General features: G+C 45.3%; 42 protein-coding genes (1 of these 42 running past the window's edge). 19 read left to right on the top strand and 23 right to left on the bottom strand.

Annotation, left to right across the window (positions count from 1 at the left end):
* The 3 genes from BCT11_RS19115 to BCT11_RS19105 all read right to left on the bottom strand — a co-directional run.
* On the bottom strand, nt 1–932 hold the 5' portion of the coding sequence (locus BCT11_RS19115; protein ID WP_102388996.1) for a polysaccharide lyase 6 family protein. It extends 685 nt beyond the left edge of the window; only the first 932 of its 1,617 coding nucleotides appear in the window; the start codon lies at nt 930–932; its stop codon lies off the left edge, out of view.
* Nucleotides 933–990: 58 nt separating this feature from the next.
* Complete coding sequence (locus BCT11_RS19110; RefSeq protein WP_102388995.1) at nt 991–2,778, bottom strand: transporter; 1,788 nt, start codon at nt 2,776–2,778, stop codon at nt 991–993.
* A 414-nt stretch (nt 2,779–3,192) separates the two neighbouring features.
* Complete coding sequence (locus tag BCT11_RS19105) at nt 3,193–4,974, bottom strand: transporter (protein ID WP_038866972.1); 1,782 nt, start codon at nt 4,972–4,974, stop codon at nt 3,193–3,195.
* A gap of 1,409 nt (nt 4,975–6,383) precedes the next feature.
* Here BCT11_RS19105 and BCT11_RS19100 point away from each other — a divergent pair.
* The 3 genes from BCT11_RS19100 (at nt 6,384) to BCT11_RS19090 (ending at nt 10,034) form a co-directional block, all read left to right on the top strand.
* Nucleotides 6,384–7,643, top strand: a complete 1,260-nt coding sequence (locus BCT11_RS19100) for an alginate lyase family protein (protein WP_038866974.1) — start codon at nt 6,384–6,386, stop codon at nt 7,641–7,643.
* Between the two features lie 71 nt (nt 7,644–7,714).
* Nucleotides 7,715–8,431 carry an oligogalacturonate-specific porin KdgM family protein gene (locus tag BCT11_RS19095; protein ID WP_005437091.1) on the top strand — a complete coding sequence of 239 codons (717 nt, stop codon included), beginning with the start codon at nt 7,715–7,717 and terminating at the stop codon, nt 8,429–8,431.
* 154 nt (nt 8,432–8,585) lie between these two features.
* A complete protein-coding gene (locus BCT11_RS19090) occupies nt 8,586–10,034 on the top strand; it encodes a lytic transglycosylase F (RefSeq protein ID WP_102388994.1) in 1,449 nt (482 codons plus the stop codon).
* Between the two features lie 104 nt (nt 10,035–10,138).
* Here the strand turns inward: BCT11_RS19090 and BCT11_RS19085 are convergent, their stop codons facing one another.
* From BCT11_RS19085 to BCT11_RS19070, 4 genes are all read right to left on the bottom strand, one after another.
* Nucleotides 10,139–11,023 carry a DMT family transporter gene (locus BCT11_RS19085; RefSeq protein ID WP_102388993.1) on the bottom strand — a complete coding sequence of 295 codons (885 nt, stop codon included), beginning with the start codon at nt 11,021–11,023 and terminating at the stop codon, nt 10,139–10,141.
* A gap of 18 nt (nt 11,024–11,041) precedes the next feature.
* Entirely contained in the window at nt 11,042–11,758 is a 717-nt protein-coding gene (locus tag BCT11_RS19080; RefSeq protein ID WP_102388992.1) for a 3'-5' exonuclease, read from the bottom strand.
* Nucleotides 11,758–13,620 (bottom strand): putative nucleotidyltransferase substrate binding domain-containing protein, encoded by a 1,863-nt coding sequence (locus BCT11_RS19075; RefSeq protein ID WP_102388991.1) that lies wholly within the window; start codon nt 13,618–13,620, stop codon nt 11,758–11,760. The genes BCT11_RS19080 and BCT11_RS19075 overlap by 1 nt, the downstream gene beginning before the upstream one ends.
* 173 nt (nt 13,621–13,793) lie before the next feature.
* The gene (locus BCT11_RS19070) at nt 13,794–14,513 is read right to left on the bottom strand and encodes a FadR/GntR family transcriptional regulator (RefSeq protein WP_102388990.1); all 720 of its coding nucleotides are present in this window, start codon (nt 14,511–14,513) and stop codon (nt 13,794–13,796) included.
* A gap of 368 nt (nt 14,514–14,881) precedes the next feature.
* On the opposite strand from BCT11_RS19070, the gene BCT11_RS19065 reads away from it, so the two are divergent.
* From BCT11_RS19065 to BCT11_RS19050, 4 genes are all read left to right on the top strand, one after another.
* A complete protein-coding gene (locus BCT11_RS19065) occupies nt 14,882–15,658 on the top strand; it encodes an SDR family NAD(P)-dependent oxidoreductase (RefSeq protein WP_005437107.1) in 777 nt (258 codons plus the stop codon).
* 119 nt (nt 15,659–15,777) lie between these two features.
* The gene (locus BCT11_RS19060; protein ID WP_042605034.1) at nt 15,778–16,494 is read left to right on the top strand and encodes a FadR/GntR family transcriptional regulator; all 717 of its coding nucleotides are present in this window, start codon (nt 15,778–15,780) and stop codon (nt 16,492–16,494) included.
* Nucleotides 16,495–16,608: 114 nt separating this feature from the next.
* Complete coding sequence (locus BCT11_RS19055; RefSeq protein ID WP_080869643.1) at nt 16,609–17,967, top strand: MATE family efflux transporter; 1,359 nt, start codon at nt 16,609–16,611, stop codon at nt 17,965–17,967.
* A gap of 260 nt (nt 17,968–18,227) precedes the next feature.
* A complete protein-coding gene (locus BCT11_RS19050; protein WP_102388989.1) occupies nt 18,228–19,298 on the top strand; it encodes a polysaccharide lyase family 7 protein in 1,071 nt (356 codons plus the stop codon).
* A 472-nt stretch (nt 19,299–19,770) separates the two neighbouring features.
* Here the strand turns inward: BCT11_RS19050 and BCT11_RS19040 are convergent, their stop codons facing one another.
* Nucleotides 19,771–21,936 (bottom strand): heparinase II/III family protein, encoded by a 2,166-nt coding sequence (locus tag BCT11_RS19040; protein WP_102388988.1) that lies wholly within the window; start codon nt 21,934–21,936, stop codon nt 19,771–19,773.
* A gap of 2 nt (nt 21,937–21,938) precedes the next feature.
* A complete protein-coding gene (locus BCT11_RS19035) occupies nt 21,939–24,119 on the bottom strand; it encodes a heparinase II/III family protein (protein WP_102388987.1) in 2,181 nt (726 codons plus the stop codon).
* 419 nt (nt 24,120–24,538) lie between these two features.
* Here BCT11_RS19035 and BCT11_RS19030 point away from each other — a divergent pair, with 419 nt between their 5' ends.
* The 4 genes from BCT11_RS19030 (at nt 24,539) to BCT11_RS19015 (ending at nt 28,973) form a co-directional block, all read left to right on the top strand.
* Nucleotides 24,539–24,874: a cupin domain-containing protein gene (locus BCT11_RS19030; protein ID WP_005450851.1), complete on the top strand. Its 336-nt coding sequence runs from the start codon at nt 24,539–24,541 to the stop codon at nt 24,872–24,874.
* 34 nt (nt 24,875–24,908) lie between these two features.
* Nucleotides 24,909–25,841 (top strand): sugar kinase, encoded by a 933-nt coding sequence (locus BCT11_RS19025; RefSeq protein WP_102388986.1) that lies wholly within the window; start codon nt 24,909–24,911, stop codon nt 25,839–25,841.
* A 78-nt stretch (nt 25,842–25,919) separates the two neighbouring features.
* Nucleotides 25,920–26,543 (top strand): bifunctional 4-hydroxy-2-oxoglutarate aldolase/2-dehydro-3-deoxy-phosphogluconate aldolase, encoded by a 624-nt coding sequence (locus BCT11_RS19020; protein WP_102388985.1) that lies wholly within the window; start codon nt 25,920–25,922, stop codon nt 26,541–26,543.
* 672 nt (nt 26,544–27,215) lie between these two features.
* On the top strand, nt 27,216–28,973 hold the full coding sequence (locus tag BCT11_RS19015; protein WP_038866999.1) for a sodium:solute symporter family protein: 1,758 nt from the start codon (nt 27,216–27,218) through the stop codon (nt 28,971–28,973).
* 105 nt (nt 28,974–29,078) lie between these two features.
* Here BCT11_RS19015 and BCT11_RS19010 read toward each other — a convergent pair whose 3' ends face one another.
* From BCT11_RS19010 to kduD, 9 genes are all read right to left on the bottom strand, one after another.
* The gene (locus BCT11_RS19010) at nt 29,079–30,008 is read right to left on the bottom strand and encodes an alpha/beta hydrolase (RefSeq protein WP_102388984.1); all 930 of its coding nucleotides are present in this window, start codon (nt 30,006–30,008) and stop codon (nt 29,079–29,081) included.
* Nucleotides 30,009–30,201: 193 nt separating this feature from the next.
* Nucleotides 30,202–31,092, bottom strand: a complete 891-nt coding sequence (locus BCT11_RS19005; RefSeq protein WP_258071394.1) for an NAD(P)-dependent oxidoreductase — start codon at nt 31,090–31,092, stop codon at nt 30,202–30,204.
* 355 nt (nt 31,093–31,447) lie between these two features.
* Complete coding sequence (gene katG, locus BCT11_RS19000) at nt 31,448–33,628, bottom strand: catalase/peroxidase HPI (protein WP_102388983.1); 2,181 nt, start codon at nt 33,626–33,628, stop codon at nt 31,448–31,450.
* 231 nt (nt 33,629–33,859) lie between these two features.
* Nucleotides 33,860–35,896: a heparinase II/III family protein gene (locus tag BCT11_RS18995; protein ID WP_102388982.1), complete on the bottom strand. Its 2,037-nt coding sequence runs from the start codon at nt 35,894–35,896 to the stop codon at nt 33,860–33,862.
* Nucleotides 35,897–35,901: 5 nt separating this feature from the next.
* Nucleotides 35,902–37,332 (bottom strand): glucuronate isomerase, encoded by a 1,431-nt coding sequence (uxaC, locus tag BCT11_RS18990; protein WP_102388981.1) that lies wholly within the window; start codon nt 37,330–37,332, stop codon nt 35,902–35,904.
* A gap of 130 nt (nt 37,333–37,462) precedes the next feature.
* On the bottom strand, nt 37,463–39,229 hold the full coding sequence (locus tag BCT11_RS18985; RefSeq protein WP_095759884.1) for a sodium:solute symporter family protein: 1,767 nt from the start codon (nt 39,227–39,229) through the stop codon (nt 37,463–37,465).
* Between the two features lie 376 nt (nt 39,230–39,605).
* On the bottom strand, nt 39,606–40,247 hold the full coding sequence (locus BCT11_RS18975; RefSeq protein ID WP_042605024.1) for an RpiB/LacA/LacB family sugar-phosphate isomerase: 642 nt from the start codon (nt 40,245–40,247) through the stop codon (nt 39,606–39,608).
* Between the two features lie 28 nt (nt 40,248–40,275).
* Nucleotides 40,276–40,596, bottom strand: coding sequence for a cupin domain-containing protein (locus BCT11_RS18970; RefSeq protein WP_009705706.1), 321 nt, complete (start codon nt 40,594–40,596; stop codon nt 40,276–40,278).
* A gap of 10 nt (nt 40,597–40,606) precedes the next feature.
* The gene (gene kduD, locus BCT11_RS18965; protein ID WP_009705707.1) at nt 40,607–41,368 is read right to left on the bottom strand and encodes a 2-dehydro-3-deoxy-D-gluconate 5-dehydrogenase KduD; all 762 of its coding nucleotides are present in this window, start codon (nt 41,366–41,368) and stop codon (nt 40,607–40,609) included.
* Between the two features lie 245 nt (nt 41,369–41,613).
* Between kduD and kdgR the strand changes: the two genes are divergently transcribed.
* The 3 genes from kdgR to trpS all read left to right on the top strand — a co-directional run bounded on the left by kdgR (nt 41,614) and on the right by trpS (nt 44,802).
* The gene (kdgR, locus tag BCT11_RS18960; protein WP_102388998.1) at nt 41,614–42,399 is read left to right on the top strand and encodes a DNA-binding transcriptional regulator KdgR; all 786 of its coding nucleotides are present in this window, start codon (nt 41,614–41,616) and stop codon (nt 42,397–42,399) included.
* Nucleotides 42,400–42,656: 257 nt separating this feature from the next.
* Nucleotides 42,657–43,154 (top strand): type II secretion system protein, encoded by a 498-nt coding sequence (locus tag BCT11_RS18955; RefSeq protein ID WP_033005476.1) that lies wholly within the window; start codon nt 42,657–42,659, stop codon nt 43,152–43,154.
* Between the two features lie 625 nt (nt 43,155–43,779).
* Nucleotides 43,780–44,802: a tryptophan--tRNA ligase gene (trpS, locus tag BCT11_RS18950; RefSeq protein WP_102388979.1), complete on the top strand. Its 1,023-nt coding sequence runs from the start codon at nt 43,780–43,782 to the stop codon at nt 44,800–44,802.
* A gap of 80 nt (nt 44,803–44,882) precedes the next feature.
* Here the strand turns inward: trpS and BCT11_RS18945 are convergent, their stop codons facing one another.
* From BCT11_RS18945 to BCT11_RS18925, 5 genes are all read right to left on the bottom strand, one after another.
* Nucleotides 44,883–45,341, bottom strand: a complete 459-nt coding sequence (locus BCT11_RS18945; protein ID WP_102388978.1) for a hypothetical protein — start codon at nt 45,339–45,341, stop codon at nt 44,883–44,885.
* Nucleotides 45,325–45,669, bottom strand: coding sequence for a hypothetical protein (locus BCT11_RS18940; protein ID WP_102388977.1), 345 nt, complete (start codon nt 45,667–45,669; stop codon nt 45,325–45,327). Before BCT11_RS18940 ends, BCT11_RS18945 begins: the two co-directional genes overlap by 17 nt.
* 1,113 nt (nt 45,670–46,782) lie before the next feature.
* Entirely contained in the window at nt 46,783–47,742 is a 960-nt protein-coding gene (locus BCT11_RS18935) for a chromosome partitioning protein ParA (protein ID WP_102388976.1), read from the bottom strand.
* On the bottom strand, nt 47,739–49,067 hold the full coding sequence (locus tag BCT11_RS18930) for a sphingomyelin phosphodiesterase (protein ID WP_102388975.1): 1,329 nt from the start codon (nt 49,065–49,067) through the stop codon (nt 47,739–47,741). The genes BCT11_RS18935 and BCT11_RS18930 overlap by 4 nt, the downstream gene beginning before the upstream one ends.
* A 169-nt stretch (nt 49,068–49,236) precedes the next feature.
* Entirely contained in the window at nt 49,237–50,748 is a 1,512-nt protein-coding gene (locus tag BCT11_RS18925; RefSeq protein ID WP_241909037.1) for an MvaI/BcnI family restriction endonuclease, read from the bottom strand.
* A gap of 314 nt (nt 50,749–51,062) precedes the next feature.
* Between BCT11_RS18925 and BCT11_RS18920 the strand changes: the two genes are divergently transcribed.
* The 5 genes from BCT11_RS18920 to BCT11_RS18900 all read left to right on the top strand — a co-directional run bounded on the left by BCT11_RS18920 (nt 51,063) and on the right by BCT11_RS18900 (nt 57,559).
* Nucleotides 51,063–52,649 carry a DNA cytosine methyltransferase gene (locus BCT11_RS18920; protein ID WP_039975167.1) on the top strand — a complete coding sequence of 529 codons (1,587 nt, stop codon included), beginning with the start codon at nt 51,063–51,065 and terminating at the stop codon, nt 52,647–52,649.
* A gap of 250 nt (nt 52,650–52,899) precedes the next feature.
* The gene (locus BCT11_RS18915) at nt 52,900–53,238 is read left to right on the top strand and encodes an aldehyde-activating protein (protein ID WP_038867025.1); all 339 of its coding nucleotides are present in this window, start codon (nt 52,900–52,902) and stop codon (nt 53,236–53,238) included.
* Between the two features lie 247 nt (nt 53,239–53,485).
* Nucleotides 53,486–55,924, top strand: coding sequence for a M9 family metallopeptidase (locus BCT11_RS18910; RefSeq protein WP_102388973.1), 2,439 nt, complete (start codon nt 53,486–53,488; stop codon nt 55,922–55,924).
* 190 nt (nt 55,925–56,114) lie between these two features.
* Entirely contained in the window at nt 56,115–56,372 is a 258-nt protein-coding gene (locus tag BCT11_RS18905) for a hypothetical protein (RefSeq protein ID WP_038867037.1), read from the top strand.
* Between the two features lie 158 nt (nt 56,373–56,530).
* On the top strand, nt 56,531–57,559 hold the full coding sequence (locus tag BCT11_RS18900; protein ID WP_061034918.1) for a metal-dependent hydrolase: 1,029 nt from the start codon (nt 56,531–56,533) through the stop codon (nt 57,557–57,559).
* The last annotated feature ends 112 nt before the right edge of the window (nt 57,560–57,671 follow it).

The raw sequence follows: 57,671 nt of genomic DNA, 5'->3' as shown, positions 1-57,671 counted from the left end.
ATCAGAGAGGCACTTTCAAAGATGGTGTTGCCAGAGATTTCATTGCCGCCTGACTTAATCGAAATCAGCTCACGCTCACCATCCATATCAATCATCAGGTTGTTGGTGAACTTAGAGTTTGATGCCCATTGAGAAGATTTAGAGTCACCAATTCGAATCGCTTCCCAGCTGTTGCCGTTGTAGCGAATCGCTTCTTTGATGTCGAATTCATTGAACTGGTTTGGTTTTTGGTCCAAGAAAATGTTGTTAGCAATAAGGTGGTTATCTGGTGTGTCGTCTTTTTGTACGCCAATTAAGGTGCCGCGCTTTTGCTTACCTTCAAAACGGTTATTGATCACCTTGCCATCTTTACCCCAAAGTGAAACCCACAAGTATTTCGGGTATTCAGAGCGACGTTCGTCTGGTTGGTATTCGTAAGCGTGGTTGAAGTAGTAGAACGTAGAGTTTTGCAAAGTGTTGTTGTTACCCATCATACGCACGCCGCCGAAACGTTCAGCTGGGCCGCCTTCGGTAAACACCAAACCGTCGACAGTGATGTTGTTACCTTCAAGGCGAAGCTGAGCCAAACCCGTTAGCCAAACGCTGCCAGGTTGCTCCGCCTTGATGGTAATGTCGTTGGCTTTCACCGTGACGATATCAAGATCCGCGTATTTACCCGCAGGAATCGTAATTGTTGTACCGTCTTCGGCATTCTCCATCTGTTGTTTCAATGCTTGCACAGCGTCTGCTGGTTGCGCTTCAAGTGCGCTGCCATCCACTGTGTTTAAGCGATCCGTAGCAAGCAAGTAATCGCGAGTGATGTCATTCACTGCGGTTTCAACAACAGCGGGAGCCGCAGCTTCTGTCGTTTGAGAAGGTGAAGTGTTACAACCTACTAGGGTCAGGGCAGAAATGGACGCGGCAACCACGCCAGCAAGCATTGTTTTTTTCATAATGTATCTCTTTGTAGAAGCACAAAAAGCGGTTGAATACTCAACCGCTTGTTTCTCGTTATGAGTTCTCCGTTATCGGAGCCCCCTCAGAAGCGCGCTCTGCGTTGCCATCGACTGCTCTCATCAGCGCCACGCCGACGCCAAGAACAATCACACCACAGAACACGAAAATCATGCGTCCCCAGAATGGGTTAGGCAGTAAGAACATCGCCATCACACCCACACCAGACACAGCAATCAACGAACCCAACATTTGGCGTTGTTTGTTATCCAGTTTTTTCTGTTCCGTTGAGTCAGAAACCAACGGTGTTGCTAAGTTATTGAAGAAGCGGTCAACGTCTTGTTGGCGTTTCTCTTCAAGCGGTTTGTAGAACAGTGTCGACAGAGCAAAGAAGCCTGCGGTAAACACCAAGTGACCAATCAAACCAACCGCAACTTTTAGATCTGACCATTCACGACCTGTTAGAGGCTGAAGATCAAACCAGTTTTGAATCATTTCCGGTGTGATGACAAAACCAACCGTGTAAGACACGATGCCACCTACCACCAATGTGCCCCAGCCAGCCCAGTCCGGTGTTCTCTTGATGAAGAAGCCACAGAACGCGGGAATCGTCATTGGGAAACCAATCAACGCGCCAACGTACATCATGGTGTCGAACAGGCTCAGACCTTTTAGCGAGTTGATGAACAGAGCAATCAAGATGATCGCGATGCCGAAGAAGGTAGAGGTGATTTTCGATACGATCATCAGCTCTTTTTCTGTCGCGTTCGGGCGCAGAATCGGCAAGTAGAAGTTCATCACGAAGATGCCTGAGTTACGGTTCAAACCTGAGTCCATTGACGACATCGTCGCTGCAAACATCGCAGAAATCAGCAGACCAACCATGCCCGCTGGCATGTATTGCTCAACAAAGTACAAGTAAGCAAAATCACCTGCTTTTGAACCTGCATCTGGGTAGTGCGCCGATAGGTCAACACCTTGGCTTGCAATGAACCAAGAAGGGGTAAACCAAATAAATACGCCCACTGTCATTAGTACACACGCAAGCAATGCCGCTTTCTTCGCGTTCTTAGAGTCTTTTGCAGCTAGGTAACGGTGACAGTTCAACATGTTGTTGTTTATAGAGAACTGTTTTAAGAAAATGAACACTGCCCAGATACCAAAAATACTGAGGTAGTTCAGGTTGTTACCCGTTACGAAAGAGCCGTTTTCTTGAACAGGGAAGTTCGCAATGATTTCCGTAATCCCGCCCCCTTTTACTACTGCTACCACAGCACACGTAACCGTAACTGCCATGATGATGACCATTTGCATAAAATCAGATGCGATAACCGCCCAAGAGCCGCCCGTTACGGACATCATCAGCACCACTAAACCCGTGATCCAAATGGTGGTTGTCATATCGAAGCCGAAAATGCCCGATGCGATGATCGCCAAACCATTCAACCAGATACCCGCAGAAATCACGCTGCTTGGCATGCCAGACCAAGTGAATACTTGCTCGTTAAAGCGACCAAAGCGCATGCGAATCGCATCAATCGGCGTGATAACGCGCAGCTGGCGGAATTTCGGTGCGAAGTACAGGTAGTTCATCAAGTAACCGAACGCATTCGCTAAGAAGATAGTCGCTACAGCGAAGCCATCGGTGTACGCTTTACCGGCCGCACCAGTAAATGTCCAAGCACTGAACTGGGTCATAAACGCCGTTGCGCCTACCATCCACCACAGCATGTTGCCGCCCCCGCGGAAGTAGTCACTGGTGGTGCTTGTAAATGTTCTAAACATCCAGCCTATCGCAATGAGGAATAGGAAATAGATGCCAACAATCAGGGTATTGAGTTCCATTTTTCGACCTTCTCATAGTCATTGATTTCTGCCAGATATATTATCCGTTCGATTATTTATTTGTACTACAATAATTCAATTGTGTGATGAAGTGATTAATACTGGAAATCGGATTGACCCAGTACATTCTTCTGATTCTATCTGCAAGAACTGATTGTTGTGAACTTAAAATCGATTATTCAATAACTTATGATGAGCTTTGTCAGTATGGAACCCCGTTAATTACATTCGCTTATCGTTTCAACAAGAAACTTTGGTTATACATTTTGCTTATTTTGTATGATTATTTCTTTGTTAAATTCGCTGGTTATTTAATGTCTCAACCGCAACGGACTTAACAAAAAAGTAAACAAATAGACCTGAGTGATAAGGGAAGAATGAAGCGGCTGAGTACAACCGCTTCATAAGGCAGATTTAGCTTTCGGTTACCGCTTGTTGGGTTTGAGTACCGTTGTCGTCGACTGCTTTAACAAGTAGCAGACCAACGCCACCAACAATGGCACCACACAAGATGAAGACTAAGCGTCCCCACATTGGGTTTGGCAGTAGCGCCATCAGCATTACGCCTACACCAGCGACTGCGATGAGTTTGCCAAGCATTTGACGTTGCTTGTTATCAAGAACTTTCTGTTCTGCAGATTCAGCAACAAGTGGTGTTGATAGGTTGTCGAAGAACTTATCTACGTCTGCCTGACGTTTCTCACTTAGAGGCTTGTAGAACAGCGTTGATAGAACAAAGAAGCCACCCGTTAGCGTAATGTGGCCAACTAGACCAATCGCGACTTTAACGTCTGACCATTCACGACCAGTAAGCTGCTCAAGACCGAATGCTGAAGAAACCATGTCAGCAGTGATAACGAAACCAACAACGTAAGAGACAAGACCACCGACAATTAGCGTGCCCCAACCAGCCCAGTCAGGTGTCTTCTTAATAAAGAAGCCAAGGAATGCAGGGATTGTCATTGGGAAGCCGATCAAGGCACCTACGTACATCATGGTGTCGAACAGGCTCAGACCTTTTAGTGAGTTGATGAACTGCGCAACCAGGATGATGGCAATACCAAATACCGTTGACGTAATTTTCGATACCGTTACTAGCTCTTTCTCTGATGCTTGGCCACGGCGAACTACTGGTTCGTAGAAGTTCTTAACGAAGATACCAGAGTTGCGGTTTAGACCTGAGTCCATTGAAGACATGGTCGCGGCAAACATTGCTGCTACGAGAAGGCCAACCATACCTGCTGGCATGTATTCTTGTACGAAGTAAAGGTAAGCGAAGTCGCCTGCTTTGCTACCTGCATCTGGGTAAGCGGCTGATAGGTCTACGCCTTGACCCGCAATGTACCAAGAAGGCATGAACCAAATGAATACACCGCCTAGCATTAGAACACACGCTAGCAATGCTGCTTTCTTCGCGTTTTTCGAGTCTTTTGCTGCAAGGTAGCGGTAAGAGTTCAACATGTTGTTAGTAATAGAGAACTGCTTAACAAAGATGAAGAACGCCCAAATGCTAAAGATGCTTAGGTAGTTCAGGTTGTTACCAGAGACGAAAGAACCGCCTTCTGCGACAGGGAAGTTATTGATGACTTCAGTAATGCCGCCGCCTTGAACGATCGCAACAACTGCACAAGTTACCGTTACCGCCATGATAATGACCATCTGCATGAAGTCAGACGCGATAACCGCCCAAGAGCCACCCGTCACTGACATCATCAGTACCACCAAACCGGTAATCCAGATGGTTGCTGTCATATCAAAGCCGAAAATACCAGAAGCGATGATCGCCAGTGCATTCAACCAAACACCAGCAGATACCACACTGTTTGGCATTGAAGACCAAGTAAAGACTTGTTCGTTCGTGGTGCCGAAACGCATACGAATCGCTTCAATTACCGTCACTACGCGTAGCTGGCGGAACTTTGGTGCGAAATAAGCAAAGTTCATGAAGTAACCGAATGCGTTTGCTAGGAAGATAACCGCAACCGCGAAACCATCGTTATAAGCTTTACCAGCAGCACCAGTAAACGTCCATGCAGAGAACTGCGTCATGAAGGCCGTTGCACCAACCATCCACCAAAGCATGTTGCCGCCGCCTCGGAAATAGTCACTAGTCGTATTGGTAAACGTTCTGAACATCCAACCTATTGCAATTAAGAATAGAAAGTAGATGCCTACAATAAGGGTATTGAGTTCCATCTTTAGACCTTTTGATCGTTATTTAATGTCTTGAGGCAATACTAACTATCAGTTTGCTTATTTGTAGTACAATAACTCAAAAGCGTGACGAATGATCCGGAATGGGTCATTTCAATAATCATACAAGTGATCGTGATCGGATATTGACATTGCACTCAAAAAGGGAAGGGTGCACCAAGTCAATATCACGACAAGTTATCAATGGCTTTGGCATGCACTCGATTGGTTCAATAGCGTTTATAGCCTTAGATAATAAGGGCTATAACGGAGTAAGAAGGTGTGAACTATTGTCAGATTTGTATGACTATTGCAGATAAAAAAACGCCCACGACATGCCTGTAATGCGTGGGCGAAAAACGGTATTGATACCGTCTGAGCCAAGGGCTCTGTTGGATTGCAATAGAACAGTGAAACGAGGTTCTGGATGTAGCTGAAAGATACTCGAGGGGTATATCTCTCATCGCTGCTAAGCACGTTACGCTGTAAGATCTTCGACAATCATTGCAAAGTTCAACAAAGCTAGGCTCTGTAAAGTGTTGTTATGATATGGGAGCAACTATACCAATCGACACAAAACATCCTCGTCTGATCGATCTCGGCGCTTTACTTATGCCGATTGGTATTAAACATTTCCCACTTAAGTAACTACTCCTAAAAACTCAATTAGTCACAACCAGTTAAGCGTTTTCCTTGGCTTGCTACCTATTGATAGCGAAACCAGCTTGTTGATTTGTCTCTATAAGTGTCTGTTACAAAAGACAAACCGCTACAGCCATTTAAGTCCAATGAGAACTACAACTGTTGGAAGCAACAACAAGCTGCTTAGAACCATCAAGACTTGAGCAACAGCGAGTAGGGATGACAAAACAGTATTCTTCAATGTCGAAAGTTTCACTGGTCGCATCCATCTTGTTCGCTGTACTTTGCTTCTATTGCTATTTCTTGTACTTACTTAATTCTTCTATCCACTTATGTTTCAGCCTGACATAAGTGACCTCTGCTTATATAGCCTCGGCCTTCCTCATTTCATCTCTATAACCAAGCGATGCTTAACCTGTTATTGGACTCTATATAGAAAAGGACAGAGCGAAAAAGTGCGCGTCAATAGCAATTTGATGTTCTGTGTCTCAAAAACTTGAAATGATTATATTGTATTACAAATAAAAATGAACTCATTTGGTGCAAAAATATGCGGTAGAGCACATTTTTAGCCTAAATATTAAGACAATTAATAAGCAAGAAAGAGAGGTAATATATTTAATATCAATAAGTTAATGTGAACTTTAGTGGTTTTAATAAAGTTTGATAATGCGGATAAATCATACAATTAGATCTAATTCACAGAACGCTCAACATCGGATAGGTACTATATTTGTAGTATTTTAACTCAAGATATAAGGCCGATAATAATGAAACCCCTACGACCTCTACATCTAGCAACCTGCCTCAGCGCCATTCTTTTCAGTGCTAACACTCTTGCTGCAGACTTTGTGTTCCTTGATGAAGCAACGCTTGAACAAAACCGCGCTGTTTTACAGTCAGATAAAGCGAGCGATTCAATGAAAGACGCGTACGACCGTCTGATTGAGGAAGCAGAACTGGCGATGAAAGATGGCCCGTTCACGGTAACGGCGAAAGGCATGACGCCACCAAGCGGTAGCAAAAACGATTACATGAGCATCAGCCCGTACTGGTGGCCAGATGAATCGAAAGAAGATGGCCTTCCTTGGGTTCGTCACGATGGCAAAACCAACCCTGCATCGAAAACAGCTGAAACAGATTCTAAACGTATTGGTCACTTCACTCGTTCTGTTCGCGCATTGGCATTGGCTTATTACTTCAGCCAAGACGAGAAATACGCAAAACAAGGTATCGAATACGTTCGTACTTGGTTCATGAATGATGAAACTAAGATGAACCCGAATGTGAATTACGGTCAGGGTGTTCCTGGTCGTGCAGAAGGTCGTCGTGGCGGCATTATTGATACGCGTACTCTGGCCGATCGCATGCTGGACTCAATCGCCATCCTTTCGCTTTCTCCTGCTTGGACGGAAAAAGACGAACAGCAAATTACACAATGGTACGGCGAATACCTAGATTGGTTGATCATTGATGACCTATCAGGTGGTCCGAAAGGCGAAGCTGCTGCGGCAAACAACCATGGCACTTGGTATGACTTCCAAGTCGCGAGTATTGCTTACTTCTTAGGTAATGAACCTTTAGCAAAACAGATGGTTCAAAAAGGCAAGATGCGCGTAGACACTCAGTTCGAAAAAGATGGCTCTCAGCCTCATGAAATCGAACGTACTCGCGCTTACCACTACCACTACTTCAGTTTAGATCCATTGGTCGGCATCGCTCAAATCGGTGACAAAGTGGGCATCGACCTATGGCACTACCAAAACAAGAAAGGTGGCTCATTAGCGCAAGGTATTCAGCTAATGGCGACTTATCAAGATCCTGCGTCTGACTGGCCATACACCGCGAAAGACAATCCACGCCGCGTAGAGCGCATGACACCGATCTATCTAAAAGCAGGTGTGGCGATGGAGAAACCTGAGTGGGTGAAACTGGCAAGCGAAACTGACTTTAGCCGCTTCACAGTGAAGAAGAACTTGGCAGAAGTTTGGGCTCAGCGCGATATCGAATTGCTTTACCCAAAACAATAAAACCCTAAAAAGGGCGGCGTGTATGCGCGTCGCCACTTTGAAATACAATTTATTTACAGTGGAACATTACTATGACATCTAAAAAACAAATTGCTTTAGCGATCGCGACAACCCTTTTTGCAGGTAGCATTTCAGCCGCGTCACTAGACTTCCGTGAAGAATACAAACACGATTCAGAGCAGTGGGCAGGCCGTATCAAAATTGGTGGCAGCACAGGTAACCATTACTACGGCGTTGAAATGAAGCACACTGGTAACTTAAGCGAGCTTCAACGTGGTGATAGCGAATTCGAATACGGCTACCACTTCAAATTTGATAACAACTGGCGTGTAACCACATCGATGCCAATTACCTTTGGTGACGAAGCCGTAACGTACAAACCACAAGTTCGTGTTCAATACAAATTCGATTCTGGTATCACAACCAAGCTTCGCTACCGTCACGAGTTCCGCAACTACGCATCTGGTAAAACATCAACAGGTCTAGACGGCAAACAACACGACTCACTAAACGCGAGTAAAATCACAGGTAACATCGATTACAACTGGAACGCTTGGCAATTTGGTTTTGAAGCAAACTACAAAGAAGATTTCTTCAGCGATGAGTGGAAGCTAGGTAACCGCGACGGTAAGTACGAATGGGACTACAACTTTAAACTAGGCTACAAAGAGAAAGGTTGGGATTGGCGTCCATACGTAGAATTCGGTAACGTTCAATGTAACAGCTCTTGTGATGATAAAACATCACGCCAGCTACGTAGCCGTGTTGGTGTAACGTACAGCTTCTAATCTAAGCCAAAAATAAATTAAGATTCTTACCAATAGCCCGCCCCCGAAGCGGGCTATTTTTATTTCTCGAACAAGGTCAGACTCAGACCTAAGACATACCCTTGAGCTTTTATTGCTAAAATTATCATTAATGATTTAGCGAACGGATAAGCTCATGGTGGGTAAAATACTTTGCATCGTCTTGTTTCTCTGGTCTTTCTCTCATACCAGTGCCGCATTGGAACTGTCTCCTTTAAAGTCTGATCCCTACGTGGGGGACTTAGAGACGCTAAAGGAAAAGAAAGCCGTTCGTATTTTGGTGTCTGCTGATCTGGGTTTTTACTACATCCAAAATGGTAAGCCAAAAGGCATTATCTCTGAGCTTATTTATGAGTTTGAACGCTATTTAAGGAAGAACAAAAAGGCGATCAACATTCAGGTTATTCCGGTCGCAAGAAACGAACTCATCCCCAAATTGATTGCTGGTTATGGTGACGTCATAGTTGCGAATCTAACCATTACCAATGAGCGCAAAGAGCAGATTGCGTTTAGCGATCCGGTGAGAGAAAACGTCTCAGAAATCATTGTTACCAACAGCAGATACTCGGACATTAAAACCGTGGATGATTTGAGTGGGCTGGATGTTTGGGTGAGAGAAAGCTCGAGTTACCATAAGAGCTTAACCAAGGTAAACAACTACTTCACGATACAAGACAAACCGCTGATTAATATCTTATTTCTTGATGAGATCATGCAAGATTATGAGGTCTTAGAAATGGTCAGTGCGGGCATTATCGATATCACCGTGCTCGACCGGCATAAGACGGGGATGTGGGGGAATATCTTTCCCGGCGTGGCGTTCCACAATCAAATCACCATCAGAGAAAATGCACAGATTGGCTGGGGAATACGACAAGATTCGCCTCAGCTAGAAGAGGCGGTGAACAAGTTCATCAAGGAAGTTCGGATAGGAACTTTGTTCGGCAATGTGGTCAATGAAAGGTATCTAGAAAACGACAAATGGTTGAGAAAGTTCCTTAACCGAGACAATGCAGTTCGTTCTAGAGAGTTGTTGGATATCTTCTATCTCTATTCACAAGAGTATCAGTTTAACCATCTGTTGATGTTGGCCCAAGGCTTTCAAGAGTCCGGTTTGAACCAGAATGTGATCTCTCATATGGGGGCGGTCGGGATTATGCAAATCTTGCCCACAACCGCAAGGGATAGAGCGGTAAATATCTCGAACATTTATGAAGAAGAGCCAAACATTCATGCTGGCGTGAAATACATGAACTACCTAAGGAAATACTTCTTTAACGATGACAGCATCAGCGAAAACGACATCATTTACTTCTGTCTTGCAGCCTACAATGCAGGGCCGGGTAACATGAGGAAGATGAGAAGAATCGCCAAAGAAAAAGGGTATGATCCCAATGTTTGGTTCGGCAATGTGGAAGTAGTGACGCGGCAATACATCGGACTTGAGCCGATACGCTATGTCAGCAACATTAACCATTACTTTATTGCCTACAAGCTGCTAGAACGACTCAACAATCGTCGTAGTGAACTTGAACATTACCTTCATCCACCATACAAACTCGAGACCATTAAGCTCTATTACTAACGAGAAAAGTGTTAGTGGTACAGGTATTCGCAAGATAGCTTAAGCACAATAAAAAAGAGGAGCGCTGTGCTCCTCTTGAGTATTCATCGTATTGCTTGAGGCGGTTAAGACACTTCTTGCGCAGTTGGCGCTCGGCGCTTGTTCCCCAATAAACGCTGCCAATTGAGCGGCATCATCGGCAATACAATCAGGATGATACCGAGCGCGGTAAATAGGTCGGGTATTTCATCAAACCACATCACGCCAAACAAGGTCACAAACGCCAGTCCGGAATACTCAGCCAATGCAATCTGGCTCGCAGGAGCACGCTTAAACGCTTTGACCACCAAGGCATGGTAAGCAAGCACAAACAAGTTAATCGCTACAATCCACATCAGGTGTTGCCAGGTAATGGCTTGCCATTGAGGGTAGGCGAGCAATAAAGCGACCGGTAATGTCATTAACGTTGTCCAAAACAAGGTGCACACCAAAGGCTGTTCTTGTGGCATACGGCGAATAAGGATGTTGCCCACACCGATGGCAAGCGCGCTGCCTAGAGCAATGATCGCCGCCCAATGGAAATGTTCGGGACGAAGCACAATTAAGACGCCACCAAAGCCAATCAAGGTGCCGAAAATCTTACCCTTAGAAGGCTTTTCTTTAAGGAAGATAACCGAGAGCGGCAGTACCAATAATGGACCGACATAGAAAATCGCATTCGCTGTCGCCAATGGCAGATGCGTGATTGCTACCATAGCGCTGGCACTGCCTATCAGAATCAATTGCGCACGCCAGAAGGTGATCCAATCGCATCCCATCTGACGTTCCCGTTTATCCAAACGAAGCCAAAGGGGTAAGAGCAACAGCAGACTGATTAATTGGCGAATAAAGACGTATTGAAAAGTGGGCACTTCGCCATTGAGCATTTTGAGGGAAACGTCAGAAAGAGACGCAACCAAGTTCGCCGCCACCAAAAGGAAGATGGCGCTAGAGACATCAGATTTTTTCATATTGGAATGTATAGAGAGTTAGAGACTCAATCGATAAAGGGTACCGATGGTGGTTTTTCCTTGAGGAGTAATGCGAGTTTTTTGTGCCAATAACAGCTCTGCAGTCGCAACCGCATCCGCTAACGCATTGTGTCCGTTGTACTCAGGCAGGCCATAGCGGGCGCGAGTGCCAGAGAGAGTGACATCAATTTCGTCACGAGGATTAATCGCTTTCTGTAGATGCTTTTCAATGCACATGGTGTCGAGCCAAACCAAAGGTGGTTCGCTGAGTTTAAACACCCGATGTAGATATTGATTGATGAACTGGGTTTCGACCACACAAGCGTGAGCGACCAAGATCTTGCCTTTGGCTGCGTGGAAAAACGCTCGCATGGCATCATGGATAGAAACGCCTTCGGACAGCATTTGCGGCGTAATATGGTTGATCACCGCGGTTTCTGGTTTGATTTGCGAATCACTATTGATGTACATGTGCTGGCTGGTGGCCAGATCCACTTTGCCATTCGCAATGTCTACCCAACCGATCGACAAAATCAAATCTTCTTCGCTGTCTAAGCCGGTAGTTTCCAAATCTAGCACAATGTAATTGGCATCTTGTGCAAATTGCGCCGCTTCCAGATGTGGCGTTTGAACCAGCGCTTTGATGTGCTCTGGCATGGTCGTCTGTTTCACGTATTGCTCGCGCTTTCGATTCAGGCGCGAGCAAGGATGAAAGTGTTCTAAGATTCGCTTCATTAACGGCTCCCAAAGCGCACTTTCGCCGCTTCTTGCAAATCAGCAATAATACGGAAGGCGTCTTTCAGGTGCTGGCGTTCAAAGCTACCGAACGTATTTGGGTCGATGTGGTTATTTGGCTCTTCACCGCGTTTCAGCGCTTCTAACTGATGACCAAAACGGAACGATAAGATGAACTGGTACGCGTTAAGGATGTTCTTGTACGCATCTTCACTTAATACGCCCGCTTCATTCGCGGCTTTGAAACGCTCGTCGGTAGCGGTTAAATCACACTCTACCGCCAAACCGTAAATGCGTGCCAAATCGATGATCAGATTGATGGCGTATTTCTTCACATCGAGCGTCTTCTTGTTCTCCCCTGACTTCTCCAAAACCAAACTGTTGAAGATACCCAACGGTGGGTTGGTGTTCACCGCATCGTTAACAAGCATGGAGAGGAACTCACGATTGCTGCGAATGTTGGTATGCAGTTCATCTCGCAAGATGAGCTCGTAATCTTTATTGCCGTAAAGGGTACGAATTTCCAAGAACACGCTGATGTTTAGCAAGCGCTCGTACTCTGGGTTGGCCACCCATTTCTTGTAGTACTTCTTCCAAACGCTAAGAGGTTGGCACCACTTTGGTGTTGCGGCCATAAACTTGCCAGGACACAAAGGGTAATCACAGCTTGCAAGGCCGTTACTGACGATCATAGCAAGGTGTTTAAAGTAAATTCTGTCGTTCTCCGTCGCGTGGTCAGCAAGGACAATCGCACTGTCTTGATCCGACAACATGTGGACTTCGTTACGAGCGTGAGAGCCTGCCACAATCCATGAGAACTTACATGGCGGAGGACCAAGCTTATCAATCGCGATTTGAATCAAACGGCGCGTGTAAGCGTCCATGATCATTGTCATCACTTTACCGATGACTTCTGGTGAGACGTGCCCATCAACTAGCGCTTCAAAGATCGCTTGGCGCTCTGGAGTAAAGCTCGACAGGGATTTCACGCTGCCTGCGTATTTGATTTTCTCGATCAAGAAGATGGCTTGCACACGGTGGTTTTGCACAAGGTGTGTCGTAGTCAGTACGCCGACGACCTTGTTGTTTTCCACTAATGGCAGGTTGCGAATATTGTGCTGCATCATCATCGATGCAGCATGCAAGACGAGATCATCCGGTTTGATGGTTTGCGGATCGTGTGTCATCACTTCAGAAATAGGGCGGTCAGTGCTTACCCCTTGAGCGATAACGCGCTTGGTCATATCGCGGTCAGTAATCAAGCCGACGATTTTGTCGTTCTCGTAAACCACGGCGCATGGCGAGCATTTGGTTAGCATCTCGTTTGCAACGGTTTGAATCGACTGGTCGGCAGTCACCACAGCAACGCGACCGCTGGCAACCTCACCAACGCGGCGAATGAACAAGCCTTTCTCTTTGTTTGACCACACCACATCCAGCGCAGATTTCAAACGAACTTGCGCTTGAGAAGCAAAGTGTTCTGCACATTCAGGGTGGGTTTCGCACAGTTTTTTAAGCGCCGAGTTGGGAATCACATAAACCAGTGAGTTCTCAATCGCGATGGCACGGTAGCCTTTCGTGCTGTCGATTTGGCTGCCAAGAAAGGTGAAGCCGAAGATGTCTTCTGGCCCCAGTTTCGCTCGTAGCACACCATCGGACTTTCTTTGCTCCATAGAGCCTGTACGTATGATGTAGAGTGACTTTTCTTGGCCTGTCGCGCATTGGTCAATGACTTCACCTTTGCCAAGGTAGGTAATCTGCACGTGCGATGCGAGTTCACGCAAGGCGGGTTTTGGGATCTTGTCGAATGGGTCGATTTGCCCAATAAATTGCAGGATGTTTGGCAGCAAAGATTCAGTCATAACACAGCACTTTAATAAATTTAATTTGTATTATTATATATCTAAATTTAATCAAAGTATCACTGAATAAGAAGTTTTTTGTGAGGATAGAGAGGATTCTGGCTGAAGTAAGAGGGGAGTAGATACAAAAAAGCACGCGAAGGACGCGTGCTTTCAATGGTTTGTCGCTGAACTTATTTTACTGGCGCTAAACGGTGCTTAGAGTCTAATAAGTGATTCACTGATGCTTGGCGCGCTTTGTCGGCGTTGCCAGCCATGATTGCATCGTAAATCTGACGGTGTTCTTTGATACAAGTGCTGCCTTCTTCCGAAGAGTGCGCAATAAAGTTAACGAACATCGTCGTTAGGATATTGCCGAACGGTAGGTAGAAGTCGTTACCTGTTGCATTGAAGATCAGGCTGTGGAAGCGAGTGTCCACTTCCATCCATTTTTCGTGATCAAACTCTTCCGCTTCTGCAACGTCGACCATCTGTTGGAAAGTTTCAGATAATTCAATACGTTGTTCCGCAGTCGCGTGGATAGCAGCAAGTGCACATGCCTCTGGCTCGATCGCACGGCGTAAACCAAGGAATTGACCACAGAACTGGTCAGTATCAGCAAGACCGTCCATCCATTCAATCAGCTGAGGATCTAAGAAGTTCCAGTAAGCACGGTTGATGACGCGAGTACCAACTTTAGGACGCGACTCAAGTAGACCTTTCGACGTTAGCAATTTCACTGCTTCACGTAGTGCAGTACGGCTGATGCCAAATTGCTCACAAAGAACCATTTCGCCAGGTAGGATAGAGCCCTGAGGAAGCTTACCAGACAAAATACCACGTGCGATTTCACGCGCAACTTGCACATGAAGGCTTCGCTTAGAGCCTGAGATAGAATGAAATTCGCCAGACATAATCTTCACTTAATTACTAAATATGTATTATTTAAGCCGTACTATAGCACTCTTGCCCCCACCCACCAAGCAGATGTGAACGTAATATAAGAAGGTTCACATAACGCGTGTTTTCACTAGACACAATCAATGATTGCGTTGACTTGAGCGCTTCTTCAATATCGTTTTTATCGCTATCAAGTTGTTAAATTATTCATACAAATAATAGCTGTAAAATCCTACTTGCTGTGACCCAAACCACAAATGCAACGCAAAACTGACGAATTTTGCCGGATCTCGCTCAATTGGGCGCAAATACGCTTGCGGCCGAAAGATCTTATTGTATGATTTATTTCGAAGGCACGAATAACTAACATAGGTAAACCGTCATGTTTAACGATTTGAAAGGTAAGCGCGTACTTATCACAGGTTCTACGTCAGGTATGGGCCTAGCGGCGGCACGCGTGTTCGCAAAATACGGCGCTAAAATCGGCATTAACAGTCATCAAACCGGTCCTGACGCAGATGCAGCAGTGACTGAGCTAACCGCACTTGGTGGCGATGTTAAGTTTTTCCAAGCGAACCTTATGGTGACCGCAGACTGCGAAAAACTGGTTAAGGAATTTACCGATCATTTCGGTGGCATGGACGTGCTAATCAACAACGCTGGTGGTCTTGGCGGTCGTGAAAACCTAGAAAACATCGATGATGAGTTCTACAACCGTGTTATGGATCTGAACGCTCGTTCTGCGTTGATGACAACCAAATATTCAATCCCGCACCTTCGTGCATCCGCAGCGGAATCTGGTGAGACAGCATGTGTGATCAGCACTGGCTCTATCGCAGCTCGTGAAGGCGGCGGTGTTGGTGCTGGTATCTACGCAGCATCAAAAGCGTGGTTGCACGACATTCACCGTAACTGGGTGAAAGAGTTCACTAAAGACAACATCCGTTTCAACATCGTTTCTCCAGGCACTATCGACACCGCATTCCACGATGGTAAATCTGACGAGTTGAAAGCAGCAATTGCAAGCGGTATCCCTATGGGTCGCTTCGGCCGAATCGAAGAAGTGGCACCAACGTTTGCTTTCTTCGCTTCACACGCATGTTCTGGTTACATCACTGGCCAAGTGCTGGATGTAAACGGCGGACAAATGGCGCCATAAGCGCTGACTTATTTCGTTTCAGACGAATACACTGACCTCAAAAAGCCAGCTTCGTCTGGCTTTTTTTGATCATTTATCAAGTGCTACGGCACTGGAAGCATAATTATAAGGAGCGTCAAATGGCAAAGTTTTCTCTTGTGGAGGATTCACACCGCAAGATCCATGTGCAAGTTGCCAGACAAATCGCCCGCAAAATACTGTCAGGTGAGCTAAACCAAAATGAAAAACTACCCAATGAGATGGATCTCTGTGACGCATTTGGCGTGAGTCGCACAGCATTACGCGAGTCAACCAAACTGCTATCAGCAAAAGGGTTAATCGAGTCAAAGCCGAAGGTGGGTACGACCATTCGTGCGCGCAACCACTGGCATTTTCTCGACCCTCAACTCTTGGAATGGATTCAAGACTTAGAAGATACCGAGCCGTTTCTGGCTCAGTTTTTGGGGCTGCGTAAAGCGATTGAACCAGAGGCTTGTGCCTTGGCGGCGAATAACGCAACAGCAGAGCAACGCAAAGAGTTGTCGGTTATTTTTCAGCGTATGACCATGGCAGCCAATCGTTTCGATTATGACGATTGGACGGTCAACGACCACCTGTTCCACCAGACAATATTCCTTGCAACAGGCAATCAATTCTACATTCCGTTTAGCAATATTTTGTCGACCATCTTCAAGCAGTTTATCGATCATTCCGCTGAAGGCGGTCGATTCTGTATTGAAGAGCATCGCGCGATTTACGATGCCATTATGGCGGGGAATGGAGACCAAGCTCGCATCGCGTCGCATACATTGCTTAACGACGAAAACCAAAAACTGTCTCAGGTCGTCAACGGTTGATGAATCAACGTGTATTTGGCTTTGCCCTAAAGGTGAAAGGATAGGGCAAGGCCAACGTTTAGCGGCAATTGCTTCCTTGCTAGTTGCGCTTATGACAACCCCGAAAGGTCTACCATGTCTTCCCAACCCTATATAAGAAAAAATCTGTCCCTTGCTTGGCCGCTGGCCTTGAACGCATTATTAATGCAGTCGATGTTAATGATCGACACCTTCCTTGTCTCACCACTCGGTGAAGTTTCCCTTGCTGCCATGGGGATCGCCACAACTGTCATTTCTTTTGCCTTAGGCGTACAAATGGCCTTAGCAAATGGCTCTCAATTGGTTCTGAGCCGTGCGGTTGGATCTGGATTGCATCAATCTGTAAACAAAGGGTTTTGGGCCGGCCTCATCATTAACGTTCTGGTCGCGGTTGTATTTTGGAGCTTGCTGACTTTGTTCGATAAGCATCTGATCAATCAGTTAACTAATAACGTCGCTCTTTATGCAGAGACTGAACGTTACCTCGCTGTCGCCAAGTTCATCATCATCTTCAACGCGATTACTCAAGTCATGATTGCTTTATTTAATGCACTTGGCCGAACTAAAGTGCCATTCAAAGGTTACTTGATTGAGCTGCCTGTTAACATGGCGATGTCTTATGTGTTGATTCATGGCTTTGCTGGCTTTGAGGGCATTGGTGTGCAAGGTGCGGCAGCAGGTAGTTTGATTGCTATTGTGATACGCCTACTTTACTTAACTTTATGCATTCGACTAGATGACTCTATTGTGCTTTCGTTGAAGAACTTAGATGCCTCGCTTAAGCGCAATACGATTAACCACTTTAAAGAAATTTTTCCAGTCGCGGCGAATGTCACCATGTTGCAGACTGGCGCAACTATCTACATGCTACTGTACTCTCAGTTAACGCTAAATGCTTATGTAGCAATGACGATTGTAATGCCTTGGATCAAAGCGGGTTCTCAGTTCATTACGGCGTGGGCACACTCATCGGCGATCACGATCAGTCAAGCAATTGGCTCTCGTCAGATGAATAGCTTAAGAAGGGATGTTGACACCAGTATTGATATGGCAGTGATGATCTCATTTGTATCTGCTGCGTTCTTTCTTGCGTTGAGCTATGTTCTACCAGATTTGTACCCTAACCTGGACCCAAGCACTTATCAGGCGCTTTCCGCAATTGCACCTTTGTATATCTTTCTCCCTATCGTCCGTGGGTACAACACGGTACATGGCAATGTCTTGCGTGCATTAGGGAAAACGACGGATGTGTTTAAGATTAACTTTACTGGTCAATGGCTAGTTTCTATTCCTGTTTGTGCGTTGATCATTCTTTATTTGGACCTTTCTGTTTTTTGGGCGTTCGCTGTTATGCCATTTGAAGAAATAGTGAAAGCACTGCCATTTAGGCACTTGGCGCGTAAATCACTCAACGAGTTTGATCTGAAGAAAGCTGAGAAGCTTATGTATGATTAATTTGTCGTTTTTATTTTGATTTTTCGTCTATTAAAGAGCCCTCAATGATGAGGGCTTTTTTGTCTCTAAAGTTTACTGCTGAGTGTTTAGTTTAAATAACCTGCTTTTATCTATCACTTTTTCTTAAAGTTTGATCCAAGTAGAACTTGCAATGATCAAACTGTGAGCGATTTTACACACCCGACTTTCCGTTCGGTTTAATCTCTGGATTAATAATTAATATGTACGACAATAATACATAAATAAGAGAATCCAAATCCATGTGTAATAGCAAAAGACTGAACAAGAATCTCCTCGCTGCCGCCTTACTGACTACGCTACCAATGACCGCTTTGGCCCATAATCAGACACCTCATCCAGTGCCTGCGGATAAGTTCGACATGATGAACTGGAAAATCACCTTGCCAATGGACAAAGACAACAACGGTCGAGCGGATGAAATCGAAGGCGTGGCAATGCTCAGTTACTCACAGCACCAATTTTTCTTCTTAGATGAAAACGACAATATGGTCTTTGAAGTGCCGAACATGGCCGTGACAACAAAGGGCTCTACAAACGCGCGTTCTGAACTCCGTCAAATGGGGCGAGGTACTGATGTCGATATCAGCGTGAAAGCGCCAGAAAACAACTGGGCGATTGCTGCGCACCCTCAAGCGGAATCATTCAGCGCAGTAGGAGGAACATTAGAAGCGACGTTAAAAGTAAACCACGTTGCTACGCGCTCTAAGAATCCAGAAAAATACCCAGCGTATTCCGTCGTGGTAGGGCAGATTCATGCAGGCAAAGACCCGGTTCAGTTAGAGGCGAACACAGGGTTTGGACACGGCAACGAACCACTAAAAATCTTCTACAAGAAATGGCCTAACCATAAGATGGGATCGGTGTTCTGGACGTACGAACGCAACCTAGCGAAAGCGGATCCTGATCGCACAGACATCGCTTATCCAGTATGGGGTAATACATGGGAAAACAACGCCGAGCCGGGAGATAAAGGCATCGCACTTGGTGAAGAGTTCAGCTACAGCGTAAAAGTCGAAGGTAACATTATGCAGCTTGTGTTCGAAGCCGAAGACCACCCAACCGTGAAGTATGAACTCGACTTGAGCAATAACGTCGACGCTTATGGAAAAGTGGATAAGAAAGACTTCGCGAAAGGTTATGCGAACGAGTGGTTCTACTTTAAAGCGGGCGCTTACGGACAATGCAGCGTGAAAACTGGCGATAACTTCTGGGCGACAGGTTGTGAAGGAACGGGAGATTTCGAGACGGATAAGAAGAACGGCGATTACAGTAGCGCCACCTTTTCTGAGTTGAAGCTAAACGGCAAGTAAGATATCGCTTTAACGTCCCTAATCATTGGATTCCAGTGGTTAGGGATTTTTTATGCCTCCAACAAAACATGTACAAACGATTTGATTGGTATTGATAAAACGAAGAGGGGGCTGTTGATGGAAGTAAACGAAAAAAAGCCGGACATGACGTCCGGCTTTGAATTAGTTCCCGATTTTTACATTAATTTTTAGTGACCAGGGTCTGTTGACCTTTCGTGATGATTTTTGCAGCAGTTTGTAGGTGTTTTATACAAGGCAGAGGCTTTGATATGTAGTTGTTCTACCTGATAAGCCGATAACGCAGTAGAAAGCACCTACAAACGCTACCCAAAGGGTTCGGCTAAAAGCGTTTTACTCTTTGTTGAGTCAATTTTACTTAGAACCACTAGGCTTCAATCGACTCGCCGCGATTAAAACGCTTTTATCTCGAACAAAATTTAACCACGAAAGATAAACAGACCCTATCTAAAGATTAAATTTGTGCGAATGCGCCTTCCCAAGTGTAAGTCACACCGTCGAACTCAACGCGATGTGCCGCGTTTTGCTTGTCTTCGTTTAGATTGCAGATAGCGAAGTGGTAAGCGTTGCCTGTTGTGGTTTGCAGACGAATCACGGTGCCCACTTCGTTGTTGCCAACGACGGTTACTGACTCTACTAGGCCACGAGCGCCAACCGATGCTTCGATAGACTCGTTGAAGTAACCGTGCGTTTCTAACACAGAGGCAAACACGTGGTTCTGACCAGATTGACGTAAGATCAGTGCTGGTTCGCTCTTCAAGTTGAAGTCTGGGTCATTTGCGCCTGTGCGAGTGAAGAATACTTTGCCGCCGTTCGTTGCGCTTGTGATTAGCGAGTAGTAGCTGTTGTCGTGCAACCAACTTACAAGCGAGCTGCCTTGAACTTGGCCTGAACCAACATTCCATAGATGCTGGTAGCCGTTGTCTTCGCCCATTGGGCGCAGCGTGCTTTCTACATCGTATTCAAAATCCGTACGGATGATTTGACCAGAGTAGTGCACTGGCAGGTCGTATTGGTGCTCTTGATCTGCTTCGATGCGGTAAACATCAATCACAAGTGGCTTTTCGAATGCTGGCAACTCAGCAAGAATAATGCTGCGTTGCATGTCTATGCCATTGTAGTAACCAGAAATACGACCGCTCATGCCTTGCAGTTTTTCATCGTCCGCTTTGAAGAAGTGCTTAGAACCGAACTTGGTTTCTGCTAGTGCTGTGTCGAAGTTGTTTTGCGTCTTTTGGTCAACCGTTACTGTGTTGTGCGCGACTGTCTGCTTACAGTAAGACTTGTTCTCTGGGATGTAACGACCGCCAAATTTAGGCTCAACGTTTACCCAGCGACCAAAGCCGTAATCGTGCAGCACTTCATGACCGCGGTTAAACACGCTCAGGTGCAGACCATCGTAGTGACCGTGGTCTAGCGCAGAGTGGTACTGGTGATCGCTGCCGTGTTGACCAAACCAGATAAGCGCCATGGTGTCATCATCTTGCTCGTCACGGTGACGAAGAATGCTTACGCCGCCTTTTTCGCCTTCTGGACCGTCTGTTACGAATAGGCTACCCCAGTTGAATGGTTTGATGTTATCTGCGGCTGCAACTGCGTCAGACAATGTTTTACCTGAGATATGAACCCAAACGTCTTGCTGGTGGTCTGCCATGCCAAGTAGCGTTTCAGACTGCTCGTAACGGTGGAAACATACTGATGTCGCCATGATCACGCCTTCATCATTGATCGAAATCGTCTTCGATGAATCGTTCAATGCTGGCAAAGTACCATCTGGGAATGCCGTCTTAAATACTGCGTAAGACGTGGTCTTGATTACCGAGTTGTTGAATTCGTAAATACCAAGCTCAGGCTGACGACGTTCAATCGCTTCTGCGAATAGGTAGATTGGACGCAGCGAGAAACGGTGGTAGTAAGGACCTTCCATGTAGTAGCCATCTGGTGAGAACAGTTGGTCTAACTGAGCTAGGAAGCCGCCGCTAACTTTATCCAGTTTCAAGCCGTAAAGCGCTTTGTCTACTGCATCTTGATCGTTAATTGCGTAACCACAGATACCTACTGCTGCTACAGCCCACAGACCGTGGTTGTGTACGATGTCAAAGTCGTGACCGTAAGTGACTACGAACAGCTCAATCATTTGTTTGAACAGGTCGTTTTCAATCAGTGTCTTTTGCTCTTCTTCCAACGTATGGTAAACGCAGCTGTACGCACAAGACGCGTATAGCATCCACATGTTCTCGTTCAGAGTTTGGTGGAAGATCTTACCCGGAGGGTTAGAGTCACGGCTGGTGTTGCTCTCTAGCGTCGGGTATACCTTCGCGTAAGCCGTTAGCATGTCCACGATGTAATCGCGGTACTTCTGTTCGCCAGTGATAAGGAATAGGCGACCCGCTAGATCAATGTGGATGTAGTTTTGCTTGTGACGGTTGTGCTCGTAACCGCCACCTTCGCCGTGACCTGGAACTTCAATACCCACCTCGGCCATGTAAGCGTCAGTTTGTTTGATGTCACGTGCTAATGCATTTCCTAATAGGCTATCCGTGCCAAGTGCTTTGCTTAGTTCTGCCGCTTCTTCAAAGTTCATTAATAGCGGTTGGTAAGACTGGGTTTGGTAGCTCATTATTATTTCTCCTGCCCGAATGCGTTCACTTCTAGAGAGTAGAAGCCATTCCAGCTGTAGGTTTTACCGTTCAATTCTACTTGGTGTGGGGTTTGGTCGTCAGCGCCTAGGACATTGCTGATCATCACAGTAACCAGTGATTTCTCAGTAGTGATTTCTACGATGCTGCCAACGGCGTTGTAACCCACGACGCGGATATCTTTCACCTGACCACGTGCATTCACCGACTGCTCAAACTTTTCGTTGAAGTAGCCGTGTGTTTCTAGCACAGAAGCAAATAGCGTCGATTCGCCCTTGCTGCGCAGAATGAATGCTGGTTCGCTACGTAGGTTAAAGCTTGGGTCATTGGCGCCAGTGCGAGTGAAGATCACTTTATTGTCTCGCGTGTTCTCACCGACAATAGTTTTCGCGCTGCTGCTAGTGCCTAACCAAGTGTAGTAGGTGTTGTTTTGTAGCCAGCTAACCAACGCCGTATCTTGCACTTTGCCGCTTGCTACTTTCCAAAGGTGCTGGTAACCGAAGTCATCGCCAAGGGTGTTCAGTTCACCAAAGCTTTGGTAATCGAAGTTAGTACGTACGATTTGACCATCGTATTGATGAGAGTAGTCGTACTGATGCTCGCCTTCACCTTCAATGCGGTAAAGGTCTAGCAGTAGCGGTGCTTCAAGCTCATCTAGGCTAAGCATGAACACACTGCGCTGCATGTCTGTATTCGGGTAATGGTCGTTCGCAAACGCACTCATACCGTTGATTTCAGTGCCTTCTACTTTGAAGAAGTGAGGCAAACCATGCACCGAATCAGCGCGGTCTACATCGAAACCATTCTGACATTGCTCATCAATCGTTACCGCGTTGTGCGCGATAGTTTGACGTGCGTACGATTTGTTTTCGTCTAGATAACGACCGCCGAATTTAGGCTCTACGTTTACCCAGCGACAGAAGCCGTATTCACGCAGCACTTCTTGACCACGGTTAAAGAAAGTAATGCCAAGCGTATCGAAGTTACCATGTCCCATGCCATGTTGACCGTAGTTCATCACAAGCTGTGACACATCACCGGTTTTATCCTGCATACGGATAAAGCCTTGTGCTCCGTTGTTACCAGTTGGGCCTTCGTTAAGTTCCACGCTTGGCCAGAAAGGCATACCGATTTCACGGTCTGCGATAGCTTTATCGTAAGCTTGAGAAAGCTCAAGACCACAAGGGTGCATCCAAACGGCGTTTTGAATCTTCGCCATGCCTAGGATGTTGTCATCCAAGCCGTAGTGCTTGCTGTAAACGCTTACTGCAACTTGAACACCCATGTCGGTAATGCTCATGGTACGAGATGCATCGTTTAGGGCAGGGAACTCACCATTCGGGTAAGCCGTTGCCAGCATCGCTTGTACTGTGTTGCCAATCACTTTGTTTTTGTAGTTGTAGATGTCTACTTCAGGCATGTGACGGTGTACTACTTCTGCAAATACACAAGTTGGACGAATCGCATAACGATGGTAGTACGGACCTTCCATGTAGTAACCAGAAGGGGCGAACAACTGTGAGATTTGCGCTAGGAAGCCACCGGTATCATCACGGTCTTGACCGTATACCGACATCTCTAGATATTCAGGTTTGCCAATGGCTAGACCACAGATACCAACAGCCGCAACTGCCCAGATACCGTGGTTGTGAATACGGTCGAAATCGTGCGCGTATTTCACTGTGAACATGTCTAGCATTGGTTCGAAAATGCGCTCAACAACAGCTGTGCGCTCTTCTTCTGTCATCACTGATGCCACGCAAGAGTAAGCAAGGCTAGTAAACATTAACCAACAGTGTTCATTAAGGATCTGGTGGAAAAGACGACCTGTTGGGTTAGTGTTTTTCTGTACGTGGAAATCAAAAGTGAGGTACTTCTCTGCGTAAATAGCGAGAAGATCTTTAACGAACTGCGCGTACTTTTCTTTTTGAGTGATCAAGAACAAACGACCCGCTAAGTTCATGTAGGTATAGTTTTGTTTGTGGCGGTTGTGCTCGTAGCCACCTGCTTCGCCGTGACCTGGTACGTCTAGAGGCAGACGCATGAAGGTTTCAAGTTCCTTGCGATTCGCTTCAATGGATTTGCCCATTAAGCTCGGCTTTCCGACTTCCTTTCTTAGTAGTTCGACTTCTGCTTCAGTCAACAAAATCGGTTGTGTAGTCATTTCTTTACCACCCTCAGATGAAGTGTGTTGTTTTCTTAAACTCTCTATAAAGTAATACAATATTAAGTTTGGGTGTAGTTTTTGTGGCAAAAAGGGAGAGTGAAATCACGCGAATTTAGCTAACTTATTGATTTGTATTGGTGTGGTAATCCTTGTTGTGGCTGATGTTTCGGCGTTATCAATCGTTAAGTGGAATGCTTTAGCGAGCACCATTTGATGAATATCACATATTTTTAGATATATTGTATGACAATTAAAATAGATCGGATATGCTCGTTACCAATTCGACAGCAGACCCTTTCGCTTCGCGTTTCACTTTTATCAATACGACGCTTTTTTAAAGAACCTTTTAATAAAGCATGGTTAAGAATGAAGTGCCGTAGGGTTGGCTTTAATAGAGACTTTTTAGGAGTATGACGATGAATTCTTTCTTTGTATTAGATGAGAACCCGTGGGAAGAACTAGGCGGCGGTATCAAACGTAAAATTGTTGCTTACACAGATGACCTAATGGCGGTTCACCTATGTTTCGACAAAGGTGCGATTGGCGCACCGCATACTCACGAAATCCACGATCAAATCGGTTACGTAGTACGTGGCAGCTTTGAAGCGGAAATCGAAGGCGAGAAGAAAGTACTAAAAGAAGGCGACGCATACTTTGCTCGTAAGCACATGATGCACGGTGCGGTTGCACTAGAGCAAGACAGCATTCTTCTAGACATCTTCAACCCTGCTCGTGAAGACTTCTTAAAATAATCTATAGCGCAACCTCAGTTGCTAAGGTGACAACATGAAATCATTAAACATCGCGGTCATTGGCGAATGTATGGTTGAGCTACAGAAAAAGGAAGGTCAGCTAAAGCAGTCATTCGGTGGTGATACGTTGAATACCGCACTGTATTTATCTCGTTTGACCAAAGCTCACGATATTAAAACCAGCTATGTAACAGCTCTGGGTAACGATCCTTTTAGCCAAGAAATGCTATCAGCATGGCAAGAAGAGGGCATCGATACTAGTCTGGTTCTTTCCGTTAAAGAAAAGCAACCAGGTATCTACTACATCGAAACCGATGAAACTGGCGAACGTTACTTCCACTACTGGCGCAACGAAGCGGCCGCTAAGTTCCTATTCGAGCAAAACGAGTCTCCGGTACTAGTCGACAGACTTTACTCGTACGATGCGGTTTACTTGAGCGGTATTACATTAGCGATTCTTACTGAAGAAGGTAAGACGCAGCTGTTTGGCTTCCTTGAGCGCTTCAAGGCACAAGGTGGTAAGGTTGTTTTCGATAACAACTACCGTCCTAAATTGTGGGAAAGCCGCGAGAATGCTATGTCTTGGTACCTTAAGATCCTTAAGCACACAGATATCGCACTGCTCACATTTGAAGATGAGCAAATGCTTTACGGTGATGAGTATTTAGAACAGTGCATTGAGAGAACCTCTGCACTGGGCGTGGATGAAATCATCATCAAACGTGGTAGCAAAGATTGCTTGGTTGTGGCGAATGGCGAAGCGCAATACGTGGCGCCAAACAAAGTCGACAACGTGATTGATACAACAGCGGCAGGTGATTCTTTCAGTGCAGGCTTCTTGGCGAAGCGTTTGACTGGCGGCAATGCAGCTGAATCGGCTTACTCTGGCCACTGTATGGCTGGCGCGGTAATTCAACATAAAGGTGCCATCATTCCACGTGAAGTGATGCCAGATCTTCCTTTGTAATTCTTTTGCGGAGCGTTGAGTAATCGGCGCTCCGCAGTGATTTATTGAACTCAAGTTAACGACGACGAGTACACTCTTATGACGACATTAAACGAACAATTAGAAAACCTAAAAGTAATTCCTGTTATTGCCATCAACAAAGCAGAAGATGCGATTCCTCTAGGTCGCACTTTGGTTGAAAACGGTATGCCTTGCGCAGAAATCACGTTCCGCACAGAGTGTGCTGCAGAAGCGATTCGTGCTATGCGCGCTGAGTTCCCAGAAATGCTGATCGGTGCAGGTACTATCCTAACTAACGAACAAGTTGACCAAGCGATCGAAGCTGGTGTGGACTTTATCGTAAGCCCAGGTTTTAACCCTCGCACGGTTCAATACTGCCTAGACAAAGGCGTGGCTATCGTACCTGGCGTAAACAACCCAAGCCTAGTTGAGCAAGCGATGGAAATGGGTCTGCGTACACTTAAGTTCTTCCCAGCTGAGCCATCTGGCGGTGTGGGTATGCTTAAAGCACTTACGGCGGTTTACCCAGTGAAATTCATGCCAACAGGTGGTGTGAGCCTAGGTAACGTAGACGAGTACTTGTCTATCCCTTCAGTACTGGCATGTGGCGGTACTTGGATGGTGCCAACAAAACTTATCGATGAAGGTAAGTGGGATGAACTAGGTACACTGGTTCGCGACGCAGTAGCTCACGTAGCATAAGTGTCGTAACACCCCGATAAAACTAGCGAAAGAACGAAAAGCGAGCCTCAGTGCTCGCTTTTTTGTGTTTGGAAGAGGCGAGATTGGAGAATCGAGATTTGAGAGGTAGAAATGAAAAGCGCTGGATTGTCCTTGCGTCGTTCTCGACAGCGGCGAAGGAGGGTGGGGCGGGACTCTTGAATAACCGAATCTACACGGAACTTCGATAGTGATTTGACCCATCAACGTAACGACTTGGTATTTGGCGGTGAAAGGAGATTTCCTACTCAGTCGTTCCTCCTTCTAGGAAATGACGGGAAGGAGTCGGGGATCTTGCTTGTTACATTCATCTAAATCCCACTTTCTATCCAATTCCTTCGAAACATCTCATTACGTTTCCCTCAAAGAAATACCACGCATTTTTGATCTTCAGACAAAGCATGAAGAAGAAAAATATTCCATACTTTAATGAATTTGCAATAGATTATTTGTATTACAATATAATTACTTGTTGAGTGGTGGTTATTCTGACTTTGAATGCTAGTATCCCTATAAAATAAAGGCTTTGTCGCCAATTTTTCAATGAAATAACTTATGTTTCAGATCACAATTAAAGCTTATTGTAGTACAAATAAAATAATGAACAGAGTAGTCTAGGCGTTAGAAAATGATCAAACTTGAAAGGCTGAAAAAATGACTATTGATACTCTTGTTGTTCTTGCCTACTTCTTCTTCTTAGTTGCAATTGGTTGGATGTTCCGTAAGTTCACTACCTCAACCAGTGACTACTTCCGAGGGGGCGGTAAGATGTTATGGTGGATGGTAGGTGCTACCGCCTTCATGACGCAATTTTCAGCATGGACGTTTACAGGTGCCGCAGGACGCGCGTTCAACGACGGTTTCGTTGTTGTAATCCTATTCTTAGCCAACGCATTTGGCTACTTCATGAACTACCTCTACTTTGCTCCAAAGTTCCGCCAACTACGTGTAGTGACGGCGATTGAAGCAATTCGTCAACGTTTCGGTAAGACTTCAGAGCAGTTCTTCACTTGGGCTGGTATGCCAGACAGCTTGATCTCAGCCGGTATTTGGTTGAATGGTCTTGCGATTTTCGTGGCAGCGGTCTTCAACATTCCTATGGAAGCGACCATCATCGTTACGGGTTTAGTGCTAATGCTAATGGCGGTAACGGGCGGCTCTTGGGCGGTTGTTGCATCTGACTTTATGCAGATGTTGGTTATCATGGCAGTGACGATAACTTGTGCGGTGGCGGCATACTTCCACGGTGGCGGTATTGGCAACATAGTGTCTAACTTCCACGGCGACTTCATGCTGGGTAACAACCTGAACTACGTCAGTATCTTTATCCTTTGGGTAGTGTTCATCTTTGTTAAACAGTTCGGTGTAATGAACAACAGCATCAACGCTTACCGCTACCTATGTGCAAAAGACAGTGAAAACGCACGTAAAGCAGCAGGCCTTGCATGTGTGCTGATGATTGTGGGTCCTATCATTTGGTTCCTACCACCTTGGTACGTTGCGGCATTTATGCCTGATTTCGCAGAGCAATACGGCTCAGTAGGTGGTGATGCAGCTTACCTAGCATTCGTACAAAACGTAATGCCAGCAGGTATGGTAGGTCTTCTGATGTCAGCAATGTTTGCGGCGACCATGTCTTCAATGGACTCTGGTCTTAACCGTAACGCGGGTATCTTCGTGATGAACTTCTATAGCCCGATTGTACGTCCACAAGCGTCACAAAAAGAGCTGGTTATCGTGAGTAAAGCAACGACTATCGTGATGGGTTTCATCATCATTGGTATCGGTCTATTCATTAACTCACTACGTCACTTGAGCCTGTTCGATATCGTACTGAACGTGGGCGCATTGATTGGCTTCCCAATGCTGATTCCTGTACTACTTGGTATGTGGATTCGTAAGACGCCGGACTGGGCTGGTTGGGCAACACTGGTTGTTGGTGGCTTTGTTTCTTACATCTTCGGTATCTCACTACAAGCAGAAGACGTGGAGCGCCTATTCGGTCTAGAGCAAGCGTTTACAGCACGTGAGTGGGCAGATCTGAAAGTTGGCTTGAGCCTAGCAGCACACGTTGTCTTCACTGGTGGATTCTTCCTACTGACAACACGTTTCTACAAAGGTCTGTCGCCTGAACGTGAGAAAGAAGTGGATCAATTGTTCGAGAACTGGAACACGCCTCTTGTGGCTGACAGCGAAGAGCAGCAGAACCTAGATACAAAACAGCGCGGCATGCTTGGTAAGCTTATCAGCGTAGCGGGCTTCGGTATCCTAGCGATGGCTCTGATTCCAAACGAACCATCAGGTCGACTACTGTTTATCTTGTGTGGTGCGATTGTTCTCTCGGTGGGTGTGCTATTGGTGAACGCAGCACGAGGGCCTAAAAGCCCAAAGTTAGCTAACGCGAAAAGCTAAGTCCCACTTAACTCACTCTTCCTAATAAAAATCCCACGGTGCTAATACCGTGGGATTTTTTTATGCTGCGATTAAAGGAGTTACAAGTGGTTTGCAATGAGTTATTCAGGAGGGGCAGGACTGATGTTTGATCTGCTTTGAAACTGTGGCTATACAGCGCATTGCCGAACCACTCACTCCAGATAATTGGAAGAATCCATGAATAACACCTAGATAACGCTCACAGTATGCTTCTACACCTTGAGACAACAGTAGTCGATAAAGTTTTTCTCCCTCATCACGCAACGGGTCATATTCCGCGGTAATAATGGTTGTCATAGGTAGACCGCTGAGGTCATTAGTCAAAAGATTAAGTTCTGGTTCAGCTGCGATTTCTGCGTCGTGGTTAGTATAAAGTTCAAAACCTGATAGAAGCATTCGCGCTGTAATAATGTAGTCGGTTCCATTTTCTATGTAGCTTTGTGAACTGCCTTTAGGGTCTAACATTGGGTAGATGAGGATTTGCTGATTTGGTAACCAAGGCTGTAATTCTTTGAGCCTGAGTGACGTCGATAATGCCAATTGCGCCCCGGCACTATCCCCAACAAAAACCACATGATTGGTATCGCCACCATATTTATGCCCGTGTTCTTTAATTCCTAATACAGCTTGATAAACATCATCATGTGCTGCTGGATAGATATGTTCTGGTGCAAGTCTGTATTTAATACAGATCACAATCGTGTGAGATAAGACTGCGATTTGTCGTAGCTGGACTTCGTGGGTTTCAAAGCCTCCGCTGATGAAACAACCGCCGTGGAAGTAGATGGTGACAGGTAAGTTTACCTCGCTCGCTGGCTTATAAACTTTGATTTGAATGCCATTGATGACATCTAAGAACTCGCGCTCTAATGCTGGGCTCTCACCTGCTAAGACAGTACTGCCAATATAGCCGGCACGTCGTTCAGCGATGGTTTGTAGTGAAGGGCAAGGCTTCCCATTAATTTGGAATTCTTCTACTAATGATTTGATACCAGCCTCAAGATAATCGGTCATTCTTTAACTCTATAGCGAAAACAACCGCAGAATAATATACAAACACAACATTATGTATATAAACACAGTGTAAATGTGTGATATGAATGTCAAAGAGGGGAGACTGTGAGTTTAGTTTAGGCCGCTAAGAGAGGGCATAAAAAAGCCTTGCTACGGGGTTAGCAAGGCTTTGGAAATGCGGTTGGCTAAGGTATTAACCTTCTAGTTCAGCAAAGTAGTCAAAGATAACTGGAACGTCGTTTTGACCAAGGCCTTGGTCTACCGCTGCTTGAAGGCTCTTAGAAGTACCTTCAGCAATAAGAGACTCAGTACCTAGGTCTTTAACCATTTCTAGGAAGTAACCTAGATCTTTGTTTGCGTTTGCGATTGAGAAACCTAGCTTCTCTTCGCCGTCTACAGCGTAGAACTTACAGAACTGCATAAATGGTGAGTTTGATGGACCTGCAGACATGATGTCGAATAGCTGTTGGCCATCAACGCCAGCACGCTTAGCAACAGCGAACGCCTGAGACATAGTTGCTACTGTTGTCATGCCCATGAAGTTGTTCACGAGCTTAGTTACGTGACCAGAACCAAGAGCACCAAGGTGGAATACGTTTTCGCCTTGTTCATCAAGCACTGGCTTAACTTTGTTGAACGTTTCGATGTCACCAGCAGCCATGATGTTTAGTAGACCATCTTTCGCGTGAGCTGGAGTACGGCCAAGAGGCGCATCAATCATGCCTGCGCCTTTCGCAGCAAGATCAGCACCGATCTTACGAGTCGAAGCTGGGATAGAAGTACCGAAGTCGATCAGAGTCGCGCCTTCTTTGATACCCGCTAGAATACCTTCTTCACCGTAAACGATCTTTTCTACAACTTCAGAAGTCGTTAGACACAGCATTACGATGTCACTTGCTTCAGCAAGTTCTTTAGGTGTATTTGCCGCTTTAGCACCGCGAGCAACACAAGCTGCCACAGCGTCTTTATTCAAATCCATTACGTTTAATTCGTAACCACGGTTTTGTAGGTTCTCAACCATGTTTCCACCCATCAGACCAAGGCCGATGAAACCAATGACAGGTTTTGTCATATCAGACTCCAAATATCGTATTGTATGATTATATGGCTTTATCTTAAGTCTTCAGTTGGATTTTGCAATCGGAAAATGCAATGAATAAGGTTTTATCGATGTTTTTTGGCAAAAGTGAGAGGTTGGTTTGGCTATTGGCTCGATTTCTCTTGGTTTCTGGCGTGTTTTAGTGTCTCAAGTAATAAGTGTATCTATGCCAAATATAACCAAGAGATTCGCTTTAACTACGCAAATGTTTGTTCAGTGAATAATGTTAATTGTATTACAATTTATCTAGGGGGAGAGGAAGGAATCAGTGACAGTTAGGATGAAAAAATAAGAGCTGAGGTCATCAGCTCTTTTGGAAGATAATGGATAAAAGCGCGCTCTATAAATCGAAGCGATCGTTGTTCATCACTTTCACCCAAGCTGCGACAAAGTCTTGGACAAACTTCTCTTTGTTATCGTCCTGAGCGTAAACCTCTGCGTAAGAGCGCAGTACCGAGTTGGAACCGAATACTAAGTCGACACGTGACGCTGTCCATTTGGTTTGGCCAGAAGCGCGTTCGCGGATTTCGTACTCGTTGTCAGCGGTTGGGTGCCATGTGTAGCTCATATCAGTGAGGTTAACGAAGAAATCGTTGGTCAGTGCGCCGACGTTATCGGTGAATACGCCTTGGCTCGTACCACCATAATTGGTGCCAAGAACACGCATACCACCAATGAGCACCGTCATCTCGACAGCGGTCAGTTGCATCAATTGGCTTCTTTCCAATAAGAGCTCTTCTGCCGTTACCACGTAATCGGATTTCAGCCAGTTGCGGAAGCCATCGTGAATTGGTTCAAGCACGTCAAACGAATCGGCATCGGTCATAGCGTCTGTCGCATCTCCACGTCCTTGGCTAAATGGTACAGAGACATTCATACCAGCGTTGGATGCCGCTTTCTCGATACCTACGCCACCCGCAAGCACAATCAAATCCGCCATACTAATTGGCGAGTTGTGCGTGGTGCGAATATCGTCGAGCACGCTCAACACTTTCTGCAATCTTTCTGGCTCGTTACCCACCCAATCTTTTTGCGGAGCAAGACGAAGTCGTGCGCCATTGGCACCACCGCGACGGTCAGAACCACGGTAAGTACGAGCGCTGTCCCATGCGGTAGAAACCAGCTCAGCAATGCTCAATTCACTATTGAGAATCGCCATCTTGAGTGCGTCGATGTTCTCTTCAGAAAGATGGTAAGAGACTGGCGGTACTGGATCTTGCCAAATCAGATCTTCTGCTGGCACATCCGAGCCAAGATAACGCGACTTCGGCCCCAAGTCGCGGTGGGTTAGTTTAAACCAAGCGCGAGCAAAGCAATCTTCGAAGTATTTCGGATCGTCTCGGAAGCGTTCAGCAATCTTGCGGTATTCTGGATCAAATTTCAGGGCCATGTCCGCATCGGTCATCATTGGGTTGCGACGGATGCTTGGGTCTTCCACATCCACTGGCATGTCTTCTTCTTTGATGTTTATCGGTTCCCATTGTGCCGCACCCGCAGGGCTTTTCGTTACCCACCAATCGTAAGTGAACAATAAGTGGAAGTAGCCGTTATCCCATTTGGTTGGGTTGGTGGTCCATGCGCCTTCGACACCACTGGTGACCGTATCACGTCCAATGCCGCGCGAGGTTTTGTTCAACCAACCGAAGCCTTGGTCTTCAATTTCTGCGCCTTCCGGTTCAGGACCAAGGATAGAAGCATCACCATTACCATGTGCTTTACCTACCGTATGTCCGCCAGCAGTGAGGGCAACGGTTTCTTCATCGTTCATTGCCATACGCGCGAAGGTTACACGCATATCGTGCGCGGTTTTGATTGGATCTGGTTTGCCGTCGACCCCTTCAGGATTTACGTAAATCAAGCCCATCATGACTGCTGCAAGTGGGTTTTCTAGATCGCGTTCACCAGAGTAACGATTGTTCTCGCCGCCACTTGGTTGTAACCACTCTTTTTCTGCGCCCCAGTAGATGTCTTTTTCAGGATGCCAAATGTCTTCACGACCGCCAGCAAAACCAAACGTCTTAAAGCCCATGGATTCATAAGCCATGTTACCAGCAAGAATCATCAAATCGGCCCAAGACAATTTGTTCCCGTATTTTCTTTTGATTGGCCAAAGTAGGCGACGTGCTTTGTCTAGGTTGCCGTTATCTGGCCAACTGTTGAGTGGAGCAAAACGCTGATTACCTCGGCTTGCACCGCCACGACCATCGGCAATCCTATAAGTACCCGCAGAGTGCCACGCCATACGAATCATCAAGCCACCGTAATGACCCCAGTCTGCTGGCCACCAATCTTGGCTGTCGGTCATCAGATCTTTTAGGTCTTTTTTTACTTCCTCTAAATCGAGAGAGTTAAAAGCATCGGCATAATTAAAATCCGCGCCCATTGGGTCGGTTTTTTGGTCGTGTTGATGAAGAATGTCGAGGTTGAGGGTTTTCGGCCACCAATTGAATTCAGCTGCCTGTTGGTTGGTATTCGCTCCATGCATGACAGGACATTTGGAGTGATTGTTTTTGTCGCTCATCTCTTGCTCCCTAACTGGGGTTAGTGTTCCCAAAGTTTAGTTACAGGTTGCGTATTTCGCCCTTGCGCTTTTACGTTATATTTCGGGATTTTGTTCAAAAGATGATCAGCGTCATTCTTCAAGCGTGCTGCTTATAACGCGCGCTTATGTGCAATTGGAAGGTCATGTATAGAAAGGAATATTTAAAGAGACAAGGCCAGCATTTAGCTAGCCTTGTTTTGATGGAGATTATTATGACATCTGCTCAAACATGGTAATTCTTGCCGATTTAAAGTCATACATGATTCTAGTGCAGTTGATGTGTTCACTGCCGTTCGTGTTCGATAGAACGAAGTAGATACTTTCCTCACCCCAAGTTACGTCATTGACGTGGTAGTTACTCTGTTCCGAAAGATCATGAAGCACTAAGGTATTCAACTTGTGCGCATGAGAGCGAATCAAGGAATAAGCGAGATCGGACGTTGCTGGATTGTCTGGTGCATTACCAATGAGCACTTCAACTGGTGAGTCAGCGTAGATGTGTTGACGGAATTCTGTTTGACCCTCTATTTCATAATTAAGAGCGAATGCCGTGTTTGGTTCGCTTATCTGTGTATTCGTCATCCGTGCTAAAGCTCCGGATAGTGGGTTCGTAATTGGCTTCCAAGCCCCGTTTTCTGGTTGGAGAAGATGTTCACCTCGCACGTGATAAGTCAGATCCAATTGTTGGTTGTGTGGGTTGAGAATCGTGTTCAACTCAATGGCGACATCATCAAGCCAAATGAAAGCTCGACGGAACACTACATCTTGATACGCCTCTTTGTCCCACTGCACGATAGTATGGCTATCGACACTGGCTTCAGGTTGTGACCAATCCACAACGGCATCGATGGTGGTGTAATTGTCAGTTTGTGTAAAACCAAGTAATTGCGGGTGGATTGGGGACTGGTTTTGCTGATTCACCACCAGTGTATTGTGTGTAGCGGTGTTTTTGTAATAGCCGTAATGCAGTTCTGCACCATAACCTGTCGTGCCTAAATCTGGCAAAATCTCTTTGCCATTACGCGTTAGGATAAAGCCGAGTCGGTCATAATGGTCGTGCTCACCGCCATACGGTGCGTGCTTGTACAACAGAGCATTATTCAATGTTGGGTGATGGGCAATGGTCAAGCCAGCGGCTTCGCTATGTGTTGAGTGACAAAGTAACGGGCTAACTTGAGGAAGTTCATCCACGCCATAGAGCAAAGCATTGATGTTATCGCGACTGATGTTTTGATAGATGCTGGCTAAGGCACGAGCAAATTCTTCACACGGTGTTTGCTTGTAGGCAAATTCAAACAAGTGAGCATGAGTGAGCTTTTCTTGTCCTGCTATACAATCGTTCAAGCGAGGGAAATCACCGGTGTTCATTACCAACTGTAGCGGGAATTTCAGTAACTTTAAGTAGTTAGGATTCGAGCTGACAGAGTACGGGGTTTGATGTGCCATTTTCTCGAAATTCAGCAAGGCTTGTAACGCGTAGTAGTGATAGTGGATCGAGCCTTCAAACCACATGCCTTCCCCGATACAACCGTGTTCTAGCTGATAGTGCAGTCCGTATTCGGTTTTGAGTGCGAAATCGAGATAACGTTGTTCATCAAGAATAAGGCCAATCACACCGATGGTCGCGTTTATCTTCATCTCATGGTTATGCAGCTGAGCGGTGCGATGTTCCACCAGAAAGTCCGCACCTTCTCGCAGTAATCGCAGTTCGATATAGGCTTGCTGTTCTGGCGTTAGAGCTTGCTTGATGAAGTCATAGCCTCTAGCGAAATCAAGGTGACAGTTCGCCTCACACAAGGTTTGTGCGTTTGCTTTACCAGGGCCATTGTAAGGTATGCCTCCGTGTACCTCGTAGTCTGGATAGTATTTTGCATACTGGAGCAGTATTTGTTTCACTTTCTCTAGATAACGGTCTTCATTGGTCAGATGCCACAAAAGCCCTAAGTCATAACACGCCTTGGCGTTTAACCCATTCAACCAGCGCCACCATGCACCGTCGTACGGCTCACCAGTAAATGTTTTGCCATCAACAGGGCAGCAATGAGACGTTGGCTTATTCCGATCCCAAGTCAGTCTCACCCCATGTTCAGGGCAATAATAGAATAGGTTCCAAGTTGCGCGCCCGTCCTCAGGAACTAGGACTTCGTGATTAAGCACAACTTGGTTGTCTTCAATAAGCGCTTCGATGACAGAAGGCGTCGCGCGATGACGAATGTTCTCCATTTCTTTGTTTGAAAATTGCAGCATGGCGATTACCCCTCTAAGCCTTGATCAGAATTGAAGCGAAAGTAGCGTTTGGCGTTGTAGTAACAAATGTTCTCTATGGTTTGTTTGAGTAATGGTTCGTCGTTAGGTATTTCTCCTTCCTCGACCCATTTTGCTAAGAGGTTGCACAATACTCGCCGAAAATATTCATGTCGGCTAAAAGAGAAGACATTGCGAGAGTCTGTCAGCATGCCGATAAAACGTCCGAGCGCGCCGAGATTTTTGAGTGTTGTCAGTTGAGATTCCATGCCGTCTTTATGATCGTTAAACCACCATGCCGCACCAAATTGAATCTTCCCAGCGACAGTATCGCTGTCCTGAAACGCACCCGCCATGCAGCTTAGTACTGGGTTGTCGTTGGGGTTGAGATTAAAGAGTACCGTATTAGGCAAACACGAACTTCGATCCAGTTCACTCAGTAACTGGGAAAGGGCATGGGCATACGAATCACTGTTAATGACGCTAAACCCGGTTCCTCCACCAAGTTGCGCTTTGCGTCTTTCATTGATGTTCATTAAAACGCCTATGTGAAGTTGCATGCTCCAGCCGAGTTGGTAGTAACGTTGGCCGAGCTCGAAAAACAATCTGGATGTCAGTTGAACAAGTGCAGTTTGGGTAATCGCTTGGTTTTGTAGAAGCTGTTGGAAGATGAGTTCTGCTTGCTCTTCACTGCATGGTTCAAACCTTACGCTTGGTAAGCCCAAATCAGATAAACGACAACCCACTTCATGAAAGGCATCTAGCCTTGTTTGGATTGCACAAAGATAATCTTGAAATGTGCCAATTGAGGTAGCGGTTAACTTCGATAAGTGTGTGAGTAGCGCATGAAACTTGTCGGTTTGGTTGAAACAAAACAACTCGTCAGCACGGAACGTCGGTAACACTTGCACCTTAAAGTTAGATTCTTTCAGCGCGAGATGGTGCTCTAGGTTGGATAAAGGCGAATCCGTGGTACACAAGGTTTCGACGTTTAATTGTTCCAGTACATCACGAGTACTGCTGTTTCCTCGTTTGAATTGCTGGTGGCTTAACCCCCAGATGTCTTTTTGATTGTCTGGATTGAGTAATAAATCGCAATCAAAGAAACGTTTTAGCTCCAGATGAGACCATTGATAAAGGGGATTGCCAATCAAGTAAGGCACGGCTTCGCACCATTTGGCGAACTTTTCTGTGTCCGTTGCATCACCAGTGATGTAGTGCTCGTCGATTCCGTTACTTCGCATCGCTCGCCACACATAGTGATCGCTATTAAGCCATGCTTGGGTGAGGTTCTCGTGTTTTGTGTCCTGCCAAATGTCTTCTGCTTCAAGGTGATTGTGAAAGTCTATGATCGGCATCGGTGCAGCAAAGCGACGATACAGATCCTGAGCAAGTGGGTTGGAGAGAAGAAAGTTATCGTGAATGTAAGCTTGATTCATGGTTCTTACCTCAAAAAGTATTCAGCGAGTCACTCTGCAAAAAATGACTGACTCAAGACTTATCTGTTGTTCGTTGTGAATGCAGGAGGCTCAACTCTTCGAGCCTCCTAGGTCTGAATTCAAACGAGAATTAGTGTTGTAATTGTGTCGACAGTACTTCAGTTTTCTTGGCGCTCTTAAGAAGCAAGGCACCAACGGTAAGAACAACACCACCACAGAATAGGAAGGCCATGCGTCCCCAGAATGGATTTGGAATCAACACCATGGCGATAACCAAAGTACCAAACACCAAGATCAGTTTGCCAAGCATGCTTCGTTGTTGACGATCCACTTCATCTTGTCCTTCAGCTTCCACCACTGGTGTATCAACATCCGTCCAAAATTCCGAAAGCTCTTTTGCGCGCGCTTCTTGAGGTGCTTTGTAGAACTTAGTGGTTAAGCAGAAGAAGCCACCTGTAATCAGTAGATGACCGATGATGCCGTTCATGACAATCAGGTCAGACGCTTCACGGCTGGTAAAGCCATTTTCAAGATTTAGTACGTTAGCGATAACGTCTGGTGTGATCACAAAGCTCACGAGATAAGAGACCACCATACCAACAGCAAGCGTTGCCCATGCTGCCCAATCCGGCGTTTTCTTGATGAACATGCCGAAGAATAACGGCACCAAGATCGGCATTTGAAGTAGGGTACTCACGTACATCATTGCGTCGAATAAGCTCAAACCACGCAATGAATTGATGAACAATGCGACCATGATGATCAGTACACCAAACACAACGGTTACCGCTTGGCTGACACGCATAAGCTGACGTTCAGACGCATCTTTATTGATGATTGGGTTGTAGAAGTTACGAACGAAAACACCTGCATTTCGGTTGAGGCCTGAATCCATTGAAGACATGGTGGCTGCAAACACGGCAGACATAAGTAGGCCAACCATGCCGACTGGCATCACACGCTCTACAAACACAAGGTAAACCGCATCTGCTGCTTTTCCGCCAAGAGCATCGACGTGCGCAAGTGCTGCGTCTGGGTAGATAACTGCAGTTACCCAAGGAGGCATAAACCAAATCGCAGGGCCAATAAGCATCAACACAAAGGCAAGCAGAGCCGCTTTACGTGCGTTGATAGAATCTTTTGCAGTAAGAAAACGGTAAGAGTCCTGCATGTTGTTGATGTTTTGCAACTGCTTAACGAACATGAAGATAAACCAAGCGACGAACAGCAATGGGTAGTTCATGCCCGGTCCCATGATTGAATCGGTAGGGAACTGCTCGATCAAGTTACTTGGGCCACCGATCTTGATAATCGCCGCTACGGCACACACTACAGTTACGGCCATGATGACAACCATTTGGACAAAGTCTGACGCTACAACGCCCCATGATCCGCCAATCACAGAAATAAACAGAACGATCAACCCCGTGACTATGATGGTGGTCTCGATGTCAATTTTGAACACCGCACTCACGAACAGCGCCAAGCCATTCAACCAAATACCCGTGTAAACAATGCTGGTTGGCATTGTTGCCCAAGTGAACACTTGCTCGTTCGTTGCACCAAAGCGGCGGCGCACACCCTCTACAGGTGTCACTACTCGCATTTGACGGAAACGGTACGAGAAGAATAACCAAGACAATAAGAAGCCGAACGCATTCGCCATGAAGATCACCATGATCGGAAAGCCGTCAGTAAAGGCCTTGCCTGCTGCACCGGTAAACGTCCACGCACTGAACTGGGTCATAAACGCCGTTGCGCCTACCATCCACCACAACATCTTGCCGCCACCTCTAAAGTAGTCACTGGTTGAGTTACCGGCCAAGCGTTTAAAGATGATCCCGACAGCGATCATAAACACAAAGTAAACGGCGACTACGAGTATATCTATGTTCATTTTTGTACCCCTAGTGATTTTAAAAATAAGGTTTCTGTTTTTTAAAACGTTGGTTCATTATTTAATATGTATGACAAAAGATCGAACGGGAAATACAAAAAATGTGACAAATGAAACGCTATTTCAATTTTGTTATTTAAACAGTAAAGAAATGATTTTTCTTATAGAAATTTGGATTAAGTGATTGAAATATATTGTTTTAAATTAATTTTTATTGGAGGGGTGGTAGGGCAGTGATACGATTTTTTTGGACGGAATTAGAAAAGATACCACGCTAAGAAAGAGTGATATGTATGATTATATTTTGTGGTTAGATATATGCGTAAAACCGTTGCCGCTTAAAGATGGAAGAAAAGCGACAACGGGATTTAAGACATTAAGCTAAGATTTCGCGTACGAATGCTTCGATCTCCGCATCTTGGCAGTGCTCAAAGAAACATTGCTGGAAACGCACGCCACTTACTGCGGTTTTCACCAGTTCTGGGTCAATGGCTTTTAACGTATCGAGGTAGTTTTCTTTTACGACAGCAGACTTCACATCGTTAAGAATGGCTGCATTTCGCTGCTGTGGTTCTGCTCGCTCTAGTGGATAACCTTGGCCGCGCTCTCCGGTTGTGAATGCTTTCTCGAAAATATAACGAACGTTTAATTCTGCACCCCAGCCATAACCTTTTGCGAACGCAAGCGATAAGGCGTTGCCGTTGTTAATTTGATTAAACAAGAATGCATCAGATGGATCTAAGCAGTAGCCACAAACAATGCCTGGATGAATATTCAATGACATCATGGCACCTTGTCCTGTACCACAGCCAGTTACGATGAAATCCACTGCTTTAGAGTTGATTAAGATGCTCGCCATGATGCCTAGGTGGATGTAAGTCAGGTGATGATCGTTTTCATCACTCATGCCTACGTTAAATACTGAGTATTCTTGTGAACGAGCCACTTGCTCAAGCTCGTTTAGCACAATCGCGTTTTTACCCGCTTGGCTATTTTCCATCATCAGTGCAATTTTCATGGGTTTCTCCAATAATAATCTTTTAAATTTAGACAAAATCTTTGCGCATAGGCGTGAAGTTATCGAGCAGCACACCTTCGCTTAAACAGGTACAGCCATGAATGATGTTCGGCTGCTTATATAGCGCATCTCCGGCTTTGACGACTTTCGTCTCGTCGCCAATGGTGAATTCAAACTCACCGGAGAGCACATAAGTAATTTGCTCATGAGGGTGACTGTGCAAAGCGCCGACCGCACCTTTGTCGAAATACACTTCGACGCTCATCATGTTGTCACTGTAAGCCAACACTTTGCGTTTGATACCATCGCCAAGATCTTCCAGAGCAATGTCTTTATTAAATACAAACATCACTTTCTCCTTAACGAGCTAACCAGCCGCCATCGACCGCGATGGTATAGCCGTTCACGTAATCAGAAGCAGAAGATGCAAGGAAGACACACGGCCCAGCCAGATCTTTTGGTGTACCCCAACGCTCTGCAGGGATGCGCTCGACGATTGCTTTATTTCGTTCTTCATCTGCTTGCAGAGCTGCGGTGTTGTTAGTCGCCATATAACCCGGCGCAATCGCATTGACGTTAATACCTTTGCTTGCCCATTCATTCGCCATCAAACGCGTTACGCCCATCACGCCGCTTTTCGATGCCGTGTATGAAGGCACGCGGATACCACCTTGGAATGAAAGCATGGACGCCACGTTAATGATCTTGCCGCCAGTACCTTGAGCAATGAACTGCTTGGCTGCGGCTTGAGACATAAAAAAGACCGATTTGACGTTGATGTCCATCACGTCATCCCAATCTTGCTCACTGAATTCGAGAGCGTCATTGCGACGAATGATGCCAGCGTTGTTTACCAAGATATCGACCTTGCCAAACGCAGTAACAGCTTGATCAATGATGCTTGGAATATCGTCTAGAACCATAAGATTCGCACGTACATCCAAAAAGCGGCGACCAAGCGCTTCGATCTGTTGTTTGGTTTCTGTTGGTTCAGAAATGTTCACGCCGACAATGTCACAGCCTGCGCTAGCCAAACCCAACGCCATACCTTGGCCAAGTCCAGTATTACACCCAGTCACAACAGCGACTTTTCCTTCAAGATTGAACGAATCGAGAATCATAATGAGTTCCTTACCATGCAAATTAAGTATTAATGTATGACTTATTGCCATCAGATGAAGTCACTTTATAGAAATGAAATTACGCGATCAACTAAAATGAAAAGGTGTTTTAAAAATTTTATGATGTGAGTCACCTTTACGCGACGATTTATCATACAAATGAGATTTTTTATTGAAAAAGCTTTTCATTTTTTTTGAACACTAAAGGTATACTGGCTGAAACATTGATGTGGAAAAGCGAGAATATGGCAGAAAAGAACACACAACCAGAATCCGTCTCTTCCGTTCTAAAGGTCTTTAGTATCTTAGAAGCGTTAGGCGAGCAGAAAGAAATTGGCGTGTCGGATTTGTCTCAACGATTGATGATGTCGAAGGCGACGACTTACCGTTTTCTTCAAACAATGAAGACGTTAGGCTATGTATCCCAAGAGGGTGAAGCCGATAAGTACAGCTTAACCATTCGCTTGTTCGAATTGGGGGCGAAGTCGCTAGAGTATGTCGACCTTATTGAATTAGCAGACATCGAGATGACCAAAATCGCGGATGCAACGGGTGAAGCGTTACACCTTGGCGCATTAGATGAAGACGCGATCATCTACATCCATAAATTGGATGCTAAATACTCATTGCGAATGCACTCACGTGTCGGACGCCGCAATCCACTCTACAGTACCGCAATTGGTAAAGTACTTTTAGCGGAACGCGAAGAAGCATTTGTCAGAGAATCATTGAAAGATATTGAGTTTATTTGTCATACAAAAAATACTCATAAAGACGTTGAATCTTTGCTTAAAGAGCTTGAGTTAGTTAGTAAGCAGCATTACGCGGAAGATAACGAAGAGCAAGAGCCTGGCTTATATTGTGTCGCGGTTCCTGTCTATGACCGCTTTGGGCATGTGGTTGCGGGTGTGTCTATGTCTTTCCCAACGGTGCGCTTTGAAGAGTCTCGCCGTGAAGAGTACGTATCCATGCTGCACAATGCTGGCCGCGTGATCTCCGAGAAAATGGGTTTCCACGAATATCCGGCATGATCGTTCACACTGTTGAGATCAAGAACTCAACGAAAATGCTGAATTGAAACGGAGGCGCTAATGCCTCCGTTTTTTGTTTTTCCCCGACCTTATTTATTGCATCCTGCTAGGGGAACCTCAAAGCGTCGCTAATCCCTCGGCACTTTGTCAGATTGTTCTCGAACCCGACGTAAGATTTCCCAATCCAATGTTGGCCAATAGTAATCTCGTTTCACCGCTCTAACATGTGTCTTAAGCAACAAATACAGGGCTTTTAAATGAGAACAGCAAAGGGTTTCACCTTAATTGAATTAGTCGTGGTTATCGTGATTCTTGGGATATTAGCCGTGACGGCCGCACCACGTTTTTTGAATATTCAAGGCGATGCGAGAGCAGCAGTGATCGAGGGCGTGAGAGGCGCTGTGGTGAACGCGAACCAAATTGCCAATGCGAAGTATCAGCTTGGTTATGGCGTATCGATTGGCTCTACGGCAACAGACAATACCTTTTTAGATTTGAACAAAAATGGTGCGCAGGACGATGGCGAACCTCTGATGGTTTGGGGGCATTTAGACAACGTTTCGGTTGAAGAAATGGTGAACCTCGATGGAGATTTGGTGGTGTCTGATCCAGAAGCGCCGGGCAAGAACAAACTCTACATTGGTTTTGCTCAAAGCGCCGATGCATTAGAGAACGGTCAATGCTATTTCCTTTACACCCAAGCATCGGGAGAAGGCTCAGAACCGAGTTTTGAAACGGTGACATCTGGTTGTTAATTGCTTCGAGTCTTTGCCGTTTTGCACAATAAATCTGGCCGTTTTTAATAGACACGTCTCTGTAAACCTTGTCGGCTTTCATTGAACTTGTTCTAACGTCATCACACTTCTTGGACTAAGTGGTTTAAGTTTTCGCCAAAAATCGTAACGCTGTGTGCAACAGAGTGAACCGAAGATTGTTTGGCGTATCGATTCACCGGAAAGGATTTATCACTGTTCAACTTAGTATCAGAGCGGAGCAATCAGCGTTGCTCTACGAGCTCTAAAGTCGAGAAGTAAAGGATGAGAAGCAAACAGAATAAAGCGGTATTGTGTGCGTTTGTATCGGGTAGCCTATTTGGCGCAGCACTGGTCATCGCCATGTATATCCAGATTTGATGCCGTGCTGGCAAAGCGTGCCAAAACTGAAAAATCAAATTGTACAAGGAGTAGGGTTGTTTTCAGCTCTGCTCCTTGTTAGTTTTAAAAGCATGAAAACGACATTCACACCTTCATCAAACTTTTTCTGGTGGCGCTCTAATTAGAGCGGCGCGGAATCCTTACATTCTTACGCTGCTGGACGGTAGCTAAGAGTGTCATGTCTTTTTATCTCCAGTAGCGATCTATTTTTATTCGGAGATAAGTTATGAACACCACACAAAACACTCAACAACGCGAAGTCATTCTCACTGGCGACCGAGCCACTGGCCCTCTGCATTTAGGTCATTACGTCGGTTCACTCCAACAGCGGGTTGCGCTACAAACTCAGCACGATCAAACCATTCTCGTTGCCGATATGCAGGGCTTAACCGATAACGCGCACAATCCTTCCAAGGTCTCTTCCAATATCTTGAACGTCGTTGCTGATTACCTTGCCGTTGGCATCGATCCGATTCAAACCACCATCTGCTTGCAGTCTCAAGTTCCGGCGCTTGCTGAGCTAACCATGTATTACAGTAACTTGGTTTCTATCACACGTTTGGAGCGTAATCCGACGGTGAAAAACGAAATTCAAAGTAAAGGGTTTGAACGTTCCATTCCGGCTGGATTTTTGACTTACCCAATTTCCCAAGCGGCTGACATTACCGGCTTTCACGCGACTCTTGTCCCTGTTGGTGATGATCAATTGCCAATGCTAGAGCAAACCAATGAAATCGTGAGAAAGATAAACCATCTTGGCGGGAAAACCATTTTGAAAGAGTGTCGTCCACTGCTCAGTGACGCTCCGCGTTTGCCAAGCACAGATGGCAAAAACAAAATGTCGAAAAGCATGGGTAACGCAATCAACTTAGGAGCGACAGAGAAAGAGATCAGCGCAGCGGTAAAATCCATGTACACCGACCCAAACCACTTACGTATTGAAGACCCAGGCCAAGTGGAAGGCAACATCGTGTTCACTTACCTTGATGCGTTCCATACTGACAAAGTTTATGTGGAAGAGTTAAAAGCGCATTATCGCCGTGGTGGGTTGGGTGACGGAACAACCAAGAGAGTGTTGGAAGAGTGTCTGCGAGAGATGCTTCGTCCAATCCGAGAAAAACGCGCCATGTTCTTAGATGACAAAGCACAACTTATCGACATCCTAAAACAAGGTAGCCAACGTTCACGTGAGAAAACCGAGCAAGTGCTATTTGATGTGAAAGGTGTGTTTGGATTGAACTTGTTCTGAAGTTATTGCGATCACAGAATTACGAAAGGCATATGGAATCTTTGACCAAGTGCCTTTCTAATCTATCGGTGAGTTTGACTTTAATTTCGAGGAAACAAATCCTCTTGATCCAACATATATCTTAAGTTAAAGGGGGCTTTGAATTCTTGTTCAAGGTTCTTTAGTTGTGTTTTATTCAGATGCTGTGTTCGCTCTCTCGCTAACTGTTCTAGTGGAGTAAAATCAATCTCGTAGTAATCTAATTTAGCTTGATTACCCTCTCTAACTAATATGTTTTTTAGTTTGGTACTCGCTTCAGACATACACTGGCGATCGGAATAGTTTGCGAAATAACCGATTACTGTTTTTTTGTCATCAATACTCAATGAGTCGAACCAAGTAGAATCAGGGAACGCAATTTTGTTTTCAACGCCTTGGTTTTGACACAGCTCATATCTTGCCTTCCAATCTACTTCTGCTTGGACACTATCATAGGCAGTACTGGCACAGCCAAAGAAAAGAAAACTGGCTAGTAGGTAAGATTTATTTAGAAATTTCACTGACACAATTCCAGAATTTTCGTTCTTCACCATATGTGTAAATCTCTTGTTCGTAAGCTATTTGAAAGATTATCGATCTTGTGTGCTTACTGGCCCCTAGTAATGCATCACCAAATGTTTGCCAATCGTATTCACGAATAGTCACGAGCTTTTCGAATGGACTGGATGTAACGCTAGGTGAACCAAATATATAGTAAAATGGAGTGGCAGCTAAAGCACTGTTCAATAGGTTACCTGACTCCATCACTTCTTTAATGTTTGTGACTGCTCGTCGACTTTTTTCACTTAGTTTCAAGTTATTAATGTCGCATACACCTAGTTTTGCCATGACTTTATCTCAAGGTATTGGATGAGAGCTAAACCCTATAATAAAGCCCGAAGAAGTGTCACATAGATAAATGTGATAGTCACTCATGCTTTAGAGTAAATAGAGCTTATCGCTAGATATTTGGTGTAAGTGACGGAGCACTTTCATATATCAACCACTCGTTGGAACCGAGATTCCTAGTCGCGCTTTGGCTTGCTGGAATGACCCCGTTTAAGTTTTGAGTTAGTGGAGGACGAATTTGCTATCGATGGCCACGAACTCAAACATTGTCACCCCCTAGAGCGAAGATGAATGAGTGGGGAAGCTCATTTCATTCTCATGCTCTAAATACCGTCATTCTGAAAAACGAGGGACGAGTGTAATTCAGAATCTACTCACCAAGTGCTGTGAACTTTGGTGTTCTCGTAATTCCACAGCTTGTTGAAACCAGATTCCTAGTCGCGCCTAGGCTTGCTGGAATGACCCAGTTTAAGTTTTGGATTAGTGGGGGAGGTATTTGTTGCCTACGATCACGAACTCAAACATCGCCATTTCCCAGAGCGAAGATGAATGAGTAGGAAATCTTATTCCACACTCATGTTTTAAATACCGTCATTCTGAAAAACGAGGGACGAGTGTAATTCAGAATCTACTCACCAAGTGCTGTGAACTTTGGTGTTCTCGCCAATCTACAGCTCGTTGGAACCAGATTCCTAGTCGCGCTTAGGCTTGCTGGAATGACCCAGCTTAAGTTTTGAGTTAGTGGAGGACGTATTTGCTGTCGATGCTCATGAACTCAAACATCGCCATTTCCCAGAGCGAAGAAGAATGAGTACGGAATCTCATAACACACGCATGTTCTAAATACCGTCATTCTGAAAAACGAGGGACGAGTGTAATTCAGAATCTACTCACTAAGTGCTGCTGAACCATGGTGTTCTCGCAAATCTACAGCTCGTTGAACCTAGATTCCTAGTCGCGCCTAGGCTTGCTGGAATGACACGGTTTAAGTTTTGAGTTAACGGAGGACGTATCTGTTGTCTTTACGCTTACACTCAAACAGCGTCATTCCCTAGAGCGAAGAATGAGCGAGTAGGGAATCTCTCACTTCCAATTGCGCAGACAAACGAGCCGTTAACCCGCAAAGAACTCGCGACGAAAATTCGCCACCTCTTTTTGGTAATACCGCTGCCACTCCGAGTCCGACAAACCTGCATGGCTGGTGGCTCTTTGAGTTGCCAGTTTGGATTCAAGCTGCTGCAACTCACTCTGATAATCGCGCACTTGCTGCTTTTGCTCGGCGACTTGTTGTTCGCGAGCGTGTATCTCTTCACTCTCTTGTTCAGAAAGGTAAGTTTGTTGAAGCTCCTCAATCAAAGCCTCACGCTCGGTTTGGCTGACGCTATCCGGAATTAACGCCACCGCACGCTCGTACTTTGCTTGCTCGCTGGCTAATCCCAACGTTTCTTCATTGCCTTGCCACTCTTGAACTAAATCCTCAAAGGCTAGCACGTAGTCTTGAGCGGGAGTCGAATTCAACTGCTCTGCCTGCAAACTAAAATCGTAAAGGGCAAATTCATCAGCAAAAATGACTTCGGCTAGCTCACCCCATATCTTTCTCGCTTCCGCTTTGAGAAGAGCAACACGAGAGGCGAGCGGTTGCTGCTCATCAAACAACAAATCACCCACACTTTGCTGCCATAAACTATTGAGCTGATGGTAGTTCGCCAGTAAAGCAAAGCGCTCACCCGACATATAGCTTTCCAATTCGGCCAGCTTAGATTCGCAATTATGATCAGACATACACGTGTGCCAGAACGTCTCTATTTCGGCTTTTAATGCACGACCTTTGGCGTCATTCAAACGTCCAGCAATCGCTTTAATTGGAGAAGGGGTATCTTTGGCTTTCGGTACGACTTTTTTATCGGCGTTTTGGTTTTCTGATGAAGAAGAATGATCTCTAGTATCTTGCTCAGCACGCCCTTTGAATACAGAAGAAAACGTCAACAAGCTTTCACGTTTATCACTCGCTATTGAGAACCAAATCGTGCCCGCCACAACGGCGGACACAGTAATTAACGCAACACGCTTCATGGTTTTATCACAGCGCTAACAGGGAAGTGATCCGACAGATTGTAATGCTTCCACAAACTCTCTGCGGTAGAGCGCGGAACATCGACACGGTTATCGTTAAACGACTTCACGCCATACTCATTACTCACCATCACGTAGTCGAGGTACTCAACATTCTCACCACCAGATAAAGCCTCTCCGGCAAAATTGTTAATGCGAGGGTCGAAGGTGGAGGCCGTATAACCTGAGTACTGCGGCTCGATTGCACTTAAGTTCGCAATCATCTGTTGATAGTCATCAGGGAACTTCAACTTATTCACATTGAAGTCGCCACTGTAAACCACAGTTTCACTCGTTGGGATATTCAAAGACTGAGCCATCGAACGCATCTGTTTAAATTGGCGTTGGCGATAGTCTCGTGCCGTGTCCGTATCAAAAGAGGCGGTATGCGTGGCAAACACATGGTAAGCCTGACCACCTTTGACTATCTCCGCATAATTCACGCCCTTGTCGGCAAAACAGTCGGTGCCGGTGCAATCAGGGAACACATATTGCGCCTGATTCACGATAGGGTAGCGGCTCACGATGATCACACCGCCGTCGTAAATGTTGAAACCCTCTTTATCCAGCATTTTAGTCTGGTAAGGATATTCTTTTGCAAGTTCTCGTAAGAACGCATCACGACCATTGGCAAACACCTCTTGTAGTGCCAGTACGTCGTAACCTTTGACGTAATCAGGAATTAGCGCGTAACGATCGCCAATATGTGAAGCAATCGCAGGCAGAGCCCAGATGTTATAAGTCATCAGTTTCAGGTTTTGCTCATTATTATCCGTTGATTCATCTACCTTGCTAGGGGTGATGGTGTAGTGCAAATCGTCGTGCCGGGCTGTCTTGCTCGATTTGAATGCGAGCTCTGTATTGCGAGTACCAAAAGATCCCGTATAAGAACGGTGGACGTTACGGTCATCTTTCAATGCTAAACCGACATCAGCAGCCGACAGGCCATATTCCATTGTCGAGTTATACCAATGGCCCTCCACCACTTGGTTGAATGTGACACTCTCACCTTGTGGGTTAGACACCACAGTTTCAAAGCGATAGTTCTGGCCAGATTTCACGCCTTCCCAGCGATTAAAGCTCAGTATCGATTTGGTTTCCCAAGGACCAAGTAATTGCACATGTTGCTGCCATTCTTCACCGTATTCCAGTAAATCGCTGCCTTCATGTTTTACCTGAATGGTTAATGGTTGGTCTGAGTTATTCGTAAGGTATACATCTGTGTCTGCCAAGCTCGGTAATGCGAGTAAGCCACTTAGCCCAACAATCCATTGTGTCAATTTCATCTGTCTGTCCATAAGTCGAATTAGAGTGATTATTCTTATTGATAATTATGACTAGCACGTTAAATATGGATGACAGAAAACCGCACGTCGGACTTTGATAATAAGTTGTGATCTTTGTTTGGATTTGGAAAGGAACAAAAGGCTTACAACGTGTAAGCCTTTCGTGAGTTTAGATAAGATCGTATTTGGATGGTTCAGGGAATAGTAAGCTAAGGTTTTTCTTATCCATTTTGAAAAGTGGGCCTTTTTCACTGACGCGGCCAGTTTTCCCGCTTCTCTTAATCAAATGGTCCATTGTGATTACACCTGCTTCTATTAAGGGAAGTAGTTGGCTAACAATTGGTGCTTTTGTGTGTGTAACGCTAAGTAACTGAAATTGCTCAACACCTTCTACCATCTCGCTCTTGGCTTCCACCCAGAATGTTTCTGCGTGCTTTTCTTTCAGCCGATTCCTAAGCAAATCACCAGGCCAGACAGCGACCAACTCACTCTTATTTGACCATTCTTCCAACTGATCTTTTGATTGGTTATAGATAAAGCTTAGCCCTTGTGAGTTTTCCTTTTGAGTGCTCACAGTACAATAGAGCTTAAAGTCTTCCTCTCTTTGATATCCATACTTATTGAGAATTTCGGCACTTTTCTTACAAGGACTGAGTGACCAATCAGCGACTTGAGCAAATAGTGTTGTTCTATTAGTTGAGCCTCGACCGGACTTTAGTTCTATGCCTTTGTAATCAGGCTTTTTGCTAGAGTTAGCTTCTATACCAAGCTTGGTCTCAAGCGTATAGCCGATAGCTGTATCCCCCTTTCTAAGAGCAGAGAATTGAGAAGCTGCTAAGGCTCTGAGCTTATCAAGAAGCTCAATGACAACTTCATTGCTCTCTTTCACTTGAAGCGTTAGGACTTTACCTATTTCTGAACTTTCTCGTTTTAATTGTTCTTCTAGACAAACATCAGACAAATTAAATAGAAGAGCTCGTTGCTCGTCGATAACAATTGCAATTTGATCTCCGGCGTTTGCGAATTTTGTTAACCCGCGGAACCACATCCTTGGATCGCCTTGTTTTGTCATCGGTCGATAAAGGCTGACTTTTGAATTAACTTGAGAAAACTCACTAACAAGAAGTGCCTCTTTGACTACCTTGTAATCAGGCCCTTGCTTTTGCTCCCAATAAAAATGGAAATTCTCAAGTTCAAAGTGAGATCGAACTGTTTGCGTAGCATCGAGAATTGATTTCTTTAACCCCGTTATTGTGGGCTCAAAAATAGAAAATTCTAAGCCGAGTCGAGTTAAAACTTTTTTATTCTCGTTTACCTTTTTTTTGTGTGACTGCTCTAACTCGGTTGACCGCTCTTTCTCCAGAACGGCGAAGTCTTTTTCACTCATCGAAACATCGTCATATTCAACAAATGTTGTTGATGGAGTAGGTGTAGGAATTGACGTTTGTTCTTGTTCTATCAAGAACTTGTTCAGGTCACTCCAAGATTGAAATTCGTACTCATGACTCAGCTTATTTAGCGCCTCTGAGTGAGAGATGTTTTGTGCTTTCTTAAGGGCTTTCGCTCTTTGTTTTAATCTGGAGATCGTAGGTAGAGATTTTTTGTCTTTTGACATGGTTTGATTGCCTTTTGGCGCTACGTAATATTGAAGTAACTGGGAGCGCGTTGGCGCTTTTTTCAAAGGTTCCCCTAAACCTGAAGGGCCAAAAGGTGGTGATACGTAGCATGACTCACAACCTTTTTAGCTTTCTATGTGCGTAAAGTTGTGGTGCTTGTGATAACCAGATCTGCAAACACCGACATCCGCCGATAGATTTACAGAGCTGACCAAGAGGGGTCTTTATGTGAGGTGAGGCTGCTCTAATAAGCCTTTGATAACAGCATATTACAATAAAAGTGAGAATCAACGAAAGGCTTAGGCAAAATTAAGCCTGGACATTCTGTCTAGCTTTGCTTAGAATCCCCAGCATTCGTTTTTTATTGATGGGTTTTTTCGTGAATCATATTGAGTTGTTTGCTGGGTGTGGGGGGTTGTCTCTAGGCCTAGATCAAGCCGGGTTTGAATTGGTTTTAGCTAATGAGTTGTCTCCGATGGCGGCAGAAACATTTGCATATAATTTCTTTAATGAAGATTTGCACGAGCTAGCAAATCAAGAAAAAATGCCGTCTCACACCTTTTGGTTGAATAGCAAATACAACGAATTAAAGCCTCGTTTACGTGAAAACCCTTTTGAGTTTCCTCCTTATGGTGAAGAGGGAACTACAGATTTGGGCGCAAAAAACTTGCCGCTAGATGGCAAGCTGGTTGTTGGAAGCATTGTCGAGCTAAACCGCTTACTAGAGAGTAATGATAACTTCACTAAAATGTTGCAGACTGCTTTTGGTCGTAGTGGCGGATTAGATTTAGTTTCAGGAGGTCCCCCTTGCCAAAGCTTTAGTATGGCAGGTAAGCGAGAAAAGGATAATGACAAGAATACGCTTCCTTGGGAGTTTGCTAAATTTGTAAAATTAACAAAACCCAAGATTGCATTGCTTGAAAACGTCACAGGTATATTGCGACCATTTAAGGACTCTGAAGGGCAACAGTTTCATGCTTGGTATGAGGTTGCAAAGGTTTTTGCATCAATTGGTTATGTTCCACTGTGTTTGCACGTGAATGCCCGATTGGCTGGAGTTGCTCAAAATCGACCTCGCTTTATTCTTATCGCAGTACATTTAGAGCACTTTGAGAGTATTAAAACGTCTCTTGATAGTGTTTCTCTATCTTTGTTTGAGCAACCTTTAGCGTTTTATAATGAAGTTCGAGGTCTAGAAGAGGCTGAACTGAGTAAGATGCCGTTTGGTCGACTAGATTATGTTGATGCTACAAAAACTAGCGGAATGACCTTTTTCAAAAATAGTTTCCTACAATCGTTGGTTGATTGTGAAAAGGAAGTATCAGTAAAAGAAGCCTTAGACGATCTAAAAATCAACGATCCTTCTGAGCCATCTGAATTTGTTAATGTACTAAATGCAACATTTAAGACTCTTAAGAAGCACCCTAAAGGTCTAAATCATGCGCTAAGAAATAACAGTCCGTTGGTGCAGCGTCGCTTTCGACTTTATCAAGTGTTGCAGCAAGTTGATGACCGCTCAGTTACTAAAAGTGTGTTTGCTGTTCTAAAAGGTGAGACTGATTCATTGACTATGACTTCATGGGAAGCGTTAAAGCCTTTTGAATATCTTCATGAAAATGGCGAGTTGTATCAGTTTGATACCAAAGAGCAGTTTGAGCTGTACCTGAAAGCTCACCCTACTAAAAAACAAACTCAAAAGGCCTTAGTGTCAGATAGTCCAGCCCCAGCGGCATTGTCTATACCTGATGATGCATGCCATTACGATAAGAAAGAACTTAGAGTTTTGACTGTCAGAGAAATGGCTCGTATACAATCTTTCCCTGATAACTTTGTTTTCAGATCAAAGATTACAACTGGGGGACAGATGAGAAAATTCGAAGTGCCACAGTATACTCAGGTTGGTAATGCAGTACCTCCAATACTAGGCCTAAAGCTGGGTCTATGTATCTCCAAGCTTTTAAGTTAACAGAATAAGCCGACTTTATTGTCGGCTTTTTTAATTGTATTTCAATCCGCAGTGTTATGCTTTTGGAGAGATAATCTGGCAATGGGTTTCTATTGGGGAGAAATAAGAAAAAATGTAACACCAGTGGTAGCATTCTTCTTAATAGAAAGAGTTTCTAATATTCGTAGCTCAGTATTGGTGGATAAGATAATTGCAACCGCTTTAGCTCATAAAGGTATAAGCAAATAAAATTATTTAATAGGTGGAAGATATGGAAATCACATGCCATTGCGCGAACATCGTTGTTCAAGCTGATGTACCGAAAGAGATAGCATCATGTAATTGCTCTATCTGCCGTCGGTATGCAGCTTATTGGGCTTACTACTCACCAGAGCAAGTATCAGTTCGCTATTTAAAAGAGCCTTCTGTCTTTTATATTTGGGGTGATAAAGAAGTCGAGTTTCACCGCTGCAATCTGTGTGGGTGTTTGACACACTACGTAACGACAGAGAAATGCGACGCTGATATCGTCGCCATCAATATGAGGATGGCAGAAGAGGAAGTCTTGAAAGATATCCCGCTGAGACGCATTGATGGTAAGCGCTACTAACCTAAAAGCCAGACACATGTCTGGCTTTTTTCTTTCTAATTAACAGACCTTATCTTTGATATTTCAATCAGTTGTGTAACGTTTTCGGCGAGAGATAATCTGCAAATCTGGTAATTGGTTTATAAATTAGAGTTAAATGTCTAATTTCTGAACTAACTTCATAAATCCTATGCAACTCAATTCACCTTGTTTGTTGTAAGGAATATAACAGCGCCCTCAAACATATAACTAATTAATGAGTGTTGTTATGTCTCATACCCGTCTATTCCCACGTCATCGCTTGGCGCTAGCTTGCATGCTTGCCAGTGTTTCCAGTTTCTCATTCGCACAAGATCAGTGTGATATTCCTGATCTTCAACAGGCGCCTGATCTTGCTTTAGCCGTTTCTGAAGCGACTCATCATTACTATGGTGCTTGGTTCTCTGCACCTGCTGATTCACTGAACGATATCTACAGTGAAGCGAGCTTAAGCCGTATTCAAATCGCGTTAAACCAAGCCATTGCAAGTTACCGCGGTGAGGCAGAACAAGCGCGCAAACTCGAAAACCTTGGTGAGTTTGTTCGTGCGGCTTATTACGTTCGTTACAACGCGCAACAGCCAGACTTTTCTCAGGCATTAGGCCAACGTTTTGCTCAGTCGATTAATGCGTTCTTAGCGAATCCCCACGCGCTAGACCAAGGACGCGAACAAGTCGGGGCGATGAAAAGCCTGACGTTGATGGTCGACAATGTGAAGCAACTTCCTCTAACGATGGAAGCACAACTTGCGGCACTGCGTCACTTCAATCGTGAAACGGCGCAAGACACACAGTGGGTCGATGGGTTGAATAACCTTTTCCGTGCAATGGCTGGCCATGCTTCGCGAGATGATTTTTACCAATACATGGCAAGCCATACACAACACATCGATACGTTAGCAGCATTTGCTCGTGATAATGCTTGGGCATTGGATACGGATGCGAGCTTCTTGGTTTACAACGCCGTTCGCGAAACCGGACGTTTACTAGCCAGCCCAAACCAAGCAACCAAAGAGAAAGCGTTGCGTGTGATGCAACAAGTGATGGAGCAAAACCCGCTTGGTAGTGAACACGATAAACTTTGGCTAGCCGCAGTCGAGATGATGAGCTACTTCGCTCCAGAGGGTTTAAATGGTCTGGATTTAGATCAAGCGAAGCGTGATTTGGCGGCTCGTGTGCTACCGAATCGTCATGAGTGTGATGGTCCGGCCATCATTCGTTCTCAAGATTTAACCCAAGCCCAATCTATTGAAGCTTGTGAGGTTTTAGCCGCAAAAGAGGCTGACTTCCACCAAGTGGCAAACACAGGGCATCAACCCGTGGCGGACGACAACAACGAGCGAGTGGAAGTAGCTGTGTTTGCGAACAACGGCAGCTACGTGGATTACTCGTCTTTCTTGTTTGGTAATACAACGGATAACGGCGGTCAGTACCTTGAGGGTAATCCAGCACAAGTTGGCAACGTGGCTCGCTTTGTCGCTTACCGCTATGACAATGGTGAGGCGCTTTCTATTCTCAACCTAGAGCATGAATACACTCATTACCTAGATGCACGATTCAACCAATATGGCTCATTCAGCGATAACTTGGCACATGGTTACATTGTTTGGTGGCTTGAGGGCTTTGCTGAGTACATGCATTACAAGCAAGGTTATGACGCAGCGATTGGGCTGATTGCTGACGGCAAGATGAGCCTATCGGACGTGTTGGCGACCACTTATTCTCACGATACCAACCGCGTTTATCGTTGGGGCTACTTGGCGGTTCGCTTTATGTTGGAAGAGCATCCGCAAGAGGTAGATAGCTTACTGGCGCTTTCCCGTTCTGGTCAGTTTGCTGAATGGGCAAAGCAGGTTCAATTATTGGGTGAGCAGTATAATGGCGAGTTTGACCGTTGGTTAGATTCAGTCTCTAGTGAACCTCAGCAGCCTGATCCGAACCCAGACCCAAATCCGGGTGAGCCGACTGAGCCTTCTGATCAAGTAACGCAACTCGCAGCAAATCAGAGTGTGGTGCTCAGTGGCGCAGCATACAGCGAGCAATTGTTCTATGTGGATGTGCCAGAGAACACTACTCACTTTGACGTGGCGATTCATGGCAAAAGTCAAGGTGATGCCGATTTGTACATGAGCTTTGAGAAAGAAGCTCATTACTATGACTTTGAGTTCAGCCAGTATGGCGATGGCAGTAACGAGTTAGTGACGTTTGAGCCGGAGCAATCGGGTTACATTAAGCCGGGTCGTTACTACATCAGCATCGCGGGCCGTTCTGATTTTAATGACGTGACGTTACAGGCGTCATTAGTGACAGAAACCCCAACGCCGCCAGCACAAGAGCAAGATGACTTAACTCCAGTGGTATTGGAATCTGGCCAAGCGAAAACCTTAACGGTGCACCAACAACGTTACGCAGCGGTTTATGTTCCGCAAGGCGTGCAAGAGGTGCGAGTGTGGCTAACCGACAAAAACGGGAATGCAGACAATGGCAATGTTGACCTGTATGCGAGCAAAGCTTATTGGCCAACAGCAGGGCAACACGAATACGCATCAAACTACTGGGGCAGCAATGAATACCTGCAAATTCCAGTAACAGAAGAAGGCTATGTCCACTTCTCTTTAAATGCTGAGCAGCAAGGGGATGACGTCGAGATGTTGGTGTATTTTCACTAACTAATGCTGTGTAAACAAATCAACCAAGCCGAACCTCTGCGTTCGGCTTGGTTGATTTGTGCCTTAGATATGCATCTTTGCTAATAAATGACTTTAGGCTGCAATAACGTTGTCATGTTTGGTCTATAAGTTGTGCGACTTGAAAGCCCAACTGCATGGCGGGCAACGCAAACTTTTAGATTGGAACCCCATGACACGAGCAGTAAATCAAACCGATGAAGCCATCATCAAATTGTTGCAGAGCCAAGGCCTTATTAAAAGCGAAGCTGAAGCGCGATTAAAGAAAGACGTGTACCGTTTACACCCGAGTGAAATCGAAAAAGTGAAAAATTACGCTCAACACTTTGGCATTAGTGCGAAAGAGAAATTGATTGATGAGATTTTAGATCTTCGACGTGAAGCGTTAATCAAGAAAATCTCCCGCCAAGAGACTGCTTTTTTTAAGTAAGTCACCTTCAAACTATCAAAGGCATTTGATCGCCCCTTAGTGTGTAAAAGTAAGTAAATAAGAGACATAAAGTGGGTGACTGGTTTGACACATATGGAAATGCGTTTTAGTTTTCGAACCAATCAATCTTTGTCATGAATGAGTATAGATAGCGGGATATGGATTCAATCACACAAGCTGCACTAGGAGCGACCGTCGCTGGTGCGATTGCAGGTAAACGCTGCAACGCGAAGGTGCTATTAATGGGGGCTGCCCTCGGAACCTTGCCAGATCTGGATGTGATTCTGGACTATGGTGATGCCGTGCAAAACACAATTAAGCATCGAGGTTTTAGTCACTCTTTACTTGTTTTGCCTCCTTTCGCTTTGCTGATTTCTTGGCTCTATTGCCGCTGGCGACCAGATACGTTTTGGACACTTTCTCGTGTGTTCTTTTTAACCGTGAGCGTGTTCGTTACCCACACTTTGCTGGATGCAATGACAACGTATGGCACGCAGTTGATTTGGCCATTTGAGGGCTATTTTGAGCTGCGGAACGTGTTCATTATCGATCCGCTTTACACGCTGCCTTTATTGCTTGCGATTGGTGTGGCTATGTTTTCCAAAACTCGCGGCGGACGCTGGTGTCAGAGCGTGGTGTTGATTTCGACGCTTTATCTTGGTTGGGGTTACGCATCGCAGCAAATGATCGCGTCTCGCGTGGAACAAAACTTGAGTGCGCAGAACTTACCTAATCAACAAGTACTGATCACCCCAACACCGTTCAATACTGTTTTGTGGCGCGTCGTCGTAATGGATGACGGCCAATACTATGAAGGTTTGGCGTCAGTCCTCGATGGTAGTGATCACATTGATTTTGTCTCGCACCCGCTTGGGAGTTGGCCATTGGAAGACAAGCCAGACACATTGAAAGGGCTTAAGGCTTTCTCTCACGACTACCTAAACTACCGTATTGAAGACGATGCGTTGATTGTGACTGACTTACGTTTGGGCATGTCCAACAACTTATCGTTCGAGTTTATCTTTGCTGAGAAGGGGAAAGATGGACAATGGCAGTTGTTGGAATCGACGGAGCGTTACCCAAGTGAACGTAGTTTGGATTTACTTGGCCAGCTTTGGGAAAGGCTGAAAGGTGACCAGAGTATTGATGCAAATTTACAACGTATTGAGTTGAGTGCGCGTTCTTAGTTTGCGTGTATGAGATCCCCAACTCGCACGAGCCTCGCTCTTGAGGATGAAGATACGAGATACTGGATTAGATACAGAAAAGCCGGACGTGATGAAGTGACCCCGTAAAGTT

The sequence above is a fragment of the Vibrio sp. 10N.222.52.B12 genome (assembly GCF_002875385.1).
Classification (GTDB): Bacteria; Pseudomonadota; Gammaproteobacteria; order Enterobacterales; family Vibrionaceae; genus Vibrio; species Vibrio jasicida.
The sequence above is the reverse complement of the archived record's forward strand: the minus strand, read 5'-3'. Positions and strand labels throughout refer to the sequence as shown.

Excerpts from the sequence above, each read along its gene's own strand:
- BCT11_RS19110 (WP_102388995.1), bottom strand. The coding sequence starts at position 2,778 with ATGGAACTCAATACCCTGATTGTTGGCATCTATTTCCTATTCCTCATT.
- BCT11_RS19105 (WP_038866972.1), bottom strand. The coding sequence starts at position 4,974 with ATGGAACTCAATACCCTTATTGTAGGCATCTACTTTCTATTCTTAATT.
- BCT11_RS19100 (WP_038866974.1), top strand. The coding sequence starts at position 6,384 with ATGAAACCCCTACGACCTCTACATCTAGCAACCTGCCTCAGCGCCATT.
- BCT11_RS19095 (WP_005437091.1), top strand. The coding sequence starts at position 7,715 with ATGACATCTAAAAAACAAATTGCTTTAGCGATCGCGACAACCCTTTTT.
- BCT11_RS19090 (WP_102388994.1), top strand. The coding sequence starts at position 8,586 with ATGGTGGGTAAAATACTTTGCATCGTCTTGTTTCTCTGGTCTTTCTCT.
- BCT11_RS19085 (WP_102388993.1), bottom strand. The coding sequence starts at position 11,023 with ATGAAAAAATCTGATGTCTCTAGCGCCATCTTCCTTTTGGTGGCGGCG.
- BCT11_RS19080 (WP_102388992.1), bottom strand. The coding sequence starts at position 11,758 with ATGAAGCGAATCTTAGAACACTTTCATCCTTGCTCGCGCCTGAATCGA.
- BCT11_RS19075 (WP_102388991.1), bottom strand. The coding sequence starts at position 13,620 with ATGACTGAATCTTTGCTGCCAAACATCCTGCAATTTATTGGGCAAATC.
- BCT11_RS19070 (WP_102388990.1), bottom strand. The coding sequence starts at position 14,513 with ATGTCTGGCGAATTTCATTCTATCTCAGGCTCTAAGCGAAGCCTTCAT.
- BCT11_RS19065 (WP_005437107.1), top strand. The coding sequence starts at position 14,882 with ATGTTTAACGATTTGAAAGGTAAGCGCGTACTTATCACAGGTTCTACG.
- BCT11_RS19060 (WP_042605034.1), top strand. The coding sequence starts at position 15,778 with ATGGCAAAGTTTTCTCTTGTGGAGGATTCACACCGCAAGATCCATGTG.
- BCT11_RS19055 (WP_080869643.1), top strand. The coding sequence starts at position 16,609 with ATGTCTTCCCAACCCTATATAAGAAAAAATCTGTCCCTTGCTTGGCCG.
- BCT11_RS19050 (WP_102388989.1), top strand. The coding sequence starts at position 18,228 with ATGTGTAATAGCAAAAGACTGAACAAGAATCTCCTCGCTGCCGCCTTA.
- BCT11_RS19040 (WP_102388988.1), bottom strand. The coding sequence starts at position 21,936 with ATGAGCTACCAAACCCAGTCTTACCAACCGCTATTAATGAACTTTGAA.
- BCT11_RS19035 (WP_102388987.1), bottom strand. The coding sequence starts at position 24,119 with ATGACTACACAACCGATTTTGTTGACTGAAGCAGAAGTCGAACTACTA.
- BCT11_RS19030 (WP_005450851.1), top strand. The coding sequence starts at position 24,539 with ATGAATTCTTTCTTTGTATTAGATGAGAACCCGTGGGAAGAACTAGGC.
- BCT11_RS19025 (WP_102388986.1), top strand. The coding sequence starts at position 24,909 with ATGAAATCATTAAACATCGCGGTCATTGGCGAATGTATGGTTGAGCTA.
- BCT11_RS19020 (WP_102388985.1), top strand. The coding sequence starts at position 25,920 with ATGACGACATTAAACGAACAATTAGAAAACCTAAAAGTAATTCCTGTT.
- BCT11_RS19015 (WP_038866999.1), top strand. The coding sequence starts at position 27,216 with ATGACTATTGATACTCTTGTTGTTCTTGCCTACTTCTTCTTCTTAGTT.
- BCT11_RS19010 (WP_102388984.1), bottom strand. The coding sequence starts at position 30,008 with ATGACCGATTATCTTGAGGCTGGTATCAAATCATTAGTAGAAGAATTC.
- katG (WP_102388983.1), bottom strand. The coding sequence starts at position 33,628 with ATGAGCGACAAAAACAATCACTCCAAATGTCCTGTCATGCATGGAGCG.
- BCT11_RS18995 (WP_102388982.1), bottom strand. The coding sequence starts at position 35,896 with ATGCTGCAATTTTCAAACAAAGAAATGGAGAACATTCGTCATCGCGCG.
- uxaC (WP_102388981.1), bottom strand. The coding sequence starts at position 37,332 with ATGAATCAAGCTTACATTCACGATAACTTTCTTCTCTCCAACCCACTT.
- BCT11_RS18985 (WP_095759884.1), bottom strand. The coding sequence starts at position 39,229 with ATGAACATAGATATACTCGTAGTCGCCGTTTACTTTGTGTTTATGATC.
- BCT11_RS18975 (WP_042605024.1), bottom strand. The coding sequence starts at position 40,247 with ATGAAAATTGCACTGATGATGGAAAATAGCCAAGCGGGTAAAAACGCG.
- BCT11_RS18970 (WP_009705706.1), bottom strand. The coding sequence starts at position 40,596 with ATGTTTGTATTTAATAAAGACATTGCTCTGGAAGATCTTGGCGATGGT.
- kduD (WP_009705707.1), bottom strand. The coding sequence starts at position 41,368 with ATGATTCTCGATTCGTTCAATCTTGAAGGAAAAGTCGCTGTTGTGACT.
- kdgR (WP_102388998.1), top strand. The coding sequence starts at position 41,614 with ATGGCAGAAAAGAACACACAACCAGAATCCGTCTCTTCCGTTCTAAAG.
- BCT11_RS18955 (WP_033005476.1), top strand. The coding sequence starts at position 42,657 with ATGAGAACAGCAAAGGGTTTCACCTTAATTGAATTAGTCGTGGTTATC.
- trpS (WP_102388979.1), top strand. The coding sequence starts at position 43,780 with ATGAACACCACACAAAACACTCAACAACGCGAAGTCATTCTCACTGGC.
- BCT11_RS18940 (WP_102388977.1), bottom strand. The coding sequence starts at position 45,669 with ATGGCAAAACTAGGTGTATGCGACATTAATAACTTGAAACTAAGTGAA.
- BCT11_RS18935 (WP_102388976.1), bottom strand. The coding sequence starts at position 47,742 with ATGAAGCGTGTTGCGTTAATTACTGTGTCCGCCGTTGTGGCGGGCACG.
- BCT11_RS18930 (WP_102388975.1), bottom strand. The coding sequence starts at position 49,067 with ATGAAATTGACACAATGGATTGTTGGGCTAAGTGGCTTACTCGCATTA.
- BCT11_RS18915 (WP_038867025.1), top strand. The coding sequence starts at position 52,900 with ATGGAAATCACATGCCATTGCGCGAACATCGTTGTTCAAGCTGATGTA.
- BCT11_RS18910 (WP_102388973.1), top strand. The coding sequence starts at position 53,486 with ATGTCTCATACCCGTCTATTCCCACGTCATCGCTTGGCGCTAGCTTGC.
- BCT11_RS18905 (WP_038867037.1), top strand. The coding sequence starts at position 56,115 with ATGACACGAGCAGTAAATCAAACCGATGAAGCCATCATCAAATTGTTG.
- BCT11_RS18900 (WP_061034918.1), top strand. The coding sequence starts at position 56,531 with ATGGATTCAATCACACAAGCTGCACTAGGAGCGACCGTCGCTGGTGCG.